Source organism: Thauera sp. (genome assembly GCF_047601425.1).
GTDB lineage: Bacteria > Pseudomonadota > Gammaproteobacteria > Burkholderiales > Rhodocyclaceae > Thauera.
Map to the genome: position 1 here is coordinate 2,486,249 of NZ_JASGJL010000001.1, position 57,671 is coordinate 2,543,919.

Genomic DNA, 57,671 nt, shown 5'->3' on the forward strand with positions numbered 1-57,671 from the left:
CCGGAGCGGCAGCGCCGGCGCCCGGGGCGGCCACGGCCATGGCGGCAGCGGAAACGCCGAACTTCTCTTCGAACGCCTTGACCAGGTCGTTCAGTTCCATGACGGTCATCGCGCCAACGGCTTCGAGGATGTCTTCTTTGGTGATTGCCATTTCAAAAACTCCAGAATCGATTATGTTCAGTTTGCTTGTGCGAACGAGGCGAAGGAAAGGCTGCGATCAGGCAGCGGTTTCTTCTTCGCGCTTCTTGGCGAGAGCGGCCATGGCGCAGGCGAAGCCCGACACCGGCGCCTGCATGACGCCCAGCAGGGTCGACAGCAGTTCCTCGCGGCTCGGGATCGAGGCGAGCGCCTTGACACCGGCCTGGTCGAGCGTCTTGCCCGCATAGGAACCGGCCTTCAGCACCAGCTTGTCGTTGCCCTTGGCGAAATCGTTCAGCACCTTGGCAGCAGCGACCGGATCGGTCGAGATGCCATAGATCAGCGGACCGGTCAGTTGATCGGCCAGCCCCTCGAACGGGGTACCGGCGATCGCGCGACGGACCAGGGTGTTCTTCAGCACACGCAGGTACACGCCAGCTTCGCGAGCCTTGGCACGCAGCACGGTGAGATCACCCACCTCGACGCCGCGATACTCGGCCACCGCGATCGTCTGGGCGTTGGCCACCTGTGCCGACACCTCAGCCACTACGGCTTTCTTGTCATCCAGATTGAGACCCACAGGTCTTTCCTCCTTTTCAAGTCAACACACGAACCGGAAAGACACGGTTCGCACCCACGGCGACCTGGATCAGGAGCGAGGCTGCAGCGCAGCCATAATCCTGTTCTGGGCACACCATCTGCGCAGGCCGTCCGGAGACGATTAAACGCTTGGCCGGAGCTAGGCTCTGACCTTACGCACCTGCGGTCTTTGACGATCCGCGCCGGAGACCGGCACGGCCCAAAGTTCTGTTCGTGCCGCCCGGGAGCGGCACAGGTTCATCAAGCAGCGTTGACGCTGCTCGGATCGACGCGGACACCGGCACCCATGGTGCTGGAGACCGCGATGCGGCGCAGGTAAACACCCTTGGCTGCGGCCGGCTTGGCCTTGACCAGCGCGTCGACGAAGGCCGACAGGTTCTGCTGCAGCGCTTCGACGCCGAAGGAAGCACGGCCGATGGTGGCGTGCACCAGGCCAGCCTTGTCGGTACGGTACTGGACCTGACCGGCCTTGGCATTCTTAACCGCGGTGGCGACGTCCATGGTCACGGTGCCGACCTTCGGGTTCGGCATCAGACCGCGCGGGCCGAGGATCTGGCCCAGCTGACCGACGACGCGCATGGCGTCCGGCGTGGCGATGCAGATGTCGAAATCGAGGTTACCGGCCTTGACCTGCTCGGCCAGGTCGTCGAAGCCGACGACTTCGGCACCTGCGGCGCGCGCGGCTTCGGCCTTGTCGCCCTGGGCGAACACGGCGACGCGGACGCTCTTGCCGGTACCGGCGGGCAGCACCACCGAACCACGGACGACCTGGTCGGACTTGCGTGCATCGACGCCGAGGTTAACAGCGACGTCGATCGATTCGTCGAACTTGGCGGTCGCGCATTCCTTGACCAGCGCCAGGGCATCAGCCACCGGATAAGCCTGGTTGCGGTCGACCTTGGCGCGCAGCGCCTGAACTCGCTTGGAAAGTTTCGCCATGATTACAGGCCCTCCACAGTGATGCCCATGCTGCGGGCGGAGCCGGCGATCGTGCGCACGGCGGCTTCCATGTCGGCAGCGGTGAGGTCCGGCATCTTGGTCTTGGCGATTTCCTCGACCTGGGCGCGGGTGATCGAACCGACCTTGTCGGTGTGCGGCTTCGCCGAGCCCTTCTGCAGGCCGGCTGCCTTCTTGATCAGCACGGTCGCCGGCGGCGTCTTCATGATGAAGGTGAAGGACTTGTCGGCAAACGCGGTGATCACCACCGGAATCGGCAGGCCCGGCTCGAGACCCTGGGTCTTGGCGTTAAAGGCCTTGCAGAATTCCATGATGTTCAGGCCGCGCTGACCCAGCGCCGGACCGATCGGGGGGCTGGGGTTGGCCTTGCCGGCCGGCACCTGCAGCTTGATGTAGCCAATGATTTTCTTTGCCATTGCGGCTTGCTCCTGTATTGAGTGCTAGCGCACCGGTAAATCCCGGCGCTCCTCGCCTTGCCTGCCGTTCATGGACCGCCCGAGGCGGCCGTGAACGGGTTACGGCAGACCATCAGGCCTGCCGCTTTGCACTCAGGTCTTTTCGACCTGAGTGAAATCCAGTTCGACTGGCGTCGCGCGACCGAAGATGGTCACGGAAACGCGCAGCTTGCTCTTTTCGTAGTTCGCATCTTCCACCGAGCCATGGAAGTCGGTGAACGGGCCTTCCTTGACGCGAACGACCTCACCAATCTCGAACAGCACCTTGGGACGCGGCTTGTCAACGCCGTCCTGCATCTGCTGCATGATCTTCTCGACTTCCTTCTCGGAAATCGGCGCCGGCTTGTTCGCCGTGCCGCCGACGAAGCCGGTGACCTTCGGCGTGGACTTCACCAGATGCCAGCTCTCGTCGTTCATTTCCATCTCGACGAGCACGTAGCCCGGGAAGAACTTGCGTTCGGTGATGCTCTTCTGACCGCCCTTCATCTCGACGACCTCTTCGACCGGAACCAGGATCTGGCCGAAGGAATCCTGCATGCCCGCACGATTGACGCGATCGATCAACGCACGCTGAACCGACTTCTCGAAGCCGGAATAGGCATGAACCACGTACCAACGCTTCGTCATATCACTTCCAACCCAGAACGAGATCGTACAGAACCCACTCCAGGCTCTTGTCGGTCAACCACAGGAAGATCGCCATCACGACCACGAAGGCAAACACGAGACCTGTCGTCTGGACCGTTTCCTTGCGGCTCGGCCAGACGACCTTTTTCGTCTCGACGACCGCTTCGCGCGCGAATTCGACGAAACGGCGCCCCGGCCCGGAGAACCAGGCCACGGCAACGCCTGCAGCCACGCCCACCAGGACGGACAGCACACGAAGCACGAGCGGCTGCTCGGAAAGCAGATAGAAGCCGACAACACCGGCAGCCAGCAAAGCCAGAGCCAGCGCAAACTTCAACTTATCGGCCATTGCGGAAAACCACCCGGAAAAAATTGTGGCAGGGGCAGAGGGAATCGAACCCCCAACCTTCGGTTTTGGAGACCGACGCTCTGCCAGTTGAGCTATACCCCTGCAGCAGAGACTACGAGGCGCATCCGCCAGGATGCGCCCTTACACCGGTCAGCGAGCAGATTACTCGATGACCTTGGCGACCACACCGGCGCCGACGGTACGGCCGCCTTCGCGGATCGCGAAGCGCAGACCTTCTTCCATCGCGATCGGCGCGATCAGCTTCACCGTGATCGACACGTTGTCGCCCGGCATCACCATCTCGGTGCCTTCCGGCAGCTCGATCGAACCGGTCACGTCCGTCGTACGGAAGTAGAACTGCGGACGATAGTTGTTGAAGAACGGCGTGTGACGACCGCCCTCTTCCTTCGACAGCACATACACTTCACCGGTGAAGTGGGTGTGCGGGGTGATCGAACCCGGCTTGGCCAGCACCTGGCCGCGCTCGACGTCTTCACGCTTGGTGCCGCGCAGCAGCACGCCCACGTTGTCGCCCGCCTGGCCCTGGTCCAGCAGCTTGCGGAACATTTCAACGCCGGTGCAGGTGGTCTTGACCGTCGGCTTGATGCCGACGATTTCGATTTCCTCGCCAACCTTGACGATGCCGCGCTCGACACGGCCGGTCACCACGGTGCCGCGACCCGAGATCGAGAACACGTCTTCGATCGGCAGCAGGAAGGGCTTGTCGATCGCGCGTTCCGGCGTCGGGATGTAGCTATCCAGCGCGTCGGCCAGGCGGAAGATCGCCGGTTCGCCGATGTCCGACTGGTCGCCTTCGAGCGCCTTCAGCGCCGAACCCTTGATGATCGGGATGTCGTCGCCCGGGAAGTCGTACTTCGACAGCAGCTCGCGCACTTCCATCTCGACCAGCTCGAGCAGCTCTTCGTCGTCGACCATGTCGCACTTGTTCAGGAACACGACGATGTAGGGCACGCCCACCTGGCGGGCCAGCAGGATGTGCTCGCGGGTCTGCGGCATCGGGCCGTCGGCGGCCGAGCACACCAGGATCGCGCCGTCCATCTGGGCAGCGCCGGTAATCATGTTCTTGACGTAGTCGGCGTGGCCCGGGCAGTCGACGTGGGCGTAGTGGCGCGAACCGGTTTCGTATTCAACGTGCGCGGTATTGATCGTGATGCCGCGTGCCTTTTCTTCCGGCGCGCTGTCGATCGATGCATAGTCCTTCGCTTCGCCGCCGAACTTCTTCGTCAGCACCGTCGTGATCGCGGCCGTCAGCGTCGTCTTGCCGTGGTCAACGTGACCAATCGTGCCAACGTTGACGTGCGGCTTCGTCCGCTCAAACTTACCCTTAGCCATATCGCCATCCTTAAGAATCAGAACCAGAAAAACCAGAACGGCGCCCATTCAGACCGGAATCCGGTCATCTTGGCCGCCGCGCCAGGCCAGGCAGAAAATGAGTGGTGCCCTTGACGTGGATTGAACACGTGGCCTCTCCCTTACCAAGGGAGTGCTCTACCACTGAGCTACAAGGGCGCCGAAAACAGCACATCTGGAGCGGGCGAAGGGAATCGAACCCTCGTCATAAGCTTGGAAGGCTTCTGCTCTACCATTGAGCTACACCCGCACAGCCATTGCAAACCACTGCATGAACTCGCAGCCGATTCCTCAACCCATTCACTGCTACGCCGACCGGACTGCGAACCGAACGCGCCGCCCGACGTCTGTATTACTGGTGGAGGGAGAAGGATTCGAACCTTCGAAGGCTGAGCCGTCAGATTTACAGTCTGATCCCGTTGACCGCTTGGGTATCCCTCCACGCGAGAGCCACGCACTATAGGCGACGCACTTATCCATGTCAAACACTTTTTACAGCTTCCCGTGCCCACGCCGGCCATCGCTGCCCGTTTCGCGGCGAGCCGGGGTTCTTGCGGGTTTTCCGGCATTGAAGGCACTGCACACACTGGCTTAGCCTGACCGTGCCGGCTTCCTGCAGCGCCGCCCACAAGGCCTGTCGCAGGCAGCCTGTGCCATTCCGGAAAGCAAAGCTCTGGAAGGAGGAAGCGCCATGGCCGAACCCGAACATGCCCCCCACTCCACCGCCAGGCCAGCCAGCCTGGACGACAAGTACACCACCGCAAGCGGCCGGGTTTATCTCAGCGGCTACCAGGCGCTGGTCCGCCTGCTGATGATCCAGAAGACCCGCGACGAGGCTGCTGGCCTCGACACCGCCGGCTTCGTCTCGGGCTATCGGGGCTCGCCGCTCGGCGGCCTAGACCAGACGCTGTGGAAAGCACGCAGCCATCTCGAACGGCTCGGCATCGTCTTCCAGCCCGGCATCAACGAAGACCTCGCCGCCACCGCGGTCTGGGGCAGCCAGCAGGTGCAGCTGTCGCCGGGCGCCCGCCATGACGGCGTGTTCGCGATGTGGTACGGCAAGGGCCCGGGCGTCGATCGCTGCGGCGACGTCTTCCGCCACGCCAATGCCGCCGGCAGCGCCCGTTTCGGCGGCGTGCTGGTGGTCGCCGGCGACGACCACGCCGCCAAGTCCTCCACCCTGCCGCACCAGACCGACCACTTCTTCAAGTCGATGATGATGCCGGTGCTCGCCCCCGCCGGCGTGCAGCAGTACATCGATTTCGGCGTCCATGGCTACGCCCTGTCGCGCTATTCCGGTTGCTGGGTCGCGTTCAAGGCGCTCGCCGACACCGTCGAGACCTCCGCCTCGGTGGATATCGATCCCCAGCGCGTGCAGGTCGTGATACCGACCGACTTCGCCCTGCCGGCCGACGGCCTCAACCTGCGCTGGCCCGATCCGCCGCTGGTGCAGGAAAAACGCCTGCTGCACTACAAGCTGTATGCCGCGCTGGCCTACGCCCGCGCCAACCGGCTCAACCGGATCGTCATCGACTCGCCCAGCCCCAGGCTCGGCATCATCACCAGCGGCAAGAGCTATCTGGACGTGCGCCAGGCACTCGACGACCTCGGCATCGACGAGGCGCTGGCGGCCGAAATCGGCCTGCGGGTCTACAAGGTCGGCATGGTCTGGCCGCTCGAGGCCGACGGCGTGCGCAGCTTCGCCGAAGGCCTGGACGAGATCCTGGTGGTCGAGGAAAAGCGCCAGTTGCTCGAATACCAGCTCAAGGAAGAACTGTACAACTGGCGCGAGGACGTGCGCCCGCGGGTGGTCGGCAAGTTCGACGAGAAAGGGGAATGGGCGCACGTGCAGCGCCCGGACGGCACGATAGACCACGGCACCTGGCTGCTGCCCGCCGCCGGCGAACTGACGCCGGCGATGATCGCGCGCGCCATCGCGCTGCGCATCGGCCGCTTCTTCACCTCGGAGCGCATCGAAACCCGCGTCGCCTTCCTCCAGGCCAAGGAGCAGGCCCTGGCGCAGCGCAGCTTCAGCGCCGACCGCGTGCCCACCTTCTGCTCGGGCTGCCCGCACAACACCTCCACCCACGTTCCGGAAGGCAGCCGCGCGCTGGCCGGCATCGGCTGCCACTACATGGCGACCTGGATGCCCGAGCGCCGCACCCAGACCTTCACCCATATGGGCGGCGAGGGCGTGCCCTGGGTCGGCCAGGCGCCGTTCACCGACGAAGCCCACATCTTCGCCAACCTGGGCGACGGCACCTACTTCCATTCCGGCCTGATGGCGATCCGCCAGGCCGTCGCCGCACGGGTCAACATCACCTACAAGATCCTCTACAACGACGCCGTCGCCATGACCGGCGGCCAGCCCCACGACGGCCCGCTCGACGTGCCCACGATCGTGCGCCAGCTGCAGGCCGAGGGCGTGCACAACATCGTCGTCGTCACCGACGGCACCGAGCGCGCCTATGGCCCGGCCGACCTCGCCCACGTGCTGATCCGCCACCGCGACGAGCTCGACCTGATCCAGCGCGAGCTGCGCGCCTCGGGCGGCGTCACCGCGCTGATCTACGACCAGACCTGTGCCGCCGAGAAGCGCCGCCGCCGCAAGCGCGGCACCTATCCCGACCCGGCGCGGCGGGTATTCATCAACGAGGCGGTCTGCGAAGGCTGCGGCGACTGCGGCGACCAGTCCAACTGCATGTCCATCCTGCCGGTCGAGACCGATCTCGGCCGCAAGCGCCGCATCGACCAGTCCTCGTGCAACAAGGATTATTCCTGTCTCAAGGGTTTCTGCCCCAGCTTCGTCACCATCGAAGGCGGCAGCCTGCGCAAGGGCCAGGCCATCGCCGGCGACGAATCCCGCCTGCCGCCGCTGCCTGCTCCGCAGTTGCCATCGACGACCACGCCTTTCGGTATCCTCGTCACCGGCGTCGGCGGCACCGGCGTCATCACCATCGGCGCGCTGATCGGCATGGCCGCCCACCTCGACGGCAAGGGCGTCACCGTGCTGGACATGACCGGACTGGCGCAGAAGGGCGGCGCAGTCTTCAGCCACATCCGCATCGCCGACCAGCCCGAGTCGCTGCATGCGGTCCGAATCGCCGCCGGCGAAGCCGATGCGGTGATCGGCGGCGACCTGATCGTCAGCGCCAGCGTCGAAGCGCTCGCCAAGATGGCGGCCGGGCGCAGCCGTGCCGTGATCAACACCGCCGAGATCCCCACCTCGGCCTTCACCCACGACCCCGACTGGGCCTTCCCGCAACAGCGCATGGTCGCCACCCTGCGCGACGCCACCACCGCCGACAGCGACTTCATCGACGTGCAGCGACTGGCACTGGCGCTGCTCGGTGACGGCCTGGCGGTCAATCCCTTCCTGCTCGGCTTCGCCTGGCAGCGCGGTCTGGTGCCGGTGTCCGAAGCGGCGCTGATGCAGGCGATCGAACTCAACGGCGCGGCGGTCGGCATGAACAAGGACGCCTTCCGCTGGGGCAGGCGGGCGGCCCACGATCTGCAGAGCGTCGAAGCGCTGCTGCCGCGGCGAAGCCCTGAAAACCACCCGGAGCCCGGCCTGGACGCCCTGATCGAACGCCGCGTGGCAATGCTGACGGATTACCAGGACACAGCCTATGCCGAACGCTACCGCCGCCTGGTAGAGCGCGTGCGCGAAGCGGAGGCGCGCTGCATCGGCGCCGGCAGCACCCGCCTGACCGAAGCCGTCGCGCGCAGCCATGCCAGGCTGCTCGCCTACAAGGACGAATACGAGGTGGCCCGCCTTCATGCCGCGGCTGCATTCCGGCAGCAGCTCGACGAGACCTTCGAAGGCGACTACAGCCTGCGCTTCCATCTCGCCGTACCGCTGCTGGCGCGCCCCGACCCCCGCACCGGCAGCATCGCCAAGCGCAGCTTCGGCCCCTGGGTGCTGAAGTTGTTCCGCCTGCTCGCAAGCCTCAAGCGCTTGCGCGGCACGCGCTGGGACGTCTTCGGCCATACCTCGGAGCGGCGAGCCGAGCGTGCCCTGATCACGGAGTTCGAGGCCGACGTCGAGGAACTGCTGAGCAGCCTGAGCCCGGACCGCCTGCCGCTGGCGATCCAGCTCGTCGAACTGCCCGAACGCATTCGCGGCTTCGGCCACGTCAAGGCCAGGAACATGTCCTGGGCGGCGCAGCAGCGCAAGCAGCTATTGGCGCAATGGCGGGCCGCCCCGGCGAGCCCTGCCGAACAGCCAGACTCGAACACGGAAGCCGCGGCTGACACCAGGCCACGCACGGAGATAACAGCCTGAACCGATAAACCTCGGGATGCAGGCTAAGATCGGCATCTTTTACCTCCCAACGCAGCCGATGCCGCCAGCCCTCAAAGCCCTCTGCGCCCAACTGCTGGGCGCAGCAGGCGCTTTCGCCCTCGCCCGTGCCGGACTCATCACCGGCCTGTGGCCGCTGGTCGCCGCCCAGGCGAGCCTGGCCGCGCTTGCCAGCCTGCTGCTGCGCAGCGAGCGCTGGTGGCTGCCGATCCATCTCGGCTTCCTGCCCGCCGCGCTGCTCGCCCATGGGCTGGCGCGGACGCTGAACCTGCACCCCGGCTGGTTCCTCACTGCTTTCATCCTGCTGTTGCTTGTGTACTGGACGAGCTTCCGCAGCCGCGTCCCGCTCTATCTCAGCAATCGCGCGACTGCGGCAGCCCTCGGCCAGTTGCTGCCCGCCACGCCGGCCCGCCTGCTCGACATCGGCGCCGGCACGGGCTCGGTAATTCGCCCGCTCGCCCGCGCCCGGCCCGATAGCCACTTCAGCGGCATCGAACTCGCCCCCCTGCCCTGGCTGCTCGGCCGCCTGCTGACACGCCGCCAGTCCAACATCGACTGGCGGCGTGGCGACCTGTTCGCAACGGCATGGTCGGACCACGACATGGTGTATGCCTTCCTGTCGCCAGTGCCGATGGCAGCAGTCTGGGCCAAGGCCCGCGCCGAGATGAAACCCGGCAGCCTGCTCGTCAGCAACAGCTTCCCCGTGCCCGGCGCCGAAGCCGAGCGTATCGTCGCCGTCGGCGACCGGCGCGCCACGCAGCTTCACCTCTACCGGATCGGCGGCTCGGGCGACGCTGCCGATAGACCGAAATAGCGGGTCGAACAGGCGCTTTTCCAGCCCTTGCCCACCGCACCGCGCCGCGATAATTCCCATCGTGCGGTCGACCGCGGCCGCCAGCAAAGGATGGACGGATTCATGGCTGAGATCATCTGCGTGATCGGCAACAAGGGCGGCACCGGCAAGACCACGCTATCGCACATGCTGTGCCAGGGCCTCGGCCTGCTCGGCCAGCGCGCCGCCTGCGTGCTCACCGACACCTCGCGCGAACCGCTGTCGCCCGCCGGCCGGCGCTACGTCACCGCCGACGCCCGCACCCGTGAAGCGCTGAGCAAGGTCGTGGACAAGCTGCGCGGACTCGACAACTGGATCGGCATCATCGACGGCGGCGGCAACCGCACCGAGATGGACCGCACGCTCTATGCGCTGTCGGACATCGTGCTGCTGCCGTTCCGTGACTCGCACGAAGACATCCGCACCGTGCTGCGCGACCTCGAGATGTTCCCGCGCGCCTATGCCGTGCCCTCGCAGTGGCCGACCAACGCCTGGCAGCGCGATGCCGCCGACCGCGCCGTCGCACAGTTGATGCACGCCCACCGCCACCGCATCCTGCGGCCGGTCAATGCGCTGTCCTCTTCGAAGCTGCTGCTGCAGCGACAGATACCGGAGCACCTGCCGACACCGCTGGCCAACGCCTGCCGTTCGATCGCCCGCCAGGTGCTGCAAGTGCTCGAGATCGACTTCGCCGCAACCACCGTAGAGGACGAGCAGCTCGACGACATCGAGCCGCTGCCGGCAACGGAGCGCCCCTTGCGTCTGGCCGGCACGGCACGCCGTCCCCACTGAGGCGAAGCACGCAGCCATCTCCGCCGTCGCAGGATCTGGAGCCGGATCGCCGACACGATTTCAGCAGCCAGGCAATGCATCAGGTAATATATTGAGCTATCACCACAACTTATCGGGAGCGTGCCAATGTCTCAGGATCACAACGCGCAGGATCCGCTCGAATTCGTTCGCGGCATGTGGAGCAGCATGGGTTTTTCGCTTCCGGGCATGGTCACGCCCACCCTCGACGTCGATGAGCTGGACAAGCGCATCACCGACATGAAGGCAGTCGAAGGCTGGCTGAAGATGAACCTGAACATGCTGCAGATGAGCATCCAGGGTCTGGAGCTGCAACGCGCCGCGCTCTCCGCGGTCAAGGCGATGAGCACGCGTTCCGACCCGGACGACGCAGCGCCCGACAGCAGCGCCAACCCCTTTGCCGCCGCCGCGGCGATGTGGCCCTGGAACCTGATGACCCCGACCGAGCAGCCGCAAGCCGACACGGCCGCGCCCGCCGCCGAGGCCAAGACGAGCAGCCGCAGCACCCGCCGCAAGCCGGCCGGCGACAAGTAAAGACCGGGCGTGGAGCCCGCAGGCGCCCCCTCCCCGGTCTCGACCGGGGAGGGGGCGTTTTTTTCATGGTCTGTCAGCACCACTCGCAAGACGCAAGCGGCACTTCTCAGATAATGCCCGTCTCGCGCAGACGCGCGATATCGGCCGCGCTCAGCCCTGCCTCGCCCAACACTTCATCGCTATCGGCACCCGCCGTTTTCGGCGCCGGCCGGAAGACTTGCTCCGGCATGCCCGACAGCCTCACCGGCGGACCGAACTGGCGCACGCCATCCACTTCGACCACCATGCCACGCGCTTTCAGCTGCGGGTTTTCGAGGCTCTCCTCCAGGCGCAGCACCGGCGTCACGCAGCAGTCGACACCATCGAACAGCGACACCCATTCGGCCTGGCTGCGGCTGGCGAAGATCACCGCAAGCTCGGCCTTCGCCCCCTCCCCGGCCTCGCCGGTCGCCAGGTGGAATGGCTTCAGGTCCGGCCGCTCCAGCGTATCGCAGACCATGTTCCAGAACTTCTCCTCCAGCGCGCCGACCGCCATGTAGCGCCCGTCGGCGGTGCGATACACACCGTAGCACGGTACCTGTCCGGTCAACAGATCCGCGCCGCGCGGCCGCACCTGTCCGCTCGCCAACACTTCGGCCAACGGAAAAATGGCGTGCGCCATCACGCCGTCGGTCATCGACACATCGACCATGCGCCCCTTGCCGCTCGCCCGGGCATCGACCAGGGCGGTCAGGATGCCGAACAAGGCGGTCATGGTGCCGCCGAGCAGGTCTCCGAGCTGCAGGTTGGAGAGCGCCGGCGCACCGCCGGCAGTGCCGATCTGGTCGAGCACCCCGGCATAGCCGACATAGTTGAGATCATGCCCGGCGCGCTGTGCATAAGGGCCGGTCTGGCCATAACCCGAGATGCTGCAGAACACCAGGCGCGGATTGATGCGGGCCAGTGCTTCGTAACCGATGCCGAGCTTGTCCATCACCCCCGGGCGGAAGCCTTCGACCAGGATGTCGGCGCCGGCCACCAGCTTCTCGAACACCGCCCTGCCTTCGGCATGCTTCAGGTCCAGGCGCAGGCTGCGCTTGTTGCGATTGACCACCTGGTAGAACCAGCTGGTGTCGCCGCCCATCGCCCCCATGCTGCGGGCGTAGTCGCCGGCACCGGTGTCCTCGATCTTGATCACGTCGGCGCCGTAGTCGGCAAGGTGCTGCGTCGCCAGCGGGCCGGGCAGCAGGCGGGTCAGGTCGAGCACGCGCACACCGGCCAGCGGCAGCCGAGCATCATCGCGAGAGTTTTCGTTCATCGGCATCCCCATATGAAGGCGGCGCCCGCAGGCGCCGCAGGAAGGGCAGGACGGCGCGGCCTCAGGCGTAGGTCCGCATGTCGTCGATCACCTTGCCGTCATTGGCAAGCGCCCCGCCCGGCAGGAAGGCGACCTCGCCACGCAGCTTGGTCAGCTCGCGCAGGCTGGCCGCGACCGCTGCCGCCAATGTCTCGCTGCCGCCGCCGGCGACTTCGCACATCAGCGTCATGCGGTCGTTCATGTCGGGATTGTCCACCACCAGCCGCGCGCGCGTGATCTCGGGGTGGCGCTTGACGACCTGGGCGACCTGCCCCGGATGGACGAACATGCCCTTGACCTTGGTCGTCTGGTCGGCGCGGCCCATCCAGCCCTTGATGCGCAGATTCGTCCGCCCGCAGGGCGAGACGCCGGGCAGCAGCGCCGACAGGTCGCCGGTGCCGAAGCGGATCAGCGGATAGTCGGGATTGAAGGTGGTCACCACCACTTCGCCCACCTCGCCGGGCGCGACCGGATCGCCGGTGCCCGGACGGACGATCTCGACGACGACGTCCTCGTCCACCACCAGGCCTTCACGCGCCTCGGTCTCATAGGCGATCAGGCCGATGTCGGCGGTGGCATAGGCCTGGAAAGCCTGGATGCCGCGCACGGCGAAGGCGTCGCGGATGCTCGGCGGGAAGGCTTCGCCGGAGACGAAGGCCTTGGTGAAGGACGGCTCGACACCGAACTCGCCGGCTTTCTCGAGCAGGATGCGCAGGAAGGACGGCGTGCCGACATAGGCATTGGGCCGCAGGTCGGCGATCGCCGCCAGTTGCTGCTCGGTCTGGCCGGTGCCGGCCGGAAAAACGGTGCAGCCCAGTGCATGGGCTGCGGTCTCCATCATCGAACCGGCCGGCGTGAAATGGTAGGAGAACGTGTTGTGCACCAGGTCGCCGGCGCGGAAGCCCGCGGCAAAAAAAGCGCGCGCAAGACGATAGTAGTCTGCCCGCGCGCCCTCGGGCTCGTACAGCGGCCCGGGCGAAGCGAACACCCGCCGGCAGTTCCCGCCCCAGCCGACGGCGGCAAAACCGCCGAAAGGCCTCGCGGCCTTCTGCAACTCCAGCAACTCCGACTTGCGCGTGACCGGCAGCCTGGCGAGTTCGGCGCGGCTCGTCACCGCAGCGGGGTCAATGTCCGCGAGCAGGCTGGCAAACGCCGGCGCATTCGCCCGCGCATGGGCGATCTGCGCCGGCAGGCGCGCCATCAGCTCGCGTTCCCGGCTTTCGGGGTCGCGGTTTTCCCGCTCATCGTAGAAATTCATCTCGGCATCCCTGTTCGCTGCGTTGTGGAGTTCGCTGCTGCGCCCGGCTTCAGCTCAGCCAGCGCTTGCGGCGGCGGTAATGCTTGACCTCGCGGAAGCTCTTGCGCCCTTCGCCCGACAGGCCGAGATAGAACTCCTTGACGTCCTCGTTGGACGACAGCTCCTGGGCCGCCCCTTCCATGACGATGCGGCCGTTCTCGACGATGTAGCCGAAATCGGCGTAGCGCAGCGCCACCATGGTGTTCTGTTCGGCAAGCAGGAAGCTCACCTTTTCCTTGGCATTGAGATCCTTGACGATCTCGAACACCTCTTCGACGATCTGCGGCGCCAGGCCCATCGACGGTTCGTCCAGCAGCACCATGTTCGGGTTCGACATCAGCGCCCGGCCGATCGCGCACATCTGCTGCTCGCCGCCCGAGGTGTAGGCCGCCTGGCTGGTGCGGCGCGTCTTCAGGCGCGGAAAATAGGCGTAGACCTTGTCGAGGTTGGCAGCGATCTCGCCCTTGTCGGTGCGCGTATAGGAGCCTGCGAGCAGGTTTTCCTCGATCGTCAGGTGGGCAAAGCAGTGGCGGCCCTCCATCACCTGCACGACGCCGCGGCGCACGAGATCGGACGGCGACAGCGCTTCGACACGTTCACCGCGGTACTCGATCATGCCCTTGGTGACTTCGCCGCGCTCGCCCTTGAGCAGGTTCGAGATCGCCCGCAGCGTGGTGGTCTTGCCCGCGCCGTTGCCGCCGAGGATGGCGACGATGCCGCCTTCGGGCACCTGCAGCGAAACACCCTTGAGCACCAGCGCGACGTGGTTGTAGATCACCTCGATGCCATTCACATTGAGGAGGAGATTCGGTGCGTTCATCGCTTCATCCGATCAGGTCGATGCCGCCGCAAGGCGGCACCGGTGTGATTCGCATCACCGCACCTGCCGCAACCCCGAAGGGATGCGGCAGGTGCGGCCCAAAGCCCGGATCAGGGCTGGCAATCAGCCGCATCGCGGCGCTTGATCTGCTTCTCCGCGGCATAGCGGTCGGCCGTTTCCTTGGCCAGCGGACCGATCACGCCCTTGTCGGCTTCGTACCACTTCTCGTTCATCACCCACTTGCCGCCGTCCCACTGGTGGATGCGCACCCACGACGAACCCATGTGGTCTTCGCAACTGGTCTTGAGCGGGCGGATCACGCCCTTCAGGCCCAGCTCCTCCAGGCGCTTCTCGTCGATATTGAGGTTCTCGAAGCCCCAGCGCACCTGTTCGCCGGTCATGACCTTGCCCTTGCCGTACTGCTCCTGGGCGCGGCGGATGGCCTCGACGCTGAGCATGGAGATGATCATGCCGCGGGTGTAGAGCACCGAGCCGACTTCCTCGCGCGGGCCGGTCCCCTGACCTGCGTCATGCACCTTCTTCAGGATGTCCTGCATCAGCGGATAGTTGGTGCCGTTGGGGTTCAGCGCCAGCGCGCTGTAGCCCTTGGCATTGGCGCCGACGTCCTTGACGTCCGGCTCGGCGCCGGCCCACCACACGCCGAACAGCTTCTCGCGCGGGAAGCCGGTGGCCACCGCTTCCTTCAGCGCGGTGGAATTCATCACCCCCCAGCCCCACAGCAGCACGTAATCCGGGCGCTGCTGGCGCACCTGCAGCCAGGTCGCCTTCTGCTCGACGCCGGGCGCGGTCACCGGCAGCAGGCTGAGCTGGAAGCCGTGCATCTCGGCACGCTTCTGCAGCAGCGGGATCGGCTCCTTGCCGAACGGCGAATCGTGATAGACCAGCGCGATCTTCTTGCCCTTGAGCTTGTCGAGCCCGCCTTCCTTGTCGCCCAGGTGCTGGATGAGCGCGTCGGCCGCGGTCCAGTAGCTGCCCATCAGCGGGAAGTTCCACTTGAACACGCCGCCGTCCTGCGACGCGCCCAGGCCATAACCGAGCGTGATCAGCGGGATCTTGTCGATCGGCGCCTTGTCGGTCAGGGCGAAGGTGATCCCGGTGGCCTGCGGGTCGAACACCGAGGCGCCCTTGCCCTTCAGGCGCTCGTAGCATTCCACACCCTTGTCGGTGGCATAGCCGGTCTCGCACTCCTCGAAGGCGATCTTGACGCCGTTGATGCCGCCGGTGGCATTGATGTACTTGACGTAGTCCTGCTTGCCGTTGGCCCAGGGCACGCCGTTGGGCGCATAGGCGCCGGTGCGGTATGACAGCAACGGAATGTACTGCTCCTGCGCCACAGCCGGAGTGGCGAAGGACGCGGCGCCCAGCGCGGCAAGCGTCGCAGCAAGAGCCAGGGGCTTGAATTTCATGGGTGTCTCCTCGTGTTTTTTGGTGGATGGTACGTACCGCGTACCCGGACCTGCAGCAAAGAACGACTGGATCAGTGCGGGAAGGGCCACAAGCGCATCTTTTGCTTGCCCACGCTCCACAGCTTGGCCAGGCCATGCGGCTCGACGATCAGGAAGAACACGATCAGCGCGCCGAAGATCATATGCACCATGTGGGACACCGTGGCAGTTGACATCGGGATGCCGAACCAGTGCGGCACCTGGTCGAGCAGGATCGGCAGCAGCACCATGAAGGCCGCGCCGAGGAAGGCGCCGGAGATCGAGCCCAGGCCGCCGATGATGACCATGAACAGCAACTGGAAGGAGCGGTCGATCGAGAAGGCCGCCGGCTCCCAGGCGCCCAGGTAGACGAAGGCCCACAGCACGCCGGCCACGCCGACGATGAAGGAGCTGACCGCGAAGGCCGTCAGCTTGGCGTACACAGGGCGGATACCGATCACCGATGCCGCCACGTCCATGTCGCGGATCGCCATCCACTGGCGGCCGATGGCGCTGCGCGTCAGGTTCTTGGCCATCAGCGCGAACACGCACACCACCACCAGGCAGAACAGGTACTTGCTCACCGGCGACTCGATCGGGATGCCGAACACGTTCAGATTCGCCACGCTCACCGAGCCCGAGGTCGAGTTGTCGGTGAACCAGCCGATGCGCAGGAAGGCCCAGTCGGTGAAGAACTGCGCGGCCAGCGTCGCCACCGCCAGATACAAGCCCTTGATGCGCAGCGACGGAATCCCGAACAGCACGCCGATCACGGTCGCGCACAATCCGCCCAGCAGCATCGCCACGATCAGCGGCATGCCGTCGATGCGAACCATGAAGTTGTAGGCGGCGTAGGCGCCCACCGCCATGAAGGCGCCGGTGCCGAGCGATATCTGGCCGCAGTAGCCGACCAGGATGTTGAGCCCGAGCGCCGCCAGCGCCAGGATCAGGAAGGGAATCAGGATGGCGCGGAAGAAGTATTCCGAGCCCACCAGCGGCATCACCACGAAGGCGACCAGCAGCAGCAGGCCGATGGCCCAGCGGTCCTGGAGGATGGGAAAGATCTGTTGGTCGGCCGCGTAGCTCGTCTTGAACTGGCCGTTTTCTCTGTACAGCATGCGGAAAGTCTCCCGAAATCGCGAAGGACGTCAGACGCGGTCGATGATTTTTTCGCCGAACAGCCCTTGCGGCCGCACCAGCAGGAAACCCAGCGCCAGCACGTAGGCGAACCAGATCTCGATGCCGCCGCCGAGCATGGGCCCGATGTAGATTTCCGACAGCTTCTCGCCCACGCCGATGATCAGGCCGCCGATGATCGCGCCCGGAACCGAGGTCAGCCCGCCCAGGATCACCACCGGCAGGGCCTTCAGCGCCACCAGCGACAGCGTGAATTGGACGCCCAGCTTGGAGCCCCAGATGATGCCGGCGATCAGCGCGGCGAAGCCCGCCACCGACCACACGATCACCCAGATCTTGTTCAGCGGGATGCCGATCGACTGCGCGGCCTGGTGGTCGTCCGCCACGGCGCGCAGCGCGCGACCGGTCTTGGTCTTCTGGAAGAACAGCGCCAGCACGATCACCAGCAGCGCGGAAACGACCGCGGCGACCAGGTCTTCCTTGCTGATCATGACGCCGCCTTCGAACATGCTCTCCATGACGAAAGCCGGGTCCTTCGGCATGCCGACGTTGATGCTGTAGATGTCGCTGCCGAACAGGGTCTGGCCGAAACCGTCGAGGAAGTAGGCGATGCCCAGCGTCGCCATCAGCAGCGTGATGCCCTCCTGGTTCACCAGCTTGGACAGGCAGAAGCGCTCGATCGCCCAGGCCAGCGCCACCATGACCGCCATCGCCGCGATGAAGGCCAGCAGGTTGGCCAGCAGCAGGCTCTCGAAGCCGAACCACTGCGGGAACCATTCGGCGAAGCGCGCCATCGCCAGCGCGGCGAACAGCACCATCGCCCCCTGGGCGAAGTTGAACACGCCGGAGGCCTTGTAGATCAGCACGAAGCCGAGCGCGACCAGTGAATACAACATGCCGGCCATCAAGCCGCCGAACAAGGTTTCAAGAAAGAATCCCATGACAGTGTCCCCGCTCAGTGCGACGTGCCCAGATAGGCATTGATGACGTCTTCGTTGTTGCGCACCTCGTCCGGTGCGCCGTCGCCGATCTTCTTGCCGTAGTCGAGCACGACGACGCGATCGGAGATGTCCATGACCACGCCCATGTCGTGCTCGATCAGCACGATGGTGGTGCCGAACTGGTCATTGACGTCGAGGATGAAGCGGCACATGTCCTGCTTCTCCTCCACGTTCATGCCGGCCATCGGCTCGTCGAGCAGCAGCATCGACGGCTCCGCCGCCAGCGCGCGGCCCAGCTCGACGCGCTTCTGCAAGCCGTAGGGCAGTTGGCCCACCGGCGTCTTGCGCACGTCCTGGATCTCGAGGAAGTCGATGACCTCCTCCACCTTCTCGCGGTGGGCGATCTCCTCCTTCTGCGCCCGCCCCCAGTACAGCGCCATGTCGAGGATGTTGCTCTTCATCATCAGGTTGCGGCCGGTCATGATGTTGTCGAGCACGCTCATGCCCTTGAACAGCGCGATGTTCTGGAAAGTGCGGGCGATGCCCTGGCGCGCCGCCATGTAGGGCTCGAGCCGCTTGCGCTCCTGGCCACGGTAGAGAATCCTGCCTTCCTGCGGGTGATAGACGCCGTTGATGACGTTGAGCATCGAGCTCTTGCCGGCGCCGTTGGGGCCGATGATCGAGCGGATCTCGTGCTCGCGCACATTGAAGCTGATGTCGGTCAGCGCCTTCACGCCGCCGAAGCGCAGCGAGATGTTCTGCAGGTCCAGGATCACGTCGCCGAAGCGGCGGCCCGGATCCACGGCGGCATCAGAGGCGGCGGGGTTGATGTCGGTCATGTCCATTCCTCGTCTCCTCAGGCGGCACGCTGGCCGGCCTGCGGCGCAAAAGTCTTCGCTTCCTCGATGCGCAGGTCGGCCGAGACCTTGCCGGTGCGGCCGTCCTCGTAGGTGACCTGGGTCTCGATGAACTGGCGCTCGCGGCCTTCGAACAGCGCATCGACCAGCACCGCATACTTCTCGGCGATGAAGTTGCGCCGCACCTTGCGGGTGCGGGTGAGTTCGCCGTCGTCGGCGTCCAACTCCTTGTGCAGGATCAGGAAACGTTTGATCTGCGCGCCGCTCATCTTCGGATCGGTCGCCAGGTCGGCATTGACCTGCTCGACGCAGTCGCGGATCAGCGCATACACCGCATCCTGCGAAGCCAGGTCGGTGTAGCCGGAGTAAGGCATGCCTTTCCTTTCGGCCCAGTTGCCCACCGCTTCGAGGTCGATGTTGATGAAGGCGGTGACGAACTCCTTGCCGCTGCCGAAGGTGACTGCTTCCTTGATGTGCTGGAAGAACTTGAGCTTGTTCTCGATGTAGTTGGGCGCGAACATCGAGCCGTCGGCCGTCTTGCCGACGTCCTTGGCGCGGTCGATGATCTTCAGGTGGCCGTCCTCGTCGAAGTAGCCCGCATCGCCGGTCATGAAGTAGCCCTCGGCGTTCAATGCCTCGGCGGTAGCGTCGGGCCGCTTGTAGTAGGCCTTCAGCAGCATCGGCCCCTTGACCAGGATCTCGCCGTTGTCGGCGAGCTTGACCTCGACGAAGGGCGCCGGCTTGCCCACCGAGTCGAGCTTGATCTGGCGGTCGGGCTGCATGCAGACGTAGGCGCAGGTCTCGGTCTGGCCGTACAACTGCTTCAGGTTGATGCCGATCGAGCGGTAGAAGCGGAACAGGTCCGGGCCGATCGCCGCGCCGGCGGTATAGGCGACGCGGATGCGGCTCATGCCGAGCACGTTCTTCAGCGGGCCGTACACCAGCAGGTTGCCCAGCCAGTACTGGAAGCGGTCGCCGCCGGAGACCGGCTTGCCGTCCAGGATGTCGGCGCCGCAGCGGCGGGCGACGTCCATGAAATGATGGAACATCCGGCGCTTGAGCGCACTGGCGTCCTCCATGCGGATCATGACCTGGGTCAGCAGGTTCTCGAACACCCGCGGCGGCGCGAAGTAGTAGGTGGGGCCGATCTCGCGCAGGTCGGTCATCACCGTCTCGCCGGACTCGGGGCAGTTGATCGTGAACCCGGCCACCGTCGCCTGGGCGAAGGAGAACAGGTGATCGCCCACCCAGGCCATCGGCAGGTAGGACAGGATGTCCTCGCGGTCGGTCAGCGCGTCGAACTGGATCGCGCCGCGCGCGGCCGAGATGAAGGCCTCGTGGGTCTGGCACACGCCCTTGGGCTTGCCGGTCGTCCCCGAGGTGTAGAGCATCACCGAGATGTCGTCCGGCGCGCCCTTGGCGATCTCGCCGTCGAGAAAATCAGGCTGCGCCTGCGCCAGGGCCCGGCCGGCGTCCTGCAGCGCGTCCAGCGACATCAGCAGCGGCTGGCCGTATTTGCGCAGGCCGCGCGCATCGTCGTAGATCACGTGCTGGAGCAGCGGCGCCTCGCCGGCGATCTCCAGCATCTTGTCAACCTGCTCCTGGTCCTCGACCACCGCGAACCTGACCTCGGCGTCCTGCAGCACATAGACCATCTCCTGCGCCACGGCGTCCTGGTACATCATCACCGGAATGCCGCCGAGGCATTGGCAGGCCATCACCGACGAGTACAGCCGCGGCCGGTTGTCGCCGACGATGGCCAAGCGGTCGCCGCGCTTGAAGCCGATCTTCGCCAGGCCGCAGGCGATCGCCCGCACGTTGTCGGCAACCTGGCCCCAGCTATAGGTCTGCCAGATGCCGTATTCCTTCTCGCGCATGGCGGGCTGCTGCGGCCGCTGCCTGGCATGGTGCATCAGGTAGCGCGGAAAGGTATCCAGTCCCGCGTCCCGCCTGTCGTTGTCGGACATGCCCCTCTCTCCTCCAGTGTCGTACTGCCTGTCTCTTTGCCGGATTCTTTCGTTTCGTTTTGCTTTCCGGGCCCGGCACGGCGCCCTGACCGTGTCGATTCAGACTGCAGTCTCGCAAGGCATGTTTGCGCAACTGTTTGCAGAATGTACTGAATTGTAGCCACCGCCGGACACGCGTCCGGGCATGGCCGGCTGCAACCGCGGTGCTGTCGGCGCCCGGATTCAGGCACCGCCCGGCTGGTCGATTCGCGCTAGACTTCGACGGCACGGAGAATTTGCCCACGAGCGCTTGCCCGTTTCAGTTGCAGCCGCGCCCAGCAATGAGGATGTTTTCCCCATGGAACACAAGGTCTTCACCAAGCCGGTCCACGTCACGACCTGGATGGGCGTCTTCCTGGCGCTGGTGGCACTGCTTGCCGCGGTGCTGGTGCCGCAGCTCAAGCACGCCTTTCTCGCCAATCCCGGCTTCAATGGCGTGATCCTGCTCGTGCTGGCGATCGGCATCGCCGTCAATCTGCGCCAGGTATGGCGGCTGCAGCGCGAAGTGCTGTGGATCGAAGCCTTCCAGCGGCATTCGGAAGCCGAACCGGAGCTGCGGCCAGTGCTGCTGGCACCGATGGCGCGGCTGCTGTCGAACCGCCGGCGCGGCGAGTCTCACCTGTCGCCGGCCTCGATGCGCACCCTGCTCGACAGCGTGCAGATTCGCCTCGAAGAACAGCGCGACCTGTCGCGCTACATCGTCGGCCTGCTGATCTTCATCGGCCTGCTCGGCACCTTCTGGGGCCTGCTGATCACCATCCGCTCGATCAGCGAGATCATCGGCAACATGAGCGTCGGCACCGACCCGGTGACGATGTTCGAGAGCCTCAAGGCCCATCTCGACGAACCGCTGGGCGGCATGGCGACCAGTTTCTCGACCTCGCTGTTCGGCCTCGCCGGTTCGCTGGTCGTCGGCTTTCTCGACCTGCAGGCCGGCCACGCGCAGAACCGCTTCTACAACGAGCTGGAAGAATGGCTGTCGCAGATCACCCGCCTGCCATCAAGCGCCGGCCTCGAAGGCGAAGCCAGCGTGCCGGCCTACGTGCAGGCACTGCTCGAACAGACCGCCGAAGGCATGGAACGCATGCAGCGCACCGCCGCCGAATCCGAGCGCGAACGCCGCGCCACCGCCGAGCATCTTGCCGAACTCAACACCCAGCTCGGCCGCCTGGCCGAGCTCATCGGCCGCGAATCGCGCGACCTGTCGGCGCTGTACTCATCACAGGAAGACCTGCGCGGCCTGATCCGCCAGCTCGCCCAGCAGCCGGCGCAGGGCGCCCAGACCGCGCAGTTCTCCGAAGAACTGCGCGCCGAGCTGCGCCTGCTGTCGCGCACCATTGCCGCGGCGCTCGGCGGGCAGAAGGCGGACTGAACGATGGCCCGCCTGAAACAACGCCGCGCGCTGGACTTCTGGCCCGGCTTCGTCGATGCGCTGGCCTCGCTGATGATGGTGCTGGTATTCGTGATCCTGATCTTCGTCATCGGCCAGTTCGTGCTCAGCGACGCGGTCAGCGGGCGTGACCGCGCGCTGGCGCGGCTCAACGCCGAACTGGCGGCGCTGGCGCAGACGCTGAGCCTGGAGCAGTCGGCACGCGAACGCGCCGACGCCCGGGTCGGCGAACTGAGCGCCTCACTGGCCTCCACCGAACGCGAACGCGAAGCCTTGTCCAACGAACTGTTCAGCGCCCGCGACGAACTCCATGCCGCGCAGGACGAAGCCCGCGCGCAGCGCGAGGAGGCCGCCCGGCTGGGCGCCGACATCGCCGCGCTCGAACGCCTTAAGGCCGAACTCGAAGCCGAAGCCGCCCGCCTCGCCAGTGCGCTCGACACGAGCGAACGCGGATTCAAGGAACAGACCGAGATGTCCGCACAGGCCATCGCCCAGGTCGAACTGCTGAACCGCCAGCTCGCCGCCGTGCGCAGCCAGCTCGAACAGCTCAACGCCGCGCTGGCCGCGGCCGAAGCCGCCGCGCGCGACAAGGATCTCAGGATCGAGGAAATGGGCCGCGAACTGAACCTGGCGCTGGCCGCCCGCGTGCAGGAACTGGCCCGCTACCGCTCCGAGTTCTTCGGCCGCCTGCAGGCCGTGCTCGGCGAACGCAAGGACATCCAGATCGTCGGCGACCGCTTCGTGTTCTCCAGCGAAGTGCTGTTCCCGAGCGCCTCGGACGAAGTCAGCGCCGACGGCATGGTCCAGCTCACCCGCCTCGCCGAGACGCTGAAGGCCCTGGCCGCCGACATCCCGGCCGACCTGCCCTGGGTATTGCAGGTCGATGGCCACACCGACCGCCGGCCGATCTCCACGCCGCGCTTCCCGTCCAACTGGGAGCTATCGACCGCACGCGCGCTGGCCATCGTCAAATTCCTGCGCGCCCAGGGCATCCCGCCGCAGCGCCTGGCCGCCACCGGCTACGGCGAATACCATCCGCTCGATACCCGGGCCAGCGACGAAGCCTATGCCCGCAACCGCCGCATCGAGCTCAAGCTCACGAGCCGCTGACCTGTTTCGGCGCGCGGTCCGGCGCATTCGCCGCAGCTTTCGCCGACTCCAGGTCACGGACCACCAGCGACAAGGCCTCGGTCGACAACAGCACTTCGATCAGCGACAGCACCAGCGAGAGCGCAAGTGCCAGGATGCTGGCGCCGAACAGCAGCTTGCCCGGCAGATCGGCTTCCATGAACAGCGCGAACATCGACAGCGCGCACAACAGGAAGCTGAACACGCCGAAGCCCTGCATGTACTGGGTCAGCGCGATGCGGCGCTTGAGCCCGGGCAGCTGGCGCTGCACCAGTTCGCCGCCACGATCAGCGGACGAGTTCAACTGGCGGATGACGGTCGCCAGCGTCAGGAAGCGATTGGTATAGGCGAGCAACAGCAAGGAAATTGCCGGAAACAGCAGCGCCGGAGTGGTCAGGTTCATCATGGCGGGAAGTGTAACTCCGCCCGGCTCACCCGACCCTCGCGTTTCAGACCTTGATCCTCGCCAGCGCGGCATCGAGCCCGCCGGACACTTCGGCCAGGCCGTGCGACGCATCGGCAATGCCGCTCACCGCAATCGAGGACTCGCCGGCGCGGCGGGCAATGCTTTCGACGCTGCCGGCGATCGAGGTCACCGCCGCCGACTGCTCGCGGGTAGCCAGTTCGATGCCATCGATCAGGTGCAGGCTGTTCTCGGCGGATGTGCGAATCGCCGACAGAGCCGCCTGAGTCTCCTCGATCAGGCCGACGCTCAGCCTCACCCTGGCGCTGCCGGATTCGGCATTGCCGACCGCGGTCCGGGTTTCGTCATGCAGCGAAGCGATGATCGCGCCGATCTCGACCGTCGCCGCCGTCGTCCGCTCGGCCAGCTTGCGCACCTCGTCCGCCACCACCGCAAAGCCGCGCCCCCACTCGCCGGCACGTGCAGCCTCGATCGCGGCATTGAGCGCCAGCAGATTGGTCTGGTCGGCGATCTCCTTGATGACGACGGCGATGCGGCCGATCTCGCCCGAGGCAGTACGCAGCCTGTCCATGCTGGCTGCCGTTTCGCCTACCGCCTGCGCCAGTTGCCCGATCTCCCTTACCGCCTGTTCCGCCTGTGTCATGCCCTCGGCTGCAGCATTCTGCGTCGCCCGCGCAGCGCCGGCGGAAGCGGCCGCATGTTCCACCACCTCTCCGACTGCGACGGTCACCTGCTCGACGGCTGCCGCAGTGGACGACGCAACCTCGCTCATCTCCGCCGACCCGTCGGACACCAGACCGCTCGACCGCTTCAAGGTATCCGACTGCATCACGGCCTGCGCTGCCGCGTCACGGACATTGATCAGGATTGCCTGCAGATTTGCCATCATCGCGTTGAAGGCGTCGCCGATCCCACGCATCTCCCCGCTGCCCTGGACATCGACGACCCGGCGCAGATCGCCATCCTGCTGGGTCGCGGACATGGCTGCGCGCAGGCGGAACATATCTGCGGACACTCCCCGCAAGACACCGAACTGCAACCACCCCAGGACCGCAAGCACCACTGCCAGCACCGTCCACAGCCAAGCAGCGGACAAGGGCCAGCCGCCTGACGCGGCCAGCGCCAGCATCACTGCGCCACCTGCCGCGACAGCCAGCCCGAAGGCAAGGCACGTGGCCGGAGAGCAGTCGGCCAATCTCCCCGACACCCCGGAGCGGACGACTCGGCCATCTCGTACCTCGAAGCGGCCTGGACGGGCACGCATCCGCCGATAAGCGGCATCGACCCTGGCTACCGTTGCCCGATCGACGTGGCGCCGCACCGATTCGTAACCGACCACCTTGCCGTTCGCACGCACCGGCGAAGCAAAGGCCCGCACCCAGTAGAAACCGCCATCCTTGCGGCGGTTCTTGACGTAGCCGCTCCAGGGCGTGCCCGCCTCCAATGACCGCCACAGATCCGCGAAGGCTTCCGGCGGCATGTCGGGATGGCGGACGATGGCGTGCGGCTGGCCGATCAGTTCCTCGCGGCTGAACCCCGACAAGGCGACGAAGAGGTCGTTTGCCGCGACGATGTTGCCCCGGCAGTCTGTCCGGCTGTAGATGAACTCGCCTTCGGGCACCAGTGTCTCGACCGATGTCACGGGCTGGTTGTTTTTCATTCTCGCGTCCGCCAGGGGATGTTTTCAGGGGTGCTTACATCAACGGATACAAAAACCACTTCTTTAGCAACACTATTATCAATCGTAAATGCCCATCCTTGGCAATTTCATTTCCGGCTGTTGCCGGCTGGCGGAAACCTTGTACGGCCGGAGAGAGGAAGTGGAAAATCCGGTATCTTTTTGCTGGCTGTGCGCAATGGCCGGCATGGACGGCAACCCGACGCAACGAGGGACTCCGATGAACGCCGAAGAAACACGCGCCATTCTCACCGTCTGCCTGCTGGCCGCCTATGCCGACGGCGACAAGCACGACCGCGAGCGCGAGCAGATCCGCCAGGTGGCGCAAGGGCTGGCCGAGGACCAGCAGATCAACCTGCCCGGGCTGTACCAGGAAGTGCTGATGCGCCGGGTGCAACTGGCCGACGTGCTGCCGAAGCTGGCCAGCAGCGAAGCGCGTCAATTGGCCTACGCGATGGCCGTGTGCGTATGCGAGGCGGACGGCCGGACCAGCGCGCAGGAGCAGACCTTCCTCGAGCAACTGCGCGCAGCGCTGGGCCAGGCGCCGACCGAATTCGCCGCCCAGGCCGACACGCTGGCGAGCGCGCCGCTGGCTACGGCTGCCGCGGAACTGCCGGAGATCGTCGCGACGGGCGAAGCCACGCCGCACCCCACCGCAGCCGATGCGCTGCCGGACACCGCCGCACAGCGCCGGCTGGGAACGCTGTCCCCTACCGACATGGACCGCAAGATCCTCAACGCAGCGATCCTCAACGGCGCCATCGAGCTGCTGCCCGAAAACCTGTCGACGCTGGCGATCATTCCGCTGCAGATGCGGCTGGTCTATCAGATCGGCCAGAGCTACGGCTACGAACTGGACGGCGGCCACATCAAGGACCTGCTCGCCACGCTGGGCGTGGGGCTGACCTCCCAGTACCTGGAACAGGCCGGCCGCAAGCTGCTCGGCGGCCTGCTGGGCAAGGCCGGCAAAGGCATCCTCGGCGGCCTGGGCCGCCAGGCCGTGAGCAGCGGCATGAGCTTCGCCGCCACCTACGCGCTGGGCCACGTCGCCAGCCAGTACTATGCCGGCGGCCGCAACCTGAACACGCAGATGCTGCGCGACGCCTACCAGCGCGTGATGGCCGACGGCCGCCAGCTGCAGGCGCAGTACCTGCCGCAGATGCAGGAAACGGCCCGCGGGCTGAATACCGCCCGGATCCTGCAGATGGTGCGCGGCGGCTGAAACACGGGCCCCGGCCCGCACGAAAGAGGCCGCCTGGCGGGCATCGGCTGCGGCAAGGCGCGCTTCACGGCTCGTCTGCCGCCGCACCCGCCGGCCAGTAATGGCTGTCCGGCAAGGCCCGTGCGCCGAAGATGGCCTGCCCCACGCGCACCACGGTCGCCCCTTCCTCGATGGCGATCTCGAAGTCGCCCGACATTCCCATCGACAGTTCGTCCAGCACGATGCCGGCCGGCGCCTCCTGGCGCAGGCGCTCGCGCAGCTGCCGCAGCAGCACGAAGCAGCGGCGCACTTGCCCGGCCTCGGCGGAAAACAGCGCCAGGGTCATCAGCCCGCGCACGCGCAGCGAGGAAAACGCCGGCAGCGCCCCGAGGAAGGCCGGCACGTCCGCGGGCGCCAGGCCGTACTTGCTCGCCTCGCCCGAGGTATTGACCTGCACGAAGACGTCGAGCGCACGGCCCTCGACCTGCAGGCGCCGATCCAGCGCCGCCGCCACGCGCAGGCTGTCCAGCGCCTGGAACTCGCTGGCGAAGCGCGCCACCAGCTTCGCCTTGTTGGTCTGCAGATGGCCGATCACCGACCACCGCAGATCGGCCAGATCCTGCATCGCCTCCCACTTGCCATGGGCTTCCTGCACCTTGTTCTCGCCGAACATGCGGCAACCGGCGGCATGGGCCAGGCGCAGGCTGGCGGCCGGCTTGGTCTTGCTCACCGGCAGCAGCCGCACGCCGGCCGGGTCGCGCCCGGCGCGCCGGCAGGCCGCGGTGATGCGGATCTGCACGGCGGCGAGATTGTGGCGGAAGTCCTCGACCGTGCCGGCCTGGGGATAAAGGCCGTGCTGGTCGTGGCGGGTCTGTGTCGTCCTTGCCATGATTCACCCCTTCCTGGTGGCAAGGCCGGCGGAGATCCTGCGCCACGATGGCTGGCCGTCGAGGACGGCATGGGCCAGCAGGCCGATCAGCAGCCCCCAGAACGCGCCGCCGATGCCGAACATCGTGATGTTGGCGGCCGCGGCGAGAAAGGTGATCAGCGCGGCCTCGCGCGCCTTCGGTTCGGCCAGGGCATTGGCGAGGCTGCCGCCGATGGTGCCGAGCAGCGCCAGGCCGGCCAGCGTCGAGATGAAGGTGGCCGGAAAAGCCATGAACACCGCCGCCAGCGTCACGCCGAAGATGCCGACCAGTATGTAGCAGACCCCCGCGGCGATGCCGGCGATCCAGCGCCTGGACGGATCCTCGTGCGCCTCCCTGCCGGTGGCGATCGCAGCGGTGATGGCGGCGATGTTGAAGGCGTGCGAGCCGAACGGCGCCATCAGCAGCGAACCGAGGCCGGTGACGGCGACGATCGGGTTGGCGCTGGTCCTGAAGCCGTCGTTGCGCAGCACCAGCATGCCCGGCATGTACTGCCCGGTCAGCGTGATCAGGAACAGCGGCAGCGCGACGCTGAGCAGGGCGTTGAGCGAGAACTCGGGCATCGTGAACACCGGCGCGGCGAACTTCAGTTCCAGCCCGGACAGATCGACGCGCTGCTGCAGCGACAGGAAAGCCAGCCCCAGCACCAGGATGCCGACGACGGCATAACGTGCGGAGACCCGCTTCAGCACCACGTAGGCCACGATCAGCAGGCCGGCCAGCGCAGGGTCCACGCTCATGCCGGCGAAGGCCTTGATGCCGAACTGCAGAAGGATGCCTGCCAGCAGCCCGGCAGCGACGCCCGGCGGAATCAGCCGGATGAGACGCTCGAAACAGCCCGACAGCCCGAGCACGACGAAGGCCGCCGCGGAAATCAGATAGGCGCCCACCGCCTCGGCATACGGCGTCGTCGCCAGGGTAGTGACCAGAAAGGCCGCCGCCGGCGTCGACCAGGCGGTGATGATCGGCTCGCGGGTCGCCCAGCTCAGGATCAGGCCCGTCACGCCCACGCCGATCGAGACCGACCACACCCACGAGGCCGTCAGCTCGGGGCTGAGCCCCGCCACCTTGGCCGCCTGGAACACCAGGATGAAAGTGCCGCCGTAGTTCACGATGACCGAAATCAGCCCGGCCACGACGGGATGGGTGAGATCGCTCCAGCGAAGGGATGAAGATGAGTCCGGGGATGGCATGTAGGGCTCCATGGAAGTGATTGACCCGGCAGGGCAAGCTGTTTATATGGATTTATACGCCGTCAATGGCCGGACCATTCCTGCCACTTTCACCAAGGAGTACCGGCCAATTGTTCAAGCACGCCCAGCTCGAATCCGTCAAAGCCTGGATCGGCGACCCCGCCCATGGCGCCCTGCCGCTGCATGTCCGGATCCAGCGTGCAGTGCGGCAACTGATCCTCGACGGTGCGCTCGAGGCTGGCCGGCCGCTGCCGGCGTCGCGCGCGCTGGCCCGCTCGCTGGGCGTCTCCCGCGACACCGTGGAAGCCGCCTACGGCCACCTGCATGCCGAAGGCTTCATCGAGCGCCGCGTGGGCAGCGGCAGCTTCGTGTCGGCGCAGGTACAGCGCCTGCCAGGACGCGGCATGCCCAAGCCCGCGACCGTATCCCGGCCCGCGGCACGCCTGAGCCGGCGCGGCAAGGCCATGTTCGCCGGCGGCGGCGTGCGCGACTTCCTGCTGCCGCGCGCCTTTGCCCCCGGCGTGCCGGAAACGCGCAACTTCCCGCTGCACACCTGGGAGCGGCTGCAGCGGCAGGTGCTCAAGGAGTACGGCACCCAGGCGCTGCTGCACAGCCCGCCGCAAGGCGTGGAGCCCTTGCGCCGCGCCATCGCCGCCCATGTGAATCTGGAACGCGGCGCCCGCGCCACGCCCGAGCGCGTGCTGGTGCTGACCAGTTCGCAGCAGGCGCTGACGCTGTGCGCCAAGGTGTTGCTCGATGCCGGCGAGCGCATCTTCATCGAGGATCCGGTCTATCACGGCGCGCGCAAGGCCTTCGACGCCGCCGGCCTGGAGTGCGTGCCGGTGCCGCTGGACGCCGACGGCATGCAGGTGGCGCTGCTGCAGGCGGCGCAAGCTGCCAGGGCGGCCTTCCTGACGCCGTCCCACCAGTTTCCGAGCGGCACGACGCTGGCGCTGGAGCGGCGGCTGGCCGCGATCGAGTGGGCGGAGCGGGAGCAGGCCTGGATCATCGAGGACGACTACGACAGCGAATTCCACTACGAAGGCAGGCCCACCGCCTGCGTGCAGGGACTCGATCCGCACGAGCGCACGATCTACATCGGCACCTTCAGCAAGTCGCTGTTCCCCGGCCTGCGCATCGGCTACATGGTGCTGCCGCCGCAGCTGGTGGCGCCGATGACGGTGGCGCGCACCCTGCTGGACGGGCATAGCGCCCCGATCCCGCAGCTGACGCTGGCGCGCTTCATCGAAGGCGGGCACCTGGGCGCACACGTGCGCACCATGCGCACCGTCTATGCCGAACGCCGCGACGTGCTGGCACGGCTGGTACGCAACGACCTGGCCGATTTCCTGGAACCGCGGGTGCCGGCCGGCGGCATGCAGATGCCTTGCGTGTTCACCCGCGGAATTCCCGAACGCGAAGCCGTCGACGCCGCCCGCCGCGCCGGCATCGACCTGCTGGGGCTGTCAACGCTGTACGCCTCCCGCCCGCGCGAGACGGGTTTCCTGATGGGTTTCGCCGCCCATGCGCCGAGCGAGCTGGAAGCCGCGGTAGCCAGGCTGGCCGGGGTGCTGCGCGCCCTACGGCCTTGATCCGGGAAAAAAAGCCCCCCACGCTCCACCGCTGCGCGGATCGCTGCCCCCCGAGGGGTGCTTTTTGCCTCGGGACGGCCCGGCGGCAAAAAAAACGGCGCCGAAGCGCCGCATCCCAAGTGGGAGAGGGGAAGTCTGGAACTGCAGTGTCCGATTACATGCTGCGGCGGTACTGGCCGCCGACCTTGTACAGCGCCTCGGTGATCTGGCCGAGCGAGCAATGCCGCACCGCCTCGACCAGCACTTCGAAGACGTTGGTGTTGTCGATCACCGCCTGCTGCAGCCTGGCCTGCCACTTGGGCGAATCGGCCTTGTTGCGGGCATGGAAGTCGGCCAGGCGCTTGAGCTGGCTCTGCTTTTCTTCCTCGGTCGAGCGCGCCAGCTCGATTTCCTGCTGGGCCTGGCCCTTCGGGTTCAGGAAGGTATTGACGCCGATGATCGGGTAGGAACCGTCGTGCTTCTTGTGCTCGTAGTACAGCGATTCCTCCTGGATCTTGCCGCGCTGGTAGCCGGTTTCCATCGCGCCGAGCACGCCGCCGCGGCTGGCGATGGCCTCGAATTCCTTCAGCACCGCTTCTTCGACCAGGTCGGTGAGTTCCTCGATGATGAAGGCGCCCTGGTTCGGGTTCTCGTTCTTCGCCAGGCCCCATTCGCGGTTGATGATCAGCTGGATCGCCATCGCGCGGCGCACGGACTCCTCGGTCGGCGTCGTGATCGCCTCGTCGTAGGCGTTGGTGTGCAGCGAGTTGCAGTTGTCGTAGATCGCGATCAGCGCCTGCAGCGTGGTGCGGATGTCGTTGAAGTCCATCTCCTGCGCGTGCAGCGAGCGGCCCGAGGTCTGGACGTGGTACTTCAGCTTCTGGCTGCGCTCGTTGGCGCCGTACTTGTTCTTCATCGCCACCGCCCAGATGCGGCGGGCGACGCGGCCGATCACCGAATATTCCGGATCCATGCCGTTGCTGAAGAAGAAGCTCAGGTTCGGCGCGAAATCGTCGATGTGCATGCCGCGCGCCAGGTAGCTTTCGACGTAGGTGAAGCCGTTGGCGAGCGTGAAGGCGAGCTGGCTGATCGGGTTGGCGCCGGCTTCGGCGATGTGATAGCCGGAGATCGACACCGAGTAGAAGTTCTGCACCTTGTGATGGACGAAGTACTCCTGGATGTCGCCCATCATCTTGAGCGCGAACTCGGTGCTGAAGATGCAGGTGTTCTGGCCCTGGTCTTCCTTCAGGATGTCGGCCTGCACCGTGCCGCGCACCGTCGACAGTGTCCAGGCACGGATCTTGGCGTATTCGTCCGCGGTCGGATCGCGGCTGTTGTCGGCCTTGAACTTGGCGATCTGCTGGTCGATCGCGGTGTTGAAGAAGAAGGCCAGGATGATCGGCGCCGGGCCGTTGATCGTCATCGACACCGAGGTCGTCGGCGCGCACAGGTCGAAGCCGTCGTACAGCACCTTCATGTCGTCCAGCGTGGCGATGCTGACGCCGGAATTGCCGATCTTGCCGTAGATGTCCGGGCGCAGATCGGGGTCGCAGCCGTACAGCGTCACCGAGTCGAAGGCGGTGGAAAGACGGTGCGCCGGCATGCCTTCGGACACCTTCTTGAAGCGGCGGTTGGTGCGGAAGGCATCGCCTTCGCCGGCGAACATGCGGGTCGGATCCTCGCCTTCGCGCTTGAAGGCGAACACGCCGGCGGTATAGGGGAAGGAGCCGGGCACGTTCTCCTTCATCAGGAACTTGAGCGTCTCGCCCTCGTCCTCGAAGTTCGGCAAGGCCACCTTGCGGATCCTGCTGCCCGCCAGCGAAGTGTGGATCAGGCTGGTGCGGATCTCCTTGTCGCGGATCTTCACGACGTATTCATCGGCGGCGTACAGGGCCTTCTCGGTCGGCCACTGCTCCAGCAGCTTCTTCGCCGCCGGGGTGAGCTCGCCGTCCTTCCAGTCGATCAGTTCGCCGAACGAACCCGCGTCCTTGCCGCGCTGCTCGAACAGCGCCTTCGCCGTCTTCAGCGACTGGCGCTCGCGGGCGACGCGGGCCTGCTGTTCGATGTGCTTGTGGTAGTCGCGCACGCTGTCGGCGATCTCGGCCAGGTAGCGGATGCGATCGGCCGGCACGATGGCACGGCCGGCGGAGGATGCCTTCACGGCGACCGCCGGCAGCTTGCTCTTGGCCGCTTTCAGGCCCTTGCCGACCAGCGCCGGCAGCATGCACTGGTACAGCGCGGTGACGCCGTCGTCGTTGAAACGCGCCGCCATGGTGCCGAACACCGGCATCTCGTCCGGGCTCTGGCCGAACAGCTCGCGGTTGCGCTGGTACTGCTTGCGCACGTCGCGCAGCGCGTCCTCGGCGCCCTTGCGGTCGAACTTGTTGATCGCGACGAAATCGGCGAAGTCGAGCATGTCGATCTTTTCCAGCTGCGACGCGGCGCCGAATTCGGGCGTCATCACGTACAGCGACAGATCGACGAAAGGCACGATCGCGGCGTTGCCCTGGCCGATGCCCGAGGTCTCGACGACGACGAGATCGAAGCCGGCCAGCTTGCACGCGGCGATGACTTCCGGCAGCGCCGTGGAGACTTCGGAGCCGGTGTCGCGGGTGGCGAGCGAGCGCATGTAGATGTTGTCGTGCTCGATCGCGTTCATGCGGATGCGGTCGCCCAGCAGCGCGCCGCCGGTGCGCTTGCGCGAGGGGTCGATGGAAACGATCGCGAGTTTGAGCCTGTCGTCCTGGTCGAGGCGGAAGCGGCGCACCAGTTCGTCGGTCAGCGAGGACTTGCCGGCGCCGCCGGTCCCGGTGATGCCGAGCGTCGGCACCTTGGTCCTGGCTGCGGCCTCGATCAAGGCCTTCCTGACATCGTCGCCGTAGCCGCCGTTCTCCAGCCTGGTGATGATCTGGGCCAGCGCCCGGCGGTCGCCGGCGGCAAGCGCCTTCAGCACGGCATCTGCCTTCTGCGGCGCGGCCAGGGTGAGATCGACGTCGCAGCGCTCGACGACGCTGTTGATCATGCCCTGCAGGCCCATCGTGGCGCCGTCCTCGGGCGAGAAGATGTGGGTGACGCCGTAATCGTGCAGTTCCCTGATCTCGGCCGGCACGATCACGCCGCCGCCGCCGCCGAAGACCTTGATGTTCTCGCCGCCGTTGGCCTTCAGCAGGTCCATCATGTACTTGAAGAACTCGACGTGGCCGCCCTGGTAGCTGGTGATGGCGATGCCCTGCACGTCTTCCTGCAGCGCGGCCTTGACGATCTCGCCGACCGAGCGGTTGTGGCCGAGGTGGATCACCTCGGAACCGGTCGATTGCAGGATGCGGCGCATGATGTTGATCGATGCATCGTGGCCGTCGAACAACGCCGCAGCGGTGACGAAGCGCACCTTGTTCTTGGGTTTGTAGGCTTGCAGCTTGTGGGCAACGCTCAGGTCGGTCATGTCGGTCTTCCCCCGGCAGGTGAATGATGTTGCGGCTTCGATGCGCCGCTGCTCTTATGAACGGAATGGTAGAAGGCGGACGGCAGCTTTGCCATTGCGCTTGCCGACGGCAATCGTGCAAAATCCGCCAATCTTCGCAAGCCTGCGAACCCTCCCGGAGCACGCGCCGCCATGCCCCAGCCGCCCCTCCCCCCTCCGCCTGCCCTGCCGCAGGCGAAAAGGCGCCAGGCCACGGTCGCGATGGGCTTCGTCGACGGCATGCTGTCGGGCATGCGGCGCCGCGGCCGCGATCCGGCGCCGCTGCTCGCCGCCACCGGCATCAGCCTTGCAGATACTGCCAGCCGCATCCCGGTCGACCGCTACGCCGCACTGTACAACCTGATCATCGCCGAACTGGACGACGAAGCGCTCGGCCTGTTCCCGCGGCCGATGCCGCCAGGCAGCTTCGAATTCCTCTGCCGCGGCATGCTGGGCACGGCGACGCTGGAGGAAGCGCTGTCGCGCGCCTGCCGTTTCCTGCGCCTGGTGCTGGCGGACTTGCGGGTGGAGGTCAGGCGGCAGGGCAGACATGCCGAGATCGAGATCGCCGAGGCCCCCATCCCCGCCACGCCCCCGCCCTTCAGCGGCCGTGACGACCCCGCCCGCGTGTTCGCCTTCGAATGGCTGCTGCGGCTGGTCCACAGCGTGGCCTGCTGGTTCGTCAATCGCGGCATTGCGCTCGACGAGGTGCGCTTTCCCTATGCCCGCCCAGCCCATGCCGACGACTATGCGCTGGTCTATACCGAGTGCTCGGGCTTCGAAGGCGACACGCTGCTCGCGCGCTTCCACGACAACCTGCTCGATCTGCCGGTGCGGCGCGACGACACGGCGCTGGCGCACTTTCTCGAAGGCGCGCCGGGCCGGATCTCGATGCTTTACCGGCGCGACCGCGAAATGGTGGTGCGCGTCCGCGACCTGCTGCGTGCCGCGCTGCCGGTCAACCTGTCCATCGAGGAGGTTGCCCACCAGCTCCACCTGTCGACCCGGACACTGCACCGCCGGCTCGAAGACGAAGGCTCGAGCTTCCGCCTGATCAAGGAGGCCACCCGCCGCGACATCGCCTGGTCGCGGCTGGCCAAGACCCGCCAGCCGATCGCGCAGCTTGCGGCAGACCTCGGTTATGCGGACACGTCGGCCTTTTATCGCGCTTTCGTTTCCTGGTCGGGCCAGTCGCCCGAGCAGTTCCGGACCCAGTTGGCCGCACGCCAGGACAGCCATCGCGCGCTCCCGCCTGGACGGCCCGGCAGGACATGAGACCGAGGCAGGGGAAACGGGCTGCCGGCGTCCGCGCCGCCGCCAGGCGCCGCCGGCGTGACACTTGCCCCTGCACAGTACCGGGGAACTGTGCCAGCATTGGCCCATAACAATACCGAACAGTACGGAGACAGATCACGACCATGGCGCAGCCGCCCGCCGAAAACACCCCTCAATTGCCCGGCCCCTCGCCGGAGCAGCGCCGTCGGCACGACCTGCTGATGGCCGGCCTCGATCTGCTCGACCAGGCGATCGCGGTGTTCGACGCCACGCCCAAGCTGGTGACGTGGAACAAGACCATGCAGCGGCTGCTCGACTTTCCCGAATCGCTGTTCAGGGTCGGCACCCCCTTCGAAGCGTTCGCGCGCTTCAATGCCGAGCGGGGCGAATACGGCGAGGGAGACGTCGAAAAACTGGTCGCCGCGCGCATGGCCGCGGCGCGCTCGTTCGAGCCGCACTACGTCGAGCGCGTGCGCCCCAACGGCCAAGTGCTGTCGGTGCGCGGGGTGCCGATCCCCAATCTCGGCTTCGTCTCGCTGTGGACCGACATCACCGAGCAGCGCCGCGCCGAAGCGCTGATCCAGGAACAGAACGCCCGCCTCGAAGCCCGGGTCCGCGAACGCACTGCCGAACTCGAGCAGGCCAACCGCGAAATCGACCAGATCGCCGAAGCGCTGCGCCTGTCCGAAGGCCGCATGCGCCTGATCCTGGACGCCATTCCGGCAATGATCGCCCACGTCGATGCCGGCCGCCGCTACCGCTTCGCCAACCGTGCCTACGCCGAATGGTTCGGCCTGACGAAGGACGGCATCGTCGGCCGCTCGGTCGAGGAAGTCTTCGGCCCGGACCTCTACGCCGTCATCGACGGCCACCTGCACGATGCCGAAGAGTCCGGCGAGCGCGTCAGCTACGAATACGCGCGCAAGAACGCGGACGGACACACCGTGCATGCCCGCAGCGTGGTCGTGCCCGACGTCTCGCTCGAAGGCGGCTTCCGTGGCTATTTCGTCATGTCCATCGACATCACCGAACAGAAGGCCAGCCAGGCCGCCCTGGTGCAGGCCCAGAAGATGGAAGCGGTCGGCCAATTGACCGGCGGGCTGGCGCACGACTTCAACAACCTGCTGACGATCATCATCGGCAACCTGTCGGCGCTGCAGGACAGGCTGGCGGGCGGTGAAGGCGCCGGCTACGTCGACCCTTCGCTGCAGGCCGCGCGCCGCGGCGCAGAACTGATCCGGCGCCTGCTCAGCTTCTCGCGCCGCCAGACGCTGGAGCCGGCTGCCATCGAAGTCGGCGAACTGGTGCGCAACATGACCCAATTGCTGATGCGCACGCTGGGCGAGACCATCTCCGTCGGCCTGAACCTGCCGGACACGCCGATCCACGCCCTCGCCGACCCCCATCAGCTCGAAAACGCCATCCTCAACCTGGCCATCAACGCGCGCGATGCGATGGCCGGCAGCGGCACGCTGTCGATCGCCGTTCAGCCCCGCCACATCGACGGCGCCCTTGCCCGGCTCGTCGAAGTGCAGCCCGGCAACTACGTGCAGATCGACGTCAGCGACACCGGCAAGGGCATCGAGCCTGCCGTGCTGGCGCGCGTCTTCGAGCCCTTCTTCACCACCAAGGCCTTCGGCAGCGGCAGCGGCCTCGGGCTGTCGATGGTGTACGGTTTCGTGCGCCAGTCCGGCGGCAACATCCGCATCCTGAGCACGCCGGGCAAGGGCACCAACGTCCGCTTCGTGCTGCCGATGACGCAGCCCGCCCGCCCGCCCGCTTCGCCACAGTCTGCCGCGCACGCTCTCCCCGCATACGAAGGCGGTCCCGTGCTGCTGGTGGAAGACGAACCCGAAGTGCGCAAGGTCATCCGCATGCAGCTCACCGAACTGGGCTATCCGGTGATCGAGGCCAGCGACGGCGTCGAAGCACTGGCATTGCTCGAGAACATCAGCGACATCGCGGTGCTGGTCAGCGACACCGTGATGCCCGGCGGCCTGAGCGGCCATGAACTCGCCCGGCGGGCGCGCATGCTGCGCCCCACCTTGCCGATCCTGCTCATCACCGGCTATACCAGCGAACGGCCGGAAGGCGGCGACGCCGCGGCGCAATTGCCGGTGCTGCGCAAGCCCTTCGAGCCGCCGGCACTGGCCGCCGCGCTGGCCGCGCTCGCCATGCAGGACACAGCCGCAGACACATCCATCCACGCCAAGAACCCGGCCACGAAGGAAAGCCCGACATGACCCCGAGCCCCCCGGACGCCCCCTCGCCGCTGCTCTTCGTCCTGGAGGACGAAACGGACATCGCCCGCCTGATCTGCGCCAGCCTGGCTGAATACGGTTTCCGCTGCGAACACCTGGGCACCGGGCGCGAGCTGCTGGCACGCGCCCGCATCCAGTCGCCCGACCTCTGCATCGTCGACCTCGGCCTGCCCGACATGGACGGCATGCAGGTCGTGCGCCAGCTGCAGGAAGGCACGCCCTGCGCGGTGCTGATCCTGACCGGCCGCAACGACGTCACCGATCGCGTGCTCGGCCTCGAGCTCGGCGCCGACGACTACATCGTCAAGCCTTTCGAACCGCGCGAGCTGGTCGCCCGCGTGCGTTCGATCCTGCGCCGCTATCAGCGCTCGGCGGCGCCGGAGCTTGCCGGCGAAGCGCACATCGCCCGTTTCGCCGGCTGGGAATTCGACGGCAACCGCCATACCCTGACCGCCCCCGACGGACGCGAGATCGGCCTGTCCGCAGCCGAAGCCGGCCTGCTCGCCACCTTGCTGCGCCGCCCGAACAAGATCCTGTCGCGCGAGCAGCTGCTGGGCGAACGCGACGTCGACCCCTTCGACCGCAGCATCGACGTGCGCATCTCGCGCCTGCGGCGCAAGCTCGACGACGACCCGCACAACCCGAAGCTGATCAAGACCGTCTACGGCGCCGGCTATCTGTTCGCCGCACAGGTCAGCTGGCGCTGAGAGTCACCGAGAGCCTTTCGGGCCCTGCAGTTTTCAAGCACGGGCATCAGGTACATAATTATGAGTTATTGATTAACAAAACTTCGGAGTCCTGCATGTCGTCACCGCGCCCCTTCAAGATCCTCGGTATCCAGCAGATCGCCATCGGCGGCCCCAGCAAGGAAAAACTCAAGACCCTGTGGATCGACATGCTCGGCCTGGAAGTGACCGGCAACTTCGTCTCGGAGCGCGAGAACGTCGACGAGGACATCTGCGCGATGGGCAGCGGCCCGTTCAAGGTCGAGGTCGACCTGATGCAGCCGCTCGATCCGGAAAAGAAGCCGGCCGTGCATGCCACGCCGCTGAACCACGTCGGCCTGTGGGTGGATGACCTGCCCAGGGCGGTGGAATGGCTCGGCGCCAACGGTGTGCGCTTCGCCCCCGGCGGCATCCGCCGCGGCGCCGCCGGCTACGACATCACCTTCCTGCACCCCAAGGGCAACGAGGAGTTCCCGATCGGCGGCGAAGGCGTGCTGGTCGAACTGGTGCAGGCGCCGGCGGAAGTGGTGGAAGCGTTCGCGAAGCTGGCGGGCTGAACGCGGCGGCAAAAACGCCGCACAAGAAAGAAGGGCTTCCTCCGCCAGGGAGGAAGCCCTTCTGTTTTTTCCTGTCCCAGGCCCGTTTTACAGCGCGGACGCCGAGAAGGTGTCGCACTCGCTGAAATTGCCCCGCTCGAGACCGGTGCGGAACCAGCGCACCCGCTGCGCGGCGCTGCCGTGGGTGAAGCTGTCGGGCACGGCATAGCCCTGCGTCTGCTTCTGGATGTGGTCGTCGCCGATGGCAGTGGCAGCGCGCAGCGCCTCCTCGACGTCCCCTTCCCTCAGGATGATCTGCTGCTGACGCACGGCATGGTGGGCCCACACGCCGGCCAGGCAGTCCGCCTGCAGCTCGAGCCGCACCGACAGCTGGTTGCCCTCGCGCTCCGACGCGCGCTGGCGCGCCTGCTGCACCTTGCCCGAGATGCCGAGCAGGTTCTGCACGTGGTGGCCGACTTCGTGCGCGATCACGTAGGCCTGGGCGAAATCGCCGGGCGCGCCGAAGCGCCGGCTCAGCTCGTCGAAGAAGGACACGTCCAGGTAGAGCTTGCCGTCGGCCGGGCAGTAGAACGGCCCCATCTGGGCCTGCCCCACGCCGCAGGCACTGCGCGTCGCCCCGGTGAACAGCACCAGCGTCGGCTCCCTGTACTGCTGGCCGGAAGCACGGAAGATCGCCCCCCAGGTCTGCTCGGTTTCGGTCAGCACCTTGGCCGAGAAGCTGGCCAGCTCGTTCTCGGCAGCCGGGCGCTCGGCGCCTGGCTGGATTCCCGACGGCGACTGCAGCACCGCGGCATTGTCGAGCACCACGCTCGGGTCGATGCCGAAATACATCGCCACCAGCGCCAGTACGATGGTGCCGATGCCGATCTTGCCGCCTCCACCCAGACCGCGCCCGCCCTGGCCGCGCCTGTCCTCGACGTTGCGGCTTTCCCTGCCGTTGCGAAAATCCATTGCCCTCTCCTGCATGTCGTTGGCGGGATGCTACTCCGCCGCCGCGCGATGCGGGAAGGGGTAAGGGCTCCGGGCCTTCGAGGCTCTAGTGCGCGGCTGCCTACTCGTCGAGCCCCGCGGCAGCGAGCTTGTCGCTGCGGATCGCCTCATACTCGTCCTCCCAGAACCATTTTTCCTCGCCGAAGGCGGGTTTCAAGTGGTGCAGCCAGGTCGCCTGCCCGTCGTAGCGGGCGAAGAAGGGCCGCTGCACCCAGTCCGGATTGCGCCCCTGGATGAAGCGCAGCACGAACACCTTCTCGCCGGCGATCTCGGCCACGCCCTGGATCTCGACCTTGCCGGGACTGGCGCTCATGCTCGGGCCGCGCGCGGTGCGGCCGAGGCCGGACACCTGCTGCATGGCCTCGCGGTAGATCTCCCAGGCGCGCGCCAGCGGCACCTCGAAATAGGCGCGCGCGCCGGTGTCGCGCTCGGCGAACATGTAGTAGGGCACGATGCCGAGCCTGACCTGCATCTTCCACATCTTCGCCCACACCGCCGGATCGTCGTTGATGTGCGCCAGCAGCGGCCCTTGCGCACGGATCACCGTGCCGGTGCTGCGCACACGCCGGATCGCGGCCTGCGCGGCTTCGGTGTCGAGTTCCTTCCAGTGGTTGTAGTGCGCCATCAGCGCGACGTGCTTGCCCGCCTCGGCCAGCTGCGTCAGCAAACGGATCAGGTCGTCGGCATCGTCCGCGCCGAGGAAGCGATGCGGCCAGAAAGTGAGCGCCTTGGTGCCGATGCGGATGGTCTGGATGTGGTCGAACTCGGGCTTGAGCAGGGGTTCGAGATAGTCGCGCAGATGGCGCGTCTTCATCACCATCGGATCGCCGCCGGTGAACAGCAGGTCGGTGACCTCGGTATTGCGGCGCAGATAGTCGTGCAGCGTCCTGGCCTCGGAAGCCGAGATGCGCAGCTCCTTGTCGCCGACGAACTGGGCCCAGCGGAAGCAGAAGCTGCAGTAGCTGTGGCAGGTCTGGCCCTGGCTGGGGAAGAACAGCACCGTCTCGCGGTACTTGTGCTGGATGCCGTCGAGACGGTTGCCGTGCTCATCGCGCGGCATGTTCATCTCCATCTGGTCGGCCGGATGGGGGTTGAGCTCATGCCGGATTTCGGCGACGGCCTGGTCCAGCTCGGCCTTGTCGGCGCCCTTGCGCAACAGCGCCGCGATGCGATCGAAGTGCTCCGGCGCGAGCATGCCGCGCTGCGGGAAGGTGAGCTGGAAGATCGGGTCGGCGGGGATGTCGTTCCAGTCGATCAGTTCGTCGATGACGTACTGGTTGACGCGGAAAGGCAGCACCGAGGACACCACCTTCATTTCGAAGCGCCGTTCGGCGGAGAGTCTGCCGAGCTGCACGATGCGGTCGAGATCGCGCTGGGTATACACCTTGAACGGTACCGGCTCGAAAGCCGCGTGCGCCGCCTGTTCGATGGTCCAGCGCGGCTTCAGGGTCTGCACTTGAGCAGTCATCTATCGTCTCCTTTCAGTCTGGTCTGACGATGCGCGGGCCGCTGTGGAAGCAGCGCCCACGGCTCCACTACCGGGGCCGTTCGGGCGCGGGCCTGGCAGTCGTCAGGGAGTGGGGAGGCGGTCCGGCGGCGCGGATGAGAGGGGCGCCAGAAGCCGGACCAGCATGCACCCGCCTAGCGGGCTCGATGGAAACGGGCGCATGTTATTTCACAAAGTATATTTGTGTAAATGCGATTCTTTGCAAGCCGATTGGTTCCCGACTGTTTCCTTCACCCTCAAGTCGGGGCCGGGCGCGCCGATATGCGTTCACCCAGGGCGCTCGGAAAACGCCGCAGCCACGCCCTGAAACGGCCCGCTCCCACGGACGGGTGCCCGTACCAGCCCCTACAGGAAGCAACATGAAAATAGCCCATAAAGTCGGCATCGCAGCCGCCGCCGTCCTGTTCCTCACCACCGGCCTGCTGTCCCTGATCCAGGTCAGCCAGGTACGCGACAGCCTCCGCAGCCAGGCAGAGGCCAGCATTTCCGACACCAGCAGCACCATGGCCCACCAGATCGAGAACTGGCTCAACGCCAAGCTCCACTTGATCGACCTGACGGCCCAGACCATCGACAGCAGCTACAGTCCGCAAGAACTCCAGCGGGTGATCGGTGCGCCCATCCTGAAGGATGAATTCATCCTGGTGTTCGGCGCCCTGGAGACGGACGGCAAGGCCATCAGCAACACCGAAAGCTGGAAGCCGGCCGCCGACTGGGACGGCCGCCGACGCCCCTGGTACGCCACGGGCAAGAGCGGCGGCCGGGCCACGCTGACCGAACCTTATATCGACACCACCACGAGCGAACTGCTGATCTCGGCTACGGCCAAGATCAGCGATGCCGGCCGTTTCCTCGGCGTCTTCGGCGGCGACATCAGCCTGCAGCGGATCGCCGATGCGATCAATACGCTCGACTTCAACGGCGCCGGACACGCCTTCCTGCTCAACCGCTCGGGCAAGATCATTTCCCACCCCCGGGCCGAGATGAACGGCAAGCCCTACACGGAACTCTTCGACGGCGCCCAACCCGCGCTGGACAACACGCTGCGCGAGGTCACCGGCGGCGGCAAGACGCTGTTCGTCTCCTTCACCCCGCTGACCGGACTGCAGGGCATGGACTGGTACATCGGCGTGGTGGTGGACAAGCGCATCGTCATGGCCGAGGCCGACCGCCTGACCTGGATGGCGGTCGCCGGCACGGCCGTCGGCGTCGTCGTCAGCCTGGTGCTGCTGATCCTGCTGGTGACCCGCCTGCTGCGGCCGCTCGGCTGCGAACCGGACGAAGCCGCGGCGATCATGGAAAAAGTGGCGGACGGCAATCTCACCACCGAGATCGCCCGCTCGCACCCCGGCAGCCTGCTCCACACCCTGGGCAAAATGGTGGTGTCGCTGCGCACCATGATCGGCGAGATCCACCGCGACGCCAACCAGTTGGCGGAGAACGCACAGCGCATCACCACCGCGTCGGACGACGTCGCCAGGGCCGCCGAGCACCAATCCGACGCCACCACCTCGATGGCGGCCGCCATCGAGGAGCTGACCGTCAGCTCCAGCAACATCTCGGACAGCGCCCGCGAAACCGCGCAGGACTCCGTCACCGCGGTCGAACTGTCCGGCCAGGGTGCGGAGCGCGTCGGCCAGGCCAGCCAGTCGATCCAGCAGATCGCCAGTACCGTCACCGACGCTTCGGCCCGCATCCGCGCACTCGAAGAACGGGCCCGCCAGATTTCCGACATCGCCAACGTCATCAAGGAAATCGCCGGGCAGACCAATCTGCTGGCGCTCAATGCCGCCATCGAGGCCGCCCGTGCCGGCGAACAGGGCCGCGGCTTCGCCGTCGTCGCCGACGAAGTGCGCAAGCTGGCCGAGCGCACTTCGACCGCAACCACCGAAATCGAGCAGATGATCGTCGGCATCCAGAGCGACACCGTGGGCGCCGTGGAAGCGATGGACGCCGCGCTGCCGGAAGTGCGGCAAGGCGTCGAACTGGCCGGTTCGGCGACGGAGGCCCTGCACGCCATCGAACAGGGCGCGCGGCGCACGCTCGAGCGCATCGGCGACGTCGCCGATGCCACTACCGAGCAAAGCGCGGCCAGCACCGCGATCGCCCAGCGCGTCGAGCAGATCGCCAAGATGGTCGAGGAAACCACCGGCACCATCCGGAGCACGGCCACGACCGCGCACGACCTGCAGGGCATCGCCACCAGCCTGCAAGGGCTGGTCAGCCGCTTCCGCATCTAGCGCAGCCAGGCGCCGGGCGCATTCGCGCCCGGCCGAACGGCCGGCGGAGGCCGTTTCTTTCCGCACGACATCAGGCATCATGGCGCGTCCAGACAGCAGTCAGCACCGACCATGAGCGCTCCCGTCTATCTGCGCCGCCCGCCCGACTGGGAAGAGCACGAGAAACCCACCCTGCCCGGCTCGCCGGCGATGATCCACCACCCGCCCTGGGAGCGGGCCTGTTATGCGCTGGTGGCGGTACTGGTCGGGCTGGCCGGGGGGCTGGGCAATGCGCTATTCACCGCCAACCTGCCCACCATCCAGGGCCAGTCCGGGCTGACGCCGAGCGAGGCGATGTGGCTGCAGGGCGCCTACATCGGCTTCAACGTCACCGCCAACCTGCTGATCTACAAGTTCCGCCAGCAGTACGGCATGCGCCTGTTCACCGAGATCGGCCTGGGCGCCTATGCACTGCTGTCGGTGCTGCACCTGCTGCTGGGCAGCCCGCAGAGCCTGCTGCTGCTGCGTGCCGCGAGCGGACTGGCGGCAGCGGCCTGCACCACCTTGTGCACGCTGTACATGCTGCAGGCCGCGCCGCGCATCCATGTGCCGAAGATGCTGGTGCTCGGCATCGGCATCACCCAGTTGGCCACCCCGCTGGCCTGGATCATCTCGCCCGGCCTGCTCGACCACGGCCAGTGGCACAACCTCTACCATCTCGAAGCCGGCCTGGCGCTGATCGCCTTCGCCGCCGTGGTCTTGCTGAAGCTGCCCGCGGGCGTCCATATCCAGAGCTTCGAGCGCCTGGACTTCCTCAGCGCGGCCTTGCTGATTCCCGGCGTGGCGCTGCTGGTGGCCGTGCTGGTGCAGGGCACCACGCGCTGGTGGCTCGACGCGCCGGAACTGGCCTGGATGCTGGTCGGCGCCATCGTGCTGCTGACCGCCGGGCTGTATCTCGAACACCACCGCCGCAATCCCATGCTGCAGACGCGCTGGTTCACCCAAAGCGCCAGCGTGCGCTTCGTCATCGGCGCCATCGTGCTGCGCTTCCTGACCACCGAACAGAGCTATGGCGTGGTCGGCATGCTGCGCACGCTGGGCATGACGCCCGAGCAGATGCAGCCGCTGTTCGGCGTCATCCTGGCCGGCACCCTTGCGGGAATCGCAGCCTCGGCCCTCACGATCAACATGGAAACCATGCGCCGCCAGCTGATCGCCGCCCTGCTGCTGCTCGGCACCGCGGCGCTGCTGGACTTCGGCCGCAGCAGCCTGGACCGCCCGGCGGACTTCTATCTCAGCCAGTTCCTGGCCGCGGCCGGCGCCGGCATCTTCATGGGCCCGCTGATGCTGCTCGGCCTGATCCAGGGGCTCAAGCAGGGGCCGAACTACATGATCACCGTCATCATCGCCATCTCGATGACGCAGACCCTGGGCGGCCTGGCCGGCTCCGCCGCGCTCGGCACCTACCAGATATACCGCGAACAGGCGTATTCGGTCGCCATCACCCGGCACATCAACCCCGTCGATCCGCAGGTCGCCGCCCGCCTGCAGCAGCAACAGCAGGCACTCGCCGGCCAGGTCGCCGACCCTGCGCTGCGCAGCGCCCTGGGCGCCGCCCAGCTGGCACAGATCGCCCGGCGGGAAGCCAACGTCAGCGCCTTCAACGAGGTCTTCCACATCGTCGCCATGATCGGCTTCGGCTACCTGGCCTGGGCGCTGTTCCAGGCCCGCCGGGCCAAGTGGGCTGCCAGCATTGCGGCCATGCGCAGCCGCTGGCGCAGCATCGGCGACGCCAGCGGCGAGATCGGCACCGATGCCGCGATAGCCGCCACGCCCGAATCCGGCCAGCAGGCTCCGCCCATGCCCGCACGCTAGCGCGCCGCCTTGCCTTTCCCGACCCAGAATCCGCTCTCACCGCATGAGCAACGAGATCATGAGCGACAACAACACTACCCAACAGCCCCCCTCCCCGCCTGCGGCCGCCGGTGCTTCCGCAGGCCCATCGCCGACGCCCAAGAAACTGCGGCCGACGCTTGCCAGCGCACTGGTCGCAGTGCTGATCGGCACGGTCGGCATCCTGCTCGTGCTGCGCGCCTGGAACCTGCCGCCCTTCCAGACCAGCCTCATTTCCACCGACAACGCCTACGTGCGCGGCCAGGTGACGGTGCTGGCGCCGCAGGTCAGCGGCTACGTCACCGAAGTGCTGGTGCAGGACTACGAACAGGTCGCGGCCGGCCAGCCGCTGGTGAGGATCGACACCCGCAACTACGAAGCGGCGCTGGCGCTGGCCCAGGCCCAGCTCGCCAACGCGAAGGCGCAGCTGGCGAACTCCGAGCAGACCCAGGCCCAGAACAAGGCCACGCTGCAGGCCAGCCGCGCCGCCCTGGCCGCCGCCGAGGCCGAAGCCACGCGCGCCCGCGCCGACCTGAAGCGCAACGAAGCATTGGGCAAGGACGGCGCGGTGGCGCTCAGCCGGCTCGAACAGGCCCGCGCCACCGCCCGCCAGGCCGATACCCGGGTCGAACAGGCCCGGGCCGACATCGCCATCGCCGGCGAACGGATCAAGGCCACCACGGTGAACCGCGACGCGCTGCAAGCCCAGGTCGACATGGCCGAGGCCCAGTTGCAACGCGCCCGCATCGACCTCGACAACACCACCGTGCACGCCCCGGCCGACGGCCAGGCCAGCGAGATCGGCGTGCGCAAGGGCCAGTACGTCAGCGCCGGCTCGCAGCTGCTGTTCGTCGTGCCGCGCACGCTGTGGGTCATCGCCAACTTCAAGGAAACGCAGATGGCCCGCGTCCGCCCGGGCCAGCCCGCCAGCTTCACCGTCGATGCGCTGGAAGGCGCGCGCATCACCGGCCGGGTGCTGGAAATCGCGCCCGCCACCGGCTCCGAGTTCAGCGTGCTGAAAGCCGACAACGCCACCGGCAACTTCACCAAGGTCGTGCAGCGCCTGCCCGTCAAGATCGCCATCGACCCCGACCAGCCGCTGGCCGAACGCCTGCGCCCGGGAATGTCGGTGATCGCCGAGGTCGATACCCACGGCGCGGCCAGGTAGCGGGACGAAAAAAAACGGGCCCGCTTGCGCAGGCCCGCTGATCCGACAGGCACCCGGACTTGCATCCGGATCTCCCTCCCTATCGATCAAAAACGTCCATCGTTTCGGCTCACTCGAACTCGATGATGACCTCGTCCACCGACAGGCTGGCGCCCGGCTTGGCGACGATCTTCTTGACCTTGCCGTCCTGCTCGGCGCGGAGCAGGTTTTCCATCTTCATCGCCTCGATGACGGCGAGCTTCTCGCCCGCCTTCACATCCTGGCCTTCGGCCACGGCGACTTCGCGCAGCAGGCCCGGCATCGGCGACAGCAGGAACTTCGACATGTCGGGCGGCAGCTTCTCGGGCATCAGCGACAGCAGATGCGCGGCACGGACCGTCATCACCATCGGCTCGACCTGCAGGCCGAAGTGCGAGATGCGGTAGCGCAGGCCGCGGCGCTCGATCTGCAGCGCGAGCGGCTTGCCATTGACGGTGCCGGTGAACAGCAGGTTGCCGAAGGTCCAGTCGGACAGGATGTCGTAGGTCCTGCCTTCGTAGGTGATCGACAGGCCGCCGTCGATGTGCCGGGCCGTCACCGGGTAGTGCTTGCCGCCCATCACCACGACCCAGTTCTTCGGCACCTTGCGGCCGTGGCCGGCGAGCTGGCTGTCGATCTGCACCGCGCGCTCGATGTAGCGCATGCGGGCGAAGGTGGCGACCGCCGCCAGCAGCGCCGGATCGTCGTGCGGCACCATCGAGGCGTCGAAGCCCTGCGGATACTCTTCGGCGATGAAGCCGGTGTTGAAGTTGCCCGAGCAGAAGCGCGGATGCTGCAGCAGCGCGGCCTGGAAGGGGATGTTCGAGCTGATGCCGCGGATCACGAAGTGGTTCAGCGCGTCGCGCATCAGCTGGATGGCGTCGTTCCGGTCCTTGCCGTGCACGATGAGCTTGGCGATCATCGAGTCGTAGTACATCGAGATCTCGCCGCCTTCATACACGCCGGTGTCGACACGCACGCCATTGCCTTCGGCCGGCGGCTGGAACTTGACCAGGCGGCCGGTGGAAGGCAGGAAGCCGCGGAACGGGTCTTCGGCGTTGATGCGGCATTCCATCGACCAGCCATCGAGCTTGATGTCGTCCTGCGTGAAGGCGAGCTTCTCGCCGGCGGCGACGCGGATCATCTGCTCGACCAGGTCGATGCCGGTGATGTTCTCGGTGACCGGGTGCTCCACCTGCAGACGGGTGTTCATCTCCAGGAAATAGAAGCTCTTGTCGGCGCCGACGACGAACTCGACCGTGCCGGCCGACTCGTAGTTCACCGCCTTGGCCAGCGCGACGGCCTGCTCGCCCATCGCCTTGCGCGTGGCGGGGTCGATGAAGGGGCTGGGCGCCTCCTCGATGACCTTCTGGTGGCGGCGCTGGATCGAGCATTCGCGCTCGTTCAGGTACAGCGTGTTGCCGAAGGAGTCGGCCAGCACCTGGATTTCGATGTGGCGCGGCTCGACGACGAATTTCTCGATGAACACGCGATCGTCGCCGAAGCTGTTGCGCGCTTCATTGACGCACGCGGCGAAGCCTTCGTGCGCTTCCTTGTCGTCGAAGGCCACGCGCAGGCCCTTGCCGCCGCCGCCGGCCGAGGCCTTGATCATCACCGGGTAGCCGATCTTCTTCGCGATCTCGACCGCCTCGTCCGGGCCGGAGATGGCTTCGTTATGGCCGGGGATGGTGTTGACGCCGGCTTCCATCGCCAGCTTCTTCGACTCGATCTTGTCGCCCATCTTGCCGACCGAGTAATGCTTCGGGCCGATGAACTTGATGCCTTCCTCTTCCAGCCGGCGCGAGAACTCCTCGTTCTCGGACAGGAAACCGTAGCCCGGGTGCACCGCCTCGGCGCCGGTCTGCTTGCAGGCGGCGATGATCTTGTCCATCACCAGGTAGGATTCCTTGGACGGCGCCGGGCCGATGCACACGCCCTCGTCGGCCATTTCGACGAACAGCGCATCCTTGTCCGCCTCGGAATACACCGCGACGGTGGCAATGCCCATCTTGCGGGCGGTCTTGATGACGCGGCAGGCAATCTCACCGCGGTTTGCAATCAGGATTTTCTTGAACATTTAGCTGTATTCCTTGTGCGCGGATCAGAGCGGGATGTTGCCGTGCTTGCGCCACGGGTTTTCCAGTTCCTTGTCCTTCAGCATCGCCAGCGAACGGCACACGCGCTTGCGGGTCTCGTGCGGCATGATGACGTCGTCGATGAAGCCGCGCGCGCCGGCGACGAAGGGGTTGGCGAAGCGCTGCTTGTACTCGGCTTCGCGCTGGGCGATCTTGGCGGGGTCGTTCTTTTCTTCGCGGAAGATGATCTCCACCGCTCCCTTCGGCCCCATCACCGCGATCTCGGCGCTCGGCCAGGCGAAGTTGACGTCGCCGCGCAGGTGCTTGGACGACATCACGTCGTAGGCGCCGCCGTAGGCCTTGCGGGTGATGATGGTGACCTTGGGCACCGTGCATTCGGCGTAGGCGTAGAGCAGCTTGGCGCCGTGCTTGATGATGCCGCCGTATTCCTGCGCGGTGCCGGGCATGAAGCCGGGCACGTCGACCAGCGTCACCACCGGGATGTTGAAGGCGTCGCAGAAGCGCACGAAGCGCGCGGCCTTGATCGAGCTCTTGATGTCGAGGCAGCCGGCCAGCACCAGCGGCTGGTTGGCGACGATGCCCACCGGCGAGCCTTCCATGCGGGCGAAGCCGATGATGATGTTCTTGGCGTAGTCGGGCTGCAGCTCGAAGAAGTCGCCGTCGTCGATCATCTTGAAGATGACTTCCTTCATGTCGTACGGCTGGTTCGGGTTGCTCGGCACCAGGGTGTCGAGCGACTGGTCCAGGCGGTCGGCCGGATCGATGGCCGGCACCGCGGGCGGCTTCTCGCGGTTGCTGCCGGGGATGAAACCGACCAGGCGGCGGGTCATCATCAGCGCTTCGACGTCGTTCTCGAAAGCGAGGTCGGCCACGCCGGACTTGGTCGTGTGGGTGACGGCGCCGCCCAGTTCCTCGGCGGTGACTTCCTCGTGCGTCACCGTCTTCACCACTTCGGGGCCGGTCACGAACATGTAGGACGAATCCTTGACCATGAAGATGAAGTCGGTCATCGACGGGCTATACACCGCGCCGCCGGCGCACGGCCCCATGATCAGCGAGATCTGCGGCACCACGCCGGACGCCAGCACGTTGCGCTGGAACACGTCGGCATAGCCGCCGAGCGAATCGACGCCTTCCTGGATGCGGGCGCCGCCCGAGTCGTTGAGGCCGATCACCGGCGCGCCGACCTTCATCGCGTGGTCCATGACCTTGCAGATCTTCTCGGCATGGGTTTCCGACAGCGAGCCGCCGAACACGGTGAAGTCCTGCGAGAACACGAACACCAGGCGGCCGTTGACGGTGCCGTAGCCGATCACCACGCCGTCGCCCGGCGTGTGGTCGGCATCCATGCCGAACTCGCTGCAGCGGTGCTCCTTGAACATGTCCCATTCTTCGAAGCTGTCGTCGTCGAGCAGCAGCTGGATGCGTTCGCGGGCGGTCAGCTTGCCCTTGGCGTGCTGCGCGTCGATGCGCTTCTGGCCGCCACCGAGGCGGGCCTTCTCGCGCTTCTCCTCGAGCTGGCGAATGATGTCTTGCATTGATGATCTCCTGTCGGATCGTATGGATCGGGTGCCTGGGGCCCCGGTTTGCTTCGATTCAAAGATGGCCGAGCAGCCGCTGGGCGGCGAGCGAGGGCGTGGTGCTGCCCTCCTTCACCGCGCGCGCCAGCTCCGGCAGTTCCTGTTTCACCAGCGGATGGTTGCGGAAGCGGCTGCGCAAGCCCGAGTCGATCAGCTCCCACATCCACGCCATGGCCTGCTGCTGGCGCTTGGCGGCGAATTCGCCCGACGCGGTCAGCGCCTTGCGGTAATCCGTCACCGCCGTCCAGAATTCGGTGACCCCCTGGTTGTGCAGCGCCGACAAGGTCAACACCGGCACCGTCCAGTTGGGGCTGGCCGGACGCAGCATGTGCAGCGCGGTCTTGATCTGCGCGCGGGCGCGCATCGCCGCCGCGGGGTCGATGTCGGCCTTGTTGATGACGATCAGGTCGGCGATCTCCATGATCCCCTTCTTGATCGCCTGCAGGTCGTCGCCGGCATTGGGCAGCTGCAGCAGGCAGAAGATGTCGGTCATGCCGGCCACCGCGGTCTCGCTCTGGCCGACGCCGACGGTCTCGACGATGATCACGTCGAAGCCCGCCGCCTCGCACACCAGCATGGATTCGCGCGTCTTCTCGGCCACGCCGCCCAGGCTGCAGGCCGAAGGGCTGGGGCGGATGAAGGCGGCGGGATTCTGGCTGAGCAACTCCATCCGCGTCTTGTCGCCGAGGATGGAGCCGCCGGTGACCGAGGACGACGGGTTGACAGCCAGTACCGCGATGCGCAGGCCCTGCTCGATCAGGTACAGCCCCAGCGCCTCGATGAAGGTCGACTTGCCCACCCCCGGCACGCCGGAGATGCCCACCCGCATCGCCTTGCCGGTAAACGGCAGCAGGGCTTCGAGCACGCGCTGGGCGCGCAGCTTGTGGTCTTCGCGCTGCGACTCGATCAGCGTGATGGTCTTGGCCAGCGGACGCAACTGGCCCGCGGTCACGCCCTCGACGAGGCTGCGGTCGGCGGCATCGAGACCGGCGTTCGCGGTGGTCGTTGGGGACGGAAGTTCAGGCATGTTCATCGGCTTCGGGGCTGCTGGTGCATCGGTCGGCGCAGGCCGCGTGGGCAGTTCAGCCTCACGCGACCATCGGCATGCGCCGGCTCAGGCGCCCTTGCGTGCGGCGCGGATCTGCTTCAGCACCTCGCGGGCGGCGGTCGGGATCGGCGTGCCCGGGCCGAAGATGCCCTTGGCGCCGGCAGCGTAGAGCGCATCGTAGTCCTGCGCCGGAATCACGCCGCCGACGAAGGTGATGATGTCGTCGGCCCCCAGCCTCTTCAGTTCGTCGACGATCTGCGGCACCAGGGTCTTGTGGCCGGCGGCGAGGCTGGAGCAGCCCACCGCATGCACGTCGTTCTCGACCGCGTGGCGGGCAGCTTCTTCCGGGGTCTGGAAGAGCGGGCCGATGTCGATGTCGAAGCCGAGGTCGGCGAAGGCCGAGGCCACCACCTTGGCGCCGCGGTCGTGGCCGTCCTGGCCGAGCTTGGCGATCATCACCCGCGGGCGGCGGCCCTCTTCGGCGATGAAGGCTTCGATGTCGGCCTTCAAGGCCTTCCAGTCTTCCTGCTCTTCCACCACGGCTCCATAGACGCCGGACACGGCTTGCGGGTTGGCACGGAAGCGGCCGAAGACCTTTTCCAGCGCATCGGACACTTCGCCCACCGAGGCGCGCAGGCGGATCGCCTTCACCGTCAGGTCGAGCAGGTTGCCTTCGCCGGTCTCGGCGCACTGGGTCAGCGCATCCAGCGCGGCCTGCACCGCGGCACTGTCGCGCGTCGCCCGCATCTTGTTGAGGCGGGCGATCTGCGCTTCGCGCACCGCATGGTTGTCGATGTCGAGGATCTCGATCGGGTCTTCCTTCGCCAGCTTGTACTTGTTGACGCCGACGATGACGTCCTTGCCCGAATCGATGCGCGCCTGCTTGTCGGCCGCGCACTCCTCGACCTTCATCTTGGCCCAGCCGGACTCGACCGCCTGGGTCATGCCGCCCATGGCCTCGATTTCCTCGATCAGCGCCCAGGCCTTGTCGGCCATGTCCTGGGTCAGCTTCTCCATCATGTAGGAACCGGCCCAGGGATCGACCACGTTACAGATGTGGGTTTCTTCCTGGATGATGATCTGGGTGTTGCGCGCGATGCGGGCCGAGAACTCGGTCGGCAGCGCGATCGCCTCGTCCAGCGCGTTGGTGTGCAGCGACTGGGTGCCGCCGAACACCGCCGCCATCGCCTCGATGGTGGTGCGGACGACGTTGTTGTACGGGTCCTGCTCGGTCAGCGACCAGCCCGAAGTCTGCGAGTGGGTGCGCAGCATCATCGACTTGGCGCTCTTGGGGTTGAACTGCTTCATGATCCGCCACCACAGCAGGCGCGCGGCGCGCATCTTGGCGATCTCGAGATAGAAGTTCATGCCCACCGCCCAGAAGAAAGACAGGCGGCCGGCAAAGGTGTCGACGTCCATGCCCGACTTGATGCCGGTGCGCACGTACTCCAGGCCATCGGCCAGCGTGAAGGCCAGCTCGATGGCCTGGTTCGCGCCCGCTTCCTGGATGTGGTAGCCCGAGATCGAGATGCTGTTGAACTTGGGCATGTGCGCCGACGTGTACTGGAAGATGTCGGCGATGATCTTCATCGACGGCGTCGGCGGGTAGATGTAGGTGTTGCGGACCATGAACTCCTTGAGGATGTCGTTCTGGATGGTCCCCGACAGCTTGTCCTGCGGCACGCCCTGCTCTTCGGCGGCGATGATGTAGCCGGCCAGGATCGGCAGCACCGCGCCGTTCATCGTCATCGACACCGAGATCTTGTCGAGCGGGATGCCGTCGAACAGGATCTTCATGTCCTCGACCGAGTCGATCGCCACGCCGGCCTTGCCGACGTCGCCGGTCACGCGCGGATGGTCGGAATCGTAGCCGCGGTGGGTGGCGAGGTCGAAGGCCACCGACACGCCCTGGCCGCCGGCGGCGAGCGCCTTGCGGTAGAAGGCATTGGACGCCTCGGCGGTGGAGAAGCCGGCATACTGGCGGATGGTCCACGGCTTGACCGCGTACATGGTGGGCTGCGGGCCGCGCAGGAAGGGCTCGAAGCCGGGCAGCGTGTCGGCATGCGCCAGGCTCTCGGTGTCGGCCTTGGTATACAGCGGCTTGACGCTCAGGCCTTCGGGCGTGATCCAGTTGAGCTTCTCGATGTCGCCGTCGGGGGCATGCTTGGCGGCGGCCTTTTTCCAGGCCTCCAGATCGGGCTGGGGATAGATCGGCTCATTGGCGTTCGACATGGAAACCTCTTGGATCATCAGGCGCCGCATCCGCGGCGGTTCATATATGTATCAGGACTGCGACGCAGTCCGGTCCGGGCCGACGGCGACGAAGCCGCTCGCGGCTCGATGCCACGAGCGGCCGTCGACGTCCCATCGCGCTGCACGGTCCCTCTCCTGTTCGCCGGCTCATCGTCCGGCGCCTCCCATGCCGCGCAGCGTGATGGAGTGACTGCTTGCAAACCCCGAAATAATACTTTATCCATAATTATGAACGCAAACGCGATGCAACAGGGTGATAATGCGCGCATTACAAATGCCGACCCGAGACGCGGCAGACACACTCTGTCCACATTCCATCCATGAAAGCATCCCGCATCGCTCCACTCGCCCTTTACCAGGAAGTCGCCGAACGCCTGCGCGAACGTATCTTCTCGCATGAACTGCCGCCCGGCACCTGGGTCGATGAACAGGCGCTGGCCGAACACTACGGCATCTCGCGCACGCCGTTGCGCGAAGCGCTGAAAGTGCTCGCCTCCGAAGGCCTCGTCACCCTCAAGCCGCGCCGCGGCTGTTATGTGACCGAGATCTCGGAACGCGACCTGGACGAAGTGTTCTCGGTGATGGCACTGCTCGAAGGGGAATGCGCACGCACGATTGCCGGCCGCGCGACCGACAGGCAGCTGGACGAATTGAAGGCGATACATGCGGAGCTCGAGCGCGCAGCCGCGGCGCAGGACATCGAAGGCTTCTTCGAAGCCAACCAGAGCTTCCACCGCGCCATCCAGGAATTCACCGACAACCACTGGCTGCTGCACGTGATCGAGGACCTGCGCAAGGTCATCAAGCTGTCGCGCCACCACTCGCTGTTCTCGGAAGGTCGGCTCGAACAGTCGCTGGCCGAACACCGCGCCATCCTCGGCGCCCTCACGACCCGCGACGCCGCCTCGGCCGAATCCCTGATGCGCGCCCACATCCACAGCGGCCGCGAAGCCGTGGCGCGCATCGCAGCGGCGAAGACGAAAGCGGCCTGAACCCCGAGCCATGGCCCCGGCGCCATAGGGTGCCCGGGCCAGCCTGACTTTCCAGCTTCTGCAATGCATGCCGCAGTACAGGCGCGAACCCCGGCCATGCGTACGGCATTATTCAAAAAAACGTCGAGAAATTTGACACCAGGCCCAGGCCAGCTGAAACGGCTTTAGACCAGCCCACATCAAGCCATTGAATCAAAACAAATTAATCGATAATAAAAAAAGTGGCACATGCTTTGCTATGAGGTAACCAGGAGCGTTCTCCAACGCTGCGTCCAACCACAAATGAGGGTCTTACACATGAAGCTTCGTAACGTGATTGTTGCTTGCGCCGTCGCGCTGGGTTCGATGAGCGGTGCTGCTCACGCAGCCTTTATCAATGGCGGCCTCTCCGCTGCCGGCAATATCACCAATGCCCCGGCCGCACCGTCGAGCTCGATGGTTAGCCAACTGACGACGATGGCGTCCTCGCAGGGTAGCCTTACCAGCGCCACCGGTGACATGGCACCTCCCTTTACCTCCATCGGCGGCTATAGCTTCGCCCTTGATGGCACCCCGGCCACGCTGTTCACCGCCAACGGATTCATCTTCACGGTGACCGACTGGGGCACCAAGACCGTGACCAATTTCTCCTGCAACGCCACCCAGTGCACTGACGGCATCAACTACGCGGGCATCACCGGCTACGTCAGCCGCGCTGGCTACGATGACACCCTGTTCACCGGCACCTTCATGCTGTCGTCCACCTGCAACAGCGACGGCAGGCAGTGTATTGGCGACATCAACCCCACTTGGGGTGCCAACTTCGCAGCCCAAGGCCAAGCACCGGAACCTCAACCCGTTCCGGTCCCCGGCACGCTGGCTCTGCTGGGCCTCGGTCTGGTCGGCCTCGGCGCCATCCGTCGCAAGCAAGCCTGATCGGGCTTCGGCGACTCAGGAAAAACCGCTCCTCCGGGAGCGGTTTTTTCGTCTACGAGCCGCCTCAAACCGCCGTTTCCGCTTCCCGCGTCACCAGCACCTGGTCGATGCGGTAGTTGTCGATATCGACCACCTCGAACTTGTAGCCCGCATACAGCACCGAATCCGTCCGGCGCGGCACCTTGCGCAGGCGATACATCAGGAAGCCGGCCACCGTCTCGTAGTTCTCGAAGCCCTCGAATTCATCGATTTCCAGCGCCTGCATCACGTCCTCGATCGGCGTGACGCCGTCGATCAGCCAGGATCGGTCGTCGCGGCGCACGATCAGTTCCTCCTGGAAGGGGCTGACCAGATCACCCATCACGGTGTTCATGACGTCCTGCAAGGACAGCAGCCCGACCACCAGCGCGTATTCGTTGATGACCAGGGCGAAGTCCTCTTTCGCATCGCGGAAGCGCTCCAGCGCCTCGAACAATGTCAGTGTGTCCGGCAGCATCAGGATCTTGCGCACGATCGGCTGGGTGCGCAGCGACAGGTCCTGGCCCTGAACGATGCGCGGCAGGATGTCCTTGGAATCGACGTAGCCGATCACGCTGTCGATGCCGTCCTCGCACACCGGGAACTTGCCGTGCGGATGCCCGGCGATCTTGCGCCGGATGCTCTCCTCCGATTCGGACAGGGTCAGGAAGACGATGCTCTCGCGCGAAGTCATGGCCGAGGGCACGATGCGCGAATCGAGCTCGAACACGTTGCTGATCAGGTGCTGCTCCTGGCGCAGCAGCGCGCCGGTCTGGGCGCCGGCATCGGCCATGGCGACGATGTCGTCGGCGGTGATGTCCTCGACGCGCACGCTCGGCACCTTCAGCCAGCGGAACAGGACATCGGCCAGGCCGTTGAAGATCCACACCAGCGGTGCGAACAGCCACACGCACAGCAGCATCGGCCGCACCACGATCATGGCGATGTGCTCGGGCCGGACCATCGCCAGCCGCTTGGGCATCAGGTCGGCGAACAGCACGAACAGGGACGTCACGAAGACGAAGGACAGGGCGAAGCTCAGCGTCCCGAGCAGCGGGCCGTCGTACAGCGGCCGCAGCAACGCCTCGACATGCGGCGACAGCGCCTGTTCGCCGACGATGCCGCCGAGGATGCTGACCGCGTTGAGCCCGATCTGCACCACGGTGAAGAAATTGCCCGGGCTGTCCTGCAGCGCGAGCACCCGCTGAGCGTTGACGTCGCCCCCCTCGGCCATCAGCCTGAGCTTGACCTTGCGCGACGCCGCCAGGGAAATCTCTGACATCGACAGAAAGGCGCTGACGGCGATGAGCAACAGGATGAGCAGCAACTGATCGAACAGCACGATGACTCCTTCGGGATGGGCCTCTGGACGGATCGCCCGGAAGTCTATCACTCCGCCATTCGGCTCCTGCCGGCCCCGCCCGGCCGCTGACGATGCCGGAAAGGAAAAACCCGCCGCGCATCGCTGCGCGGCGGGTTTGCAGGCCAGCGGCGCGGCGCCGTGAGGCGCCCGCGCCGGAGCGGCATCAGTGCGACGAAGCCGAGGCCGCGCCGACACCCGTCTGGGCGCGCACGTACTGGTCCTCGAAGGCTTCGATCTCGGCCTTGGCCTCTGCGCTGCTGTCCATCTTCGACACCAGGATGGTGGCGAGGAAGGCGAGCGGCATCGAGAACAGCGCCGGCTGGGTGTAGGGGAAGATCGGCGAGGCGAAGCCCAGCACGTCGACCCACACCGACTTCGACAGCACGACGAAGGCCACCGCGCTGAACAGGCCCAGATAGCCGCCGGCCAGCGCGCCCTTGGTCGTCAGGCCCTTCCAGTACATCGACAGGATCAGCACCGGGAAGTTGGCCGAAGCGGCGACGCCGAAGGCGAGCGCAACCATGAAGGCGACGTTCATCTTCTCGAAGACCATGCCCAGCAGCACGGCAACGATGCCCAGGCCGATGGTGGCGAACTTGGAGACCCTGATCTCGGTCGCCTCGCTGGCCTTGCCCTTCATGATGACGCGGGAGTAGATGTCGTGCGAGATCGCCGAAGCGCCCGCCAGCGCCAGGCCGGCCACCACCGCCAGGATGGTGGCGAAGGCGACGGCCGACAGGAAACCCAGCAGCAGGTTGCCGCCGACCGCCTGCGCCAGGTGCATCGCGATCATGTTGCCGCCGCCGATGACCTTGCCGCCGATCTCGCCGCCTTCGAAGAACTGCGGGTTCTGGCCGACGATGAGGATCGAGCACACGCCCATGATGGCGATGACGTTGAAGAAGTAGGCGATGATGCCCGAGGCGTACAGCACCGACTTGCGCGCTTCCTTGGCGTCGGTCACGGTGAAGAAGCGCATCAGGATGTGCGGCAGGCCCGCGGTACCG

45 protein-coding genes and 4 tRNA genes (2 of these 49 running past the window's edge) are annotated in these 57,671 nt (G+C 66.3%); 17 read left to right on the top strand and 32 right to left on the bottom strand.

Features of this window, described 5'->3' with window-relative positions; translation table 11 throughout:
• The 11 genes from rplL to QM748_RS12180 all read right to left on the bottom strand — a co-directional run.
• A protein-coding gene (rplL, locus tag QM748_RS12130; protein WP_415247200.1) for a 50S ribosomal protein L7/L12 crosses the window boundary here: on the bottom strand, window positions 1-151 show its start. It extends 224 nt beyond the left edge of the window; only the first 151 of its 375 coding nucleotides appear in the window; it begins with the start codon at window positions 149-151; the stop codon falls past the left edge of the window.
• Window positions 152-217: 66 nt separating this feature from the next.
• On the bottom strand, window positions 218-718 hold the full coding sequence (gene rplJ / locus QM748_RS12135; RefSeq protein WP_415247201.1) for a 50S ribosomal protein L10: 501 nt from the start codon (window positions 716-718) through the stop codon (window positions 218-220).
• 260 nt (window positions 719-978) lie between these two features.
• The gene (gene rplA / locus QM748_RS12140; RefSeq protein WP_415247202.1) at window positions 979-1,677 is read right to left on the bottom strand and encodes a 50S ribosomal protein L1; all 699 of its coding nucleotides are present in this window, start codon (window positions 1,675-1,677) and stop codon (window positions 979-981) included.
• A 2-nt stretch (window positions 1,678-1,679) separates the two neighbouring features.
• The gene (gene rplK / locus QM748_RS12145; RefSeq protein ID WP_415247203.1) at window positions 1,680-2,111 is read right to left on the bottom strand and encodes a 50S ribosomal protein L11; all 432 of its coding nucleotides are present in this window, start codon (window positions 2,109-2,111) and stop codon (window positions 1,680-1,682) included.
• Window positions 2,112-2,243: 132 nt separating this feature from the next.
• Window positions 2,244-2,777, bottom strand: coding sequence for a transcription termination/antitermination protein NusG (nusG, locus tag QM748_RS12150; protein WP_415247204.1), 534 nt, complete (start codon window positions 2,775-2,777; stop codon window positions 2,244-2,246).
• Window position 2,778: 1 nt separating this feature from the next.
• Window positions 2,779-3,126, bottom strand: a complete 348-nt coding sequence (gene secE / locus QM748_RS12155; RefSeq protein ID WP_415247205.1) for a preprotein translocase subunit SecE — start codon at window positions 3,124-3,126, stop codon at window positions 2,779-2,781.
• A gap of 26 nt (window positions 3,127-3,152) precedes the next feature.
• Window positions 3,153-3,228 (bottom strand) — tRNA-Trp (locus QM748_RS12160).
• 60 nt (window positions 3,229-3,288) lie between these two features.
• A complete protein-coding gene (tuf, locus tag QM748_RS12165) occupies window positions 3,289-4,479 on the bottom strand; it encodes an elongation factor Tu (RefSeq protein WP_415247196.1) in 1,191 nt (396 codons plus the stop codon).
• 102 nt (window positions 4,480-4,581) lie between these two features.
• A tRNA-Thr gene (locus tag QM748_RS12170) sits at window positions 4,582-4,656 on the bottom strand.
• Between the two features lie 17 nt (window positions 4,657-4,673).
• A tRNA-Gly gene (locus QM748_RS12175) sits at window positions 4,674-4,747 on the bottom strand.
• Between the two features lie 106 nt (window positions 4,748-4,853).
• Window positions 4,854-4,938 (bottom strand) — tRNA-Tyr (locus tag QM748_RS12180).
• A 250-nt stretch (window positions 4,939-5,188) separates the two neighbouring features.
• On the opposite strand from QM748_RS12180, the gene QM748_RS12185 reads away from it, so the two are divergent.
• The 4 genes from QM748_RS12185 to QM748_RS12200 all read left to right on the top strand — a co-directional run bounded on the left by QM748_RS12185 (window position 5,189) and on the right by QM748_RS12200 (window position 10,976).
• Window positions 5,189-8,782, top strand: coding sequence for an indolepyruvate ferredoxin oxidoreductase family protein (locus QM748_RS12185; RefSeq protein ID WP_415247206.1), 3,594 nt, complete (start codon window positions 5,189-5,191; stop codon window positions 8,780-8,782).
• A 58-nt stretch (window positions 8,783-8,840) separates the two neighbouring features.
• Window positions 8,841-9,614, top strand: coding sequence for a class I SAM-dependent methyltransferase (locus QM748_RS12190; protein WP_415247207.1), 774 nt, complete (start codon window positions 8,841-8,843; stop codon window positions 9,612-9,614).
• A gap of 102 nt (window positions 9,615-9,716) precedes the next feature.
• Entirely contained in the window at window positions 9,717-10,424 is a 708-nt protein-coding gene (locus QM748_RS12195) for a hypothetical protein (RefSeq protein ID WP_415247208.1), read from the top strand.
• 126 nt (window positions 10,425-10,550) lie between these two features.
• Window positions 10,551-10,976 (top strand): PhaM family polyhydroxyalkanoate granule multifunctional regulatory protein, encoded by a 426-nt coding sequence (locus QM748_RS12200; protein WP_415247209.1) that lies wholly within the window; start codon window positions 10,551-10,553, stop codon window positions 10,974-10,976.
• A gap of 106 nt (window positions 10,977-11,082) precedes the next feature.
• Here QM748_RS12200 and QM748_RS12205 read toward each other — a convergent pair whose 3' ends face one another.
• From QM748_RS12205 to QM748_RS12240, 8 genes are all read right to left on the bottom strand, one after another.
• Complete coding sequence (locus QM748_RS12205; RefSeq protein ID WP_415247210.1) at window positions 11,083-12,273, bottom strand: CaiB/BaiF CoA transferase family protein; 1,191 nt, start codon at window positions 12,271-12,273, stop codon at window positions 11,083-11,085.
• A gap of 61 nt (window positions 12,274-12,334) precedes the next feature.
• Window positions 12,335-13,570: a phenylacetate--CoA ligase family protein gene (locus QM748_RS12210; RefSeq protein WP_415247211.1), complete on the bottom strand. Its 1,236-nt coding sequence runs from the start codon at window positions 13,568-13,570 to the stop codon at window positions 12,335-12,337.
• A 49-nt stretch (window positions 13,571-13,619) separates the two neighbouring features.
• Window positions 13,620-14,429: an ABC transporter ATP-binding protein gene (locus tag QM748_RS12215; protein WP_415247212.1), complete on the bottom strand. Its 810-nt coding sequence runs from the start codon at window positions 14,427-14,429 to the stop codon at window positions 13,620-13,622.
• Window positions 14,430-14,539: 110 nt separating this feature from the next.
• On the bottom strand, window positions 14,540-15,856 hold the full coding sequence (locus QM748_RS12220; RefSeq protein ID WP_415247213.1) for an ABC transporter substrate-binding protein: 1,317 nt from the start codon (window positions 15,854-15,856) through the stop codon (window positions 14,540-14,542).
• Window positions 15,857-15,927: 71 nt separating this feature from the next.
• On the bottom strand, window positions 15,928-16,992 hold the full coding sequence (locus tag QM748_RS12225; RefSeq protein ID WP_415247214.1) for a branched-chain amino acid ABC transporter permease: 1,065 nt from the start codon (window positions 16,990-16,992) through the stop codon (window positions 15,928-15,930).
• Between the two features lie 30 nt (window positions 16,993-17,022).
• Entirely contained in the window at window positions 17,023-17,952 is a 930-nt protein-coding gene (locus tag QM748_RS12230; protein WP_415247215.1) for a branched-chain amino acid ABC transporter permease, read from the bottom strand.
• Between the two features lie 14 nt (window positions 17,953-17,966).
• Window positions 17,967-18,797 carry an ABC transporter ATP-binding protein gene (locus QM748_RS12235; RefSeq protein ID WP_415247216.1) on the bottom strand — a complete coding sequence of 277 codons (831 nt, stop codon included), beginning with the start codon at window positions 18,795-18,797 and terminating at the stop codon, window positions 17,967-17,969.
• Window positions 18,798-18,808: 11 nt separating this feature from the next.
• Entirely contained in the window at window positions 18,809-20,776 is a 1,968-nt protein-coding gene (locus QM748_RS12240; protein WP_415247217.1) for an AMP-dependent synthetase/ligase, read from the bottom strand.
• Between the two features lie 337 nt (window positions 20,777-21,113).
• Between QM748_RS12240 and QM748_RS12245 the strand changes: the two genes are divergently transcribed.
• Window positions 21,114-22,187, top strand: a complete 1,074-nt coding sequence (locus QM748_RS12245) for a flagellar motor protein MotA (RefSeq protein ID WP_415247218.1) — start codon at window positions 21,114-21,116, stop codon at window positions 22,185-22,187.
• A gap of 3 nt (window positions 22,188-22,190) precedes the next feature.
• Window positions 22,191-23,315: a peptidoglycan -binding protein gene (locus tag QM748_RS12250; protein ID WP_415247219.1), complete on the top strand. Its 1,125-nt coding sequence runs from the start codon at window positions 22,191-22,193 to the stop codon at window positions 23,313-23,315.
• Here QM748_RS12250 and QM748_RS12255 read toward each other — a convergent pair.
• A complete protein-coding gene (locus QM748_RS12255; protein WP_415248063.1) occupies window positions 23,302-23,736 on the bottom strand; it encodes a DUF2721 domain-containing protein in 435 nt (144 codons plus the stop codon). The genes QM748_RS12250 and QM748_RS12255 overlap by 14 nt on opposite strands.
• A 46-nt stretch (window positions 23,737-23,782) precedes the next feature.
• Window positions 23,783-25,417, bottom strand: a complete 1,635-nt coding sequence (locus QM748_RS12260; protein ID WP_415247220.1) for a PAS domain-containing methyl-accepting chemotaxis protein — start codon at window positions 25,415-25,417, stop codon at window positions 23,783-23,785.
• 238 nt (window positions 25,418-25,655) lie between these two features.
• Between QM748_RS12260 and QM748_RS12265 the strand changes: the two genes are divergently transcribed.
• Window positions 25,656-26,657: a YcjF family protein gene (locus tag QM748_RS12265; protein WP_415247221.1), complete on the top strand. Its 1,002-nt coding sequence runs from the start codon at window positions 25,656-25,658 to the stop codon at window positions 26,655-26,657.
• A gap of 64 nt (window positions 26,658-26,721) precedes the next feature.
• On the opposite strand, the gene QM748_RS12270 is transcribed toward QM748_RS12265, so the two are convergent.
• Entirely contained in the window at window positions 26,722-27,525 is an 804-nt protein-coding gene (locus QM748_RS12270) for a YggS family pyridoxal phosphate-dependent enzyme (RefSeq protein WP_415247222.1), read from the bottom strand.
• A gap of 3 nt (window positions 27,526-27,528) precedes the next feature.
• Window positions 27,529-28,755, bottom strand: coding sequence for a benzoate/H(+) symporter BenE family transporter (locus tag QM748_RS12275; RefSeq protein WP_415247223.1), 1,227 nt, complete (start codon window positions 28,753-28,755; stop codon window positions 27,529-27,531).
• A 110-nt stretch (window positions 28,756-28,865) separates the two neighbouring features.
• Here QM748_RS12275 and QM748_RS12280 point away from each other — a divergent pair, with 110 nt between their 5' ends.
• Entirely contained in the window at window positions 28,866-30,347 is a 1,482-nt protein-coding gene (locus QM748_RS12280) for a PLP-dependent aminotransferase family protein (RefSeq protein ID WP_415247224.1), read from the top strand.
• A gap of 154 nt (window positions 30,348-30,501) precedes the next feature.
• Here QM748_RS12280 and icmF read toward each other — a convergent pair whose 3' ends face one another.
• Window positions 30,502-33,768 carry a fused isobutyryl-CoA mutase/GTPase IcmF gene (gene icmF / locus QM748_RS12285; protein ID WP_415247225.1) on the bottom strand — a complete coding sequence of 1,089 codons (3,267 nt, stop codon included), beginning with the start codon at window positions 33,766-33,768 and terminating at the stop codon, window positions 30,502-30,504.
• Between the two features lie 240 nt (window positions 33,769-34,008).
• Between icmF and QM748_RS12290 the strand changes: the two genes are divergently transcribed.
• The 4 genes from QM748_RS12290 (at window position 34,009) to QM748_RS12305 (ending at window position 38,604) form a co-directional block, all read left to right on the top strand.
• Window positions 34,009-35,061: an AraC family transcriptional regulator gene (locus QM748_RS12290; RefSeq protein WP_415248064.1), complete on the top strand. Its 1,053-nt coding sequence runs from the start codon at window positions 34,009-34,011 to the stop codon at window positions 35,059-35,061.
• 143 nt (window positions 35,062-35,204) lie between these two features.
• Window positions 35,205-37,304 (top strand): PAS-domain containing protein, encoded by a 2,100-nt coding sequence (locus QM748_RS12295; RefSeq protein ID WP_415247226.1) that lies wholly within the window; start codon window positions 35,205-35,207, stop codon window positions 37,302-37,304.
• Entirely contained in the window at window positions 37,301-38,029 is a 729-nt protein-coding gene (locus QM748_RS12300) for a response regulator transcription factor (RefSeq protein ID WP_415247227.1), read from the top strand. Before QM748_RS12295 ends, QM748_RS12300 begins: the two co-directional genes overlap by 4 nt.
• A 95-nt stretch (window positions 38,030-38,124) precedes the next feature.
• Window positions 38,125-38,604 (top strand): VOC family protein, encoded by a 480-nt coding sequence (locus QM748_RS12305; protein WP_415247228.1) that lies wholly within the window; start codon window positions 38,125-38,127, stop codon window positions 38,602-38,604.
• A gap of 87 nt (window positions 38,605-38,691) precedes the next feature.
• Here QM748_RS12305 and QM748_RS12310 read toward each other — a convergent pair whose 3' ends face one another.
• Both QM748_RS12310 and QM748_RS12315 read right to left on the bottom strand, forming a co-directional pair.
• Window positions 38,692-39,555, bottom strand: coding sequence for a neutral zinc metallopeptidase (locus QM748_RS12310; protein ID WP_415247229.1), 864 nt, complete (start codon window positions 39,553-39,555; stop codon window positions 38,692-38,694).
• A gap of 100 nt (window positions 39,556-39,655) precedes the next feature.
• Window positions 39,656-41,062 carry a KamA family radical SAM protein gene (locus QM748_RS12315; protein ID WP_415247230.1) on the bottom strand — a complete coding sequence of 469 codons (1,407 nt, stop codon included), beginning with the start codon at window positions 41,060-41,062 and terminating at the stop codon, window positions 39,656-39,658.
• 398 nt (window positions 41,063-41,460) lie between these two features.
• Between QM748_RS12315 and QM748_RS12320 the strand changes: the two genes are divergently transcribed.
• The 3 genes from QM748_RS12320 (at window position 41,461) to QM748_RS12330 (ending at window position 46,381) form a co-directional block, all read left to right on the top strand.
• Window positions 41,461-43,341 (top strand): methyl-accepting chemotaxis protein, encoded by a 1,881-nt coding sequence (locus QM748_RS12320; protein WP_415247231.1) that lies wholly within the window; start codon window positions 41,461-41,463, stop codon window positions 43,339-43,341.
• Between the two features lie 111 nt (window positions 43,342-43,452).
• On the top strand, window positions 43,453-45,195 hold the full coding sequence (locus QM748_RS12325; RefSeq protein WP_415247232.1) for an MFS transporter: 1,743 nt from the start codon (window positions 43,453-43,455) through the stop codon (window positions 45,193-45,195).
• A gap of 58 nt (window positions 45,196-45,253) precedes the next feature.
• Complete coding sequence (locus QM748_RS12330; protein WP_415247233.1) at window positions 45,254-46,381, top strand: HlyD family secretion protein; 1,128 nt, start codon at window positions 45,254-45,256, stop codon at window positions 46,379-46,381.
• A gap of 109 nt (window positions 46,382-46,490) precedes the next feature.
• Here the strand turns inward: QM748_RS12330 and accC are convergent, their stop codons facing one another.
• The 4 genes from accC to scpA form a co-directional block, all read right to left on the bottom strand.
• Window positions 46,491-48,476 (bottom strand): acetyl-CoA carboxylase biotin carboxylase subunit, encoded by a 1,986-nt coding sequence (gene accC, locus QM748_RS12335; RefSeq protein ID WP_415247234.1) that lies wholly within the window; start codon window positions 48,474-48,476, stop codon window positions 46,491-46,493.
• A gap of 24 nt (window positions 48,477-48,500) precedes the next feature.
• Window positions 48,501-50,033, bottom strand: coding sequence for an acyl-CoA carboxylase subunit beta (locus QM748_RS12340; RefSeq protein WP_415247235.1), 1,533 nt, complete (start codon window positions 50,031-50,033; stop codon window positions 48,501-48,503).
• A gap of 58 nt (window positions 50,034-50,091) precedes the next feature.
• Window positions 50,092-51,102: a methylmalonyl Co-A mutase-associated GTPase MeaB gene (meaB, locus tag QM748_RS12345; protein WP_415247236.1), complete on the bottom strand. Its 1,011-nt coding sequence runs from the start codon at window positions 51,100-51,102 to the stop codon at window positions 50,092-50,094.
• An 87-nt stretch (window positions 51,103-51,189) separates the two neighbouring features.
• Complete coding sequence (gene scpA, locus QM748_RS12350) at window positions 51,190-53,355, bottom strand: methylmalonyl-CoA mutase (protein WP_415247237.1); 2,166 nt, start codon at window positions 53,353-53,355, stop codon at window positions 51,190-51,192.
• Between the two features lie 341 nt (window positions 53,356-53,696).
• Here scpA and QM748_RS12355 point away from each other — a divergent pair, with 341 nt between their 5' ends.
• Both QM748_RS12355 and QM748_RS12360 read left to right on the top strand, forming a co-directional pair.
• Window positions 53,697-54,368 carry a GntR family transcriptional regulator gene (locus QM748_RS12355; RefSeq protein WP_415247238.1) on the top strand — a complete coding sequence of 224 codons (672 nt, stop codon included), beginning with the start codon at window positions 53,697-53,699 and terminating at the stop codon, window positions 54,366-54,368.
• Between the two features lie 297 nt (window positions 54,369-54,665).
• Window positions 54,666-55,283, top strand: coding sequence for a PEP-CTERM sorting domain-containing protein (locus QM748_RS12360; RefSeq protein ID WP_415247239.1), 618 nt, complete (start codon window positions 54,666-54,668; stop codon window positions 55,281-55,283).
• Window positions 55,284-55,347: 64 nt separating this feature from the next.
• On the opposite strand, the gene QM748_RS12365 is transcribed toward QM748_RS12360, so the two are convergent.
• Both QM748_RS12365 and QM748_RS12370 read right to left on the bottom strand, forming a co-directional pair.
• Complete coding sequence (locus QM748_RS12365; RefSeq protein ID WP_415248065.1) at window positions 55,348-56,640, bottom strand: hemolysin family protein; 1,293 nt, start codon at window positions 56,638-56,640, stop codon at window positions 55,348-55,350.
• Between the two features lie 187 nt (window positions 56,641-56,827).
• Window positions 56,828-57,671, bottom strand: the 3' portion of a protein-coding gene (locus QM748_RS12370; protein WP_415247240.1) for a cation acetate symporter. Its footprint extends 833 nt past the window's final position; the window shows 844 of its 1,677 coding nt (coding positions 834-1,677); its start codon lies off the right edge, out of view — the gene reads right to left on this strand; the stop codon is at window positions 56,828-56,830.

Excerpts from the sequence above, each read along its gene's own strand:
- rplA (WP_415247202.1), bottom strand. The coding sequence starts at position 1,677 with ATGGCGAAACTTTCCAAGCGAGTTCAGGCGCTGCGCGCCAAGGTCGAC.
- rplK (WP_415247203.1), bottom strand. The coding sequence starts at position 2,111 with ATGGCAAAGAAAATCATTGGCTACATCAAGCTGCAGGTGCCGGCCGGC.
- nusG (WP_415247204.1), bottom strand. The coding sequence starts at position 2,777 with ATGACGAAGCGTTGGTACGTGGTTCATGCCTATTCCGGCTTCGAGAAG.
- secE (WP_415247205.1), bottom strand. The coding sequence starts at position 3,126 with ATGGCCGATAAGTTGAAGTTTGCGCTGGCTCTGGCTTTGCTGGCTGCC.
- tuf (WP_415247196.1), bottom strand. The coding sequence starts at position 4,479 with ATGGCTAAGGGTAAGTTTGAGCGGACGAAGCCGCACGTCAACGTTGGC.
- QM748_RS12185 (WP_415247206.1), top strand. The coding sequence starts at position 5,189 with ATGGCCGAACCCGAACATGCCCCCCACTCCACCGCCAGGCCAGCCAGC.
- QM748_RS12190 (WP_415247207.1), top strand. The coding sequence starts at position 8,841 with ATGCCGCCAGCCCTCAAAGCCCTCTGCGCCCAACTGCTGGGCGCAGCA.
- QM748_RS12195 (WP_415247208.1), top strand. The coding sequence starts at position 9,717 with ATGGCTGAGATCATCTGCGTGATCGGCAACAAGGGCGGCACCGGCAAG.
- QM748_RS12200 (WP_415247209.1), top strand. The coding sequence starts at position 10,551 with ATGTCTCAGGATCACAACGCGCAGGATCCGCTCGAATTCGTTCGCGGC.
- QM748_RS12205 (WP_415247210.1), bottom strand. The coding sequence starts at position 12,273 with ATGAACGAAAACTCTCGCGATGATGCTCGGCTGCCGCTGGCCGGTGTG.
- QM748_RS12210 (WP_415247211.1), bottom strand. The coding sequence starts at position 13,570 with ATGAATTTCTACGATGAGCGGGAAAACCGCGACCCCGAAAGCCGGGAA.
- QM748_RS12215 (WP_415247212.1), bottom strand. The coding sequence starts at position 14,429 with ATGAACGCACCGAATCTCCTCCTCAATGTGAATGGCATCGAGGTGATC.
- QM748_RS12220 (WP_415247213.1), bottom strand. The coding sequence starts at position 15,856 with ATGAAATTCAAGCCCCTGGCTCTTGCTGCGACGCTTGCCGCGCTGGGC.
- QM748_RS12225 (WP_415247214.1), bottom strand. The coding sequence starts at position 16,992 with ATGCTGTACAGAGAAAACGGCCAGTTCAAGACGAGCTACGCGGCCGAC.
- QM748_RS12230 (WP_415247215.1), bottom strand. The coding sequence starts at position 17,952 with ATGGGATTCTTTCTTGAAACCTTGTTCGGCGGCTTGATGGCCGGCATG.
- QM748_RS12235 (WP_415247216.1), bottom strand. The coding sequence starts at position 18,797 with ATGGACATGACCGACATCAACCCCGCCGCCTCTGATGCCGCCGTGGAT.
- QM748_RS12240 (WP_415247217.1), bottom strand. The coding sequence starts at position 20,776 with ATGTCCGACAACGACAGGCGGGACGCGGGACTGGATACCTTTCCGCGC.
- QM748_RS12245 (WP_415247218.1), top strand. The coding sequence starts at position 21,114 with ATGGAACACAAGGTCTTCACCAAGCCGGTCCACGTCACGACCTGGATG.
- QM748_RS12250 (WP_415247219.1), top strand. The coding sequence starts at position 22,191 with ATGGCCCGCCTGAAACAACGCCGCGCGCTGGACTTCTGGCCCGGCTTC.
- QM748_RS12255 (WP_415248063.1), bottom strand. The coding sequence starts at position 23,736 with ATGAACCTGACCACTCCGGCGCTGCTGTTTCCGGCAATTTCCTTGCTG.
- QM748_RS12260 (WP_415247220.1), bottom strand. The coding sequence starts at position 25,417 with ATGAAAAACAACCAGCCCGTGACATCGGTCGAGACACTGGTGCCCGAA.
- QM748_RS12265 (WP_415247221.1), top strand. The coding sequence starts at position 25,656 with ATGAACGCCGAAGAAACACGCGCCATTCTCACCGTCTGCCTGCTGGCC.
- QM748_RS12270 (WP_415247222.1), bottom strand. The coding sequence starts at position 27,525 with ATGGCAAGGACGACACAGACCCGCCACGACCAGCACGGCCTTTATCCC.
- QM748_RS12275 (WP_415247223.1), bottom strand. The coding sequence starts at position 28,755 with ATGCCATCCCCGGACTCATCTTCATCCCTTCGCTGGAGCGATCTCACC.
- icmF (WP_415247225.1), bottom strand. The coding sequence starts at position 33,768 with ATGACCGACCTGAGCGTTGCCCACAAGCTGCAAGCCTACAAACCCAAG.
- QM748_RS12290 (WP_415248064.1), top strand. The coding sequence starts at position 34,009 with ATGGGCTTCGTCGACGGCATGCTGTCGGGCATGCGGCGCCGCGGCCGC.
- QM748_RS12295 (WP_415247226.1), top strand. The coding sequence starts at position 35,205 with ATGGCGCAGCCGCCCGCCGAAAACACCCCTCAATTGCCCGGCCCCTCG.
- QM748_RS12300 (WP_415247227.1), top strand. The coding sequence starts at position 37,301 with ATGACCCCGAGCCCCCCGGACGCCCCCTCGCCGCTGCTCTTCGTCCTG.
- QM748_RS12305 (WP_415247228.1), top strand. The coding sequence starts at position 38,125 with ATGTCGTCACCGCGCCCCTTCAAGATCCTCGGTATCCAGCAGATCGCC.
- QM748_RS12310 (WP_415247229.1), bottom strand. The coding sequence starts at position 39,555 with ATGGATTTTCGCAACGGCAGGGAAAGCCGCAACGTCGAGGACAGGCGC.
- QM748_RS12315 (WP_415247230.1), bottom strand. The coding sequence starts at position 41,062 with ATGACTGCTCAAGTGCAGACCCTGAAGCCGCGCTGGACCATCGAACAG.
- QM748_RS12320 (WP_415247231.1), top strand. The coding sequence starts at position 41,461 with ATGAAAATAGCCCATAAAGTCGGCATCGCAGCCGCCGCCGTCCTGTTC.
- QM748_RS12325 (WP_415247232.1), top strand. The coding sequence starts at position 43,453 with ATGAGCGCTCCCGTCTATCTGCGCCGCCCGCCCGACTGGGAAGAGCAC.
- QM748_RS12330 (WP_415247233.1), top strand. The coding sequence starts at position 45,254 with ATGAGCGACAACAACACTACCCAACAGCCCCCCTCCCCGCCTGCGGCC.
- accC (WP_415247234.1), bottom strand. The coding sequence starts at position 48,476 with ATGTTCAAGAAAATCCTGATTGCAAACCGCGGTGAGATTGCCTGCCGC.
- QM748_RS12340 (WP_415247235.1), bottom strand. The coding sequence starts at position 50,033 with ATGCAAGACATCATTCGCCAGCTCGAGGAGAAGCGCGAGAAGGCCCGC.
- meaB (WP_415247236.1), bottom strand. The coding sequence starts at position 51,102 with ATGCCTGAACTTCCGTCCCCAACGACCACCGCGAACGCCGGTCTCGAT.
- scpA (WP_415247237.1), bottom strand. The coding sequence starts at position 53,355 with ATGTCGAACGCCAATGAGCCGATCTATCCCCAGCCCGATCTGGAGGCC.
- QM748_RS12355 (WP_415247238.1), top strand. The coding sequence starts at position 53,697 with ATGAAAGCATCCCGCATCGCTCCACTCGCCCTTTACCAGGAAGTCGCC.
- QM748_RS12360 (WP_415247239.1), top strand. The coding sequence starts at position 54,666 with ATGAAGCTTCGTAACGTGATTGTTGCTTGCGCCGTCGCGCTGGGTTCG.